The organism is Bifidobacterium sp. LH_743 (assembly GCF_056355775.1).
Map to the genome: position 1 here is coordinate 343485 of NZ_JBKESZ010000002.1, position 46250 is coordinate 389734.

Sequence of the window (46250 nt, forward strand, 5' to 3'; positions counted from 1 at the left end):
TGCAGAGCATTTCGTAGAGTCTGCGTTCCTTGAAAGTGAGTTTGGGCGTAGGCTTGGGCTCGCGCGTGGCAAGTGGCTTGTTCCTTGTGTCGAACATGGTGCCGTATCGTTCGTAAGTTTTGTAGGCGTCGGGATCCATCAACAAGGATGCGCACGGGATGCCGGTCTGACGGAATTTGGAAAGGATGTCGAGTCCGTCAGCGTCCATATCTCCCCAGTAGATGATGTCGGGAATATCAGTGACCCATGGCAAGAGGGTCGCCATGCGTTTCAGGGTGGCGTATCCGCTGCCGAAGATGCAGATGGCGCGCTCGACGGCGGGCATGGCCTGGTAGGTGTCTTTGTTCTCGATGATAATGGCATGCTCGATGCCGGTTGGTCTGTCGCGGATCCACGGACGGGTGATGATGAGGTCTGGTTGGCCGTGGTGCTCGGCGTCCATGAATCGTAGTCGGAGTTCGCCGGGACGTTCTTGGAAGTCGAGGCTGTCCTGTCCGGTGAGCATGCATATCGCCTTGCGGCGCCGAGAATTGGGGGTGCCAAGCCATTTGGCGCTGAATCCGGGAATCGGCACCATGCGCGGGGTCATGATGTGACAGTCATGATTGGTGAAATAATGCGCGGCTTGGATGACGAGACGGAAATCGACGTCATCATGGTCTTTGAGCGTTTTGACGACATTCAACGCGATGTCTTGGCTGATATCGAATTCGTCTGCGAGTTCACGCATGCGTCGGCGTTCACGTAGATAGCGTTCGCGCGTGGTTCTTGCGGCTATACGGAGAGCCGTGTCGAGGTCGGGTATGGTCACCGAGTCGACAAGCTGGCTTTTCTGCCGGACGAGTCCGCTGGAAACGATTTTGGTTTTCTCGCTGGTCCCGCATCGATGTCGGCTTGCCCAGTCGCGGATGGCGTCATCCTGAGCGCGGAGACGCATGTAATTGCCTTCCAGCTCGGCTTGTTTGGGTAGATGGATGGTTTTGCGCAGGGGCCAGGAAACGTCGGTGTCGTACATGTGCCGGTTAAGATATGCGTCGACGTATTCGTCAAGTCCCCGACGGATGCTCATGCCGTCCTTGGCGTTCCTGGTCACTGCCATGGCTACTCCTCCTTCATTGATGGTGCCGTGTCTTTGCCCGGGTCCTGAGATTCGCCCTGTGCGTTTTCGCGGTCGAGCTCCTGCAGGTACGAGTTGCCTGTGGACGGGTCCTTGTACGCCACGTACGCCTTGTTGGCGATGCTGAGGATTTCCGCGGTTTTGCTTTCCGGAGCGGACACGATGATTTGGAAACCAAGTCGCGGCAGCACGGTGAGGGCGCGCTTGGTGTAGCGTCCGTCGGCTTTGATGAGGGCCTCGTCCAGGAACAGCGTGGTGTAGGTGGGCTTACCTGTCAAATCGCCGCCGAGCAGATAAATCAGGGCCGCGCCGTAGACGAACGAAGTGAGTTCCTGCAACGCGCCGCCTGATTTGCCGCCGGTCGAGCTGATATGTTCGTCGGGCGCGTCATCATGATGCACGGTTGCGTAGAACGAGCTGCGCACACGGGGATCGAGATTGCGGGCGCCATACTCCTTGATGCCGTTCGTGTCATGGATGTTGCCGAGTTCATCCTGCAGCCTGCCGATGAATGGCTCGCAGCCCTTGAACGCCTTGCGGGTCTCCATGGAATTGTCACGCCCGTTACGGGTCCAATCATCCAGTTTCGACATGAGGCCGCCCAATGATCTTCTGAACTGCCGGTCGGCGTCGCCGAACTTCACGCCAAGCGAGAGCCTACCTCCACGTGGGCCGAACTGTTGATCCTTGAGCATGCCGTTGATACGGATAAGCTGCTCCCTGACGCTCTCCTCGTCGGTATCGAGCGCACGGTTGAGCTGCTGGAAGCTCATATACAGTTTTTCAACACTGTTCACGTACTCCTCATCGGTTGCGGAGCGGGTGACGAGCATGTTGAGCATGTTGAGCTCATCAAGGTAATACCGGTAGTCCTCTACGCTTGCCGTGACGGTGTCGTCCTCGGCGGCATGGCGCCTGAGATAATCGCCCATGGCGGTTTCCGTGTCGGCGCGTAGTTTGCTGGCACGCTCGTCGGCCTCCTGGATTCGCATGCGTATGATGCGTCCGATGTTGCGCATCACACGCGCGTCGAATGGCATCGACCCTTCACGATCGGCGCCACCGGCGATGAGTTGAGGACGGTCCTGCAAGTGCACGGACGTGCCGAAACAGTTCTCGTACGCGTCGGCCAGGAGATTCGATACCATGTCGGACAGCGTGGAATCGTCGAAATCCGCGTCGCCGTATGCCTCGAGCCAAGCCTGCTCGGCGTGGACGGCACGCTGGGCGCTTTCCAAGTCGGCCTCGGCCTGAAACTTGTTCTTGCTTTCGACGTCCGATTGCTGTCGAAGACGTTTCAGTTCATCCTGCAATTGCCCCAGTTCGGGATTGCTTTCGATTCGTTCGATTTGTCGCCGAATCTGCTCCGCCTTCGTTTCAAGTCCGTCCACGTCGATTTTGCTCCACGGCATGTCGGCTATGACACGGGCGAGCTCATGCTCGTCCTGCAGCAGGGCGATCGCATTGGCCATCTGCCGACTGCGCCGGTCGGCGTCCTCCGCAGCATGCTCAGCCTCGTCAAGCTGGCGTTTCAACTCGGACAGGTAGCGTTCATTCATGAAGCCGATGACCTGATGCATGCCTTTGACACCATGAAAGCCGCGATTGCCGGATTTGATCTGCCCATCGACCTGCACCTGACGTTCATCTCGGTCCATGTCATCGATGGCGTCCACGCAACGCGCGTCGAAACGATCTGAGGACGTCTGCTGCTTCAGCCATCCGACGAATGGCGAATCCTCCTTGTACCGCAGCTTCGACGACATCCATCCTTCATTGCGGGTGGACTCGTACCGCGTGTCCGTGTCGACGAAACGCCATGTGCGGCGTGTCATACGTGTCGGATCAATGGTGCTGACCTTCGCGGCGAATCCCTGTTCGTATCGTTTGTCGACGAGTATGGTCTGCGCAATCGGCGCGTACGTGACATTCATCGCCAGACGCCACCGTTCGTCATGCTCGTTCACATCCATCAATTCCGCCACATACGGCAGCTGTGTCTCATCCAAGCCGGTCGCCTGCGCGATCAGCGTGCGTGCATCGTCCATCTCGTCGCTGATGCGCGTCCTGTGGTCGAGTTTGCGACGGTAATCCCGTTGAAGCACGTCGCGCTCGCGTTGCCTGTCATGCAACTCCCCCACCAGCTGCCGGTATTTAACCTGAGCCTCATCCAATCGTTCGCCATACGTGTCGGCCGATTTGGTCAATGCGGCGCGCTTGAGGTCCCACGTACGTTCATCGGTGGGCAGTTTGCCTTCGATGCGTTCGAACCGTTCGGCTATGTCGTGCCGTTGACGGCGGGCCTCGTCGGCGTCCTGACGCGCGCGTTCGAGATCTTTGCCAAGCTGCTGCAGGCTGCCGCCATCAATGCCGCGGATGCGCTCCTTGACGGCTTCGATCTGCGAGTCGAGGTTGTCGATGCGCTGGTGCGCCCTATTGAGGGCTTCCTGCGATTCCTCCGCTTTGTTCTGCGCCGCAGGCAGTCCGGAACGCACTTCGCTGGCCATGCGTGAACGTGTCCATGCGGCGAGCGTGGCCTCCCCGCGTTCGTTATCCGGGTTGACGGGCTCGTAGTCACGTCGCTCGCTGAGTTGTTTGGCGTATTCGCCGTAGCGTGTCTGAATGTTCTGCAGGATGGCGACGCGGGCCGCTTTTTCCTCCATGCTATGGAAGTTTTCGCTGAATCGGTTGTAGTCATCGACGGTTTCGCGGGCGAGACGAATGGATTCCGGCACGTCGAGGACGCCTTGTTTGAAGATGTCGTCGAGTTTTGAAGGCGCGTCGGCGGATTGTATCTTGTGCAGGAGCCGACAGGCTTCGGCGCTCAATCCCATATCTTGCCAGATGGAGGCGTGGAACACGGCTGCGTTGACATGGGTCGTGCAGCCCGGATATGTCTGTTCCATCAGGCTTCTGGTGAATGGCGCGTTCCGATGCTGGTCCATGAGCCGCGGGTCGATGGGCTGGTTGTGTGTGATGAACTGACGACGCAGCCCGTCTGGCCCGTCACCGGCGGTCAGGTACAGGAATTTGCCGCACGACAGTATGCCGCCGTCGCTACGGTTCACATAGGTGTCGACAATCGCACCCCAGATGTTCTGTGGTTTGCCGTCCGCATCCCTGCCGCGCAGGAAGATCGGAGTCTCGCCGTCATCGCCGTCACTTATACCGATCATGCCGCGCAGGTACGTGTAATCGTTGCGTTCCGAGCGTCCGGAGTTCGACGCCTTGTTATAAGGCGTGCCGGAGGGGTACAGGAGAGAGATCTGAGCGTCGACGAGAGTGGATTTTCCCGATTCGCTGGCTCCAGCGAGTAAGGTCACCGGCATATCCGCGTCCATGGATGGGCGGAACACGTGGTAGCCGCCGTAGGAGCCCCAGTTGACAATCTGCCGGCTCCGCAGCATCCACCGGTCAGAAACGATCTTCATGCCGTCTTCAGTCATCGGTCTTCCCCTCCATCAAAGAAATCATCGGCCATGCCGAAGTCGAACGCGTCCTGTTTGACGTCGGATGCCGGAATCCCATTCGAATCGGCCATGTCATTTTCATCGTCAAAATTGGACAAGCCTTCGGTCTCGATATCGTCCATGCCGCCAGCGTCATCCATCTTCCCGGAGCCAAGCCATTCGTCGGCAAGGTTGCGGTCGAGCACCATCGGCACTAGCGGAGTGAGCACATACATGTTCTCCTCGCCGGCATCCGCGAGATATCCGTAGGTACGCATGCGCGAGATGATGGAAGCGATCTTCTTCGCCGTGCCCTCCTCGTCATTGCTGGCGGCAAGGAATCCCGCACCGGTGGCGAGCATCGCACGAATGTCGTCGAAGCTGATGAGCCAGTCTCCGGGTTCGGCTTTCTGATTCTCATACTCCAGCACCTTGATACGCAGGGCCGCAAGCGTGGCGGCCTCCTCCCGGGTGAGGCTCACACGCGTTTTCAGCGCGCGGATGTTCGTTTCCGAATCGGTGACGGGAGACGCGTACATAATCCGGTATTTCGTGTTGTCTACCAATCTGAGCATGTCGTTGTTCAACGAACGCTCTACGGCCTCACGGTATTCGCACGCGCGCTCATAAAGGCTGCCGTCGATATACCGTTCGCGTTTGAGCGCGATCGCGGCCCTGCGCGCCTCGAGCGGCATGTCTCCGGTGTCGCCGTCAAACAGCGCCGGCGTGGTCTGCGGTGCGGTAGGCTCCTCCGATGGGCGTTCGGGTTCCATGCCATCAATCATTTCGGCGCCGGCACCTTGGTCGTCGATATCATCCGTCATGCTCATCCTTCCTCGATGATGCCATCAAGCGTCGATTCGCTGGCGAGAACCGGTCTGGTGCGCCATACACGTTCTCCACCGTCAATCGATACGCAATGCCATGCCACGTTCGCCGAACCGTCCTGTGCCCGCATGGCGCTGAGGAATCCTATCAGTTCGCTTTCACGTCGTTCGGCGCGTGGCAGCCTGTTGAAGCTTGCTGCGATATCCACGAACATGCCGTCTGACGTCTTCACCGGATCGTGACTGATGAGCGAAATCATATGCGTCAGCCTTGGTCCGCACATCTCGACCATGGTTTTGAGGTCGGGCGCGTCGATTCCCGTTGTGGGCGCGTCTTGTAGACTGGCGGTTGTGGCACGTACCATTGATTTCGCCGGACGCGACGGCAATGCCTGGAACTGCGCCATGCCGGTGTCCGTATGGTACGGGAATTCCGCCGAACCGGGATGGTTTTTCGCGTCGTCGTTAGTTTGCACGAACAGTCTGTGGAGTTTGTCGAGCATGGTGCGGTAATGCGTGTCGGTCTGCTGGCGTACTAGCCGGCTCACGGCCTCGTCGGATATGCGGATCTGTCTGCGTACGTCCTCGATACCCTCGTAGATGCGGTTGAGTTCGGCACGTACTTGGGTGAGTAGGATGCCCGGTTCACCTTCCAGATATGGGTTCTGCGCTATGTCGCGTACCGCGTCGTCGATTTCACGCCGGCCTTCATCGGTGACGATTACTTGGAACGCGTCTTCGAACCGTCGACCGCTGTCGGATTCGTGGAATGATTTGTGATATGCGTCATGGTAGGTGCCGAGGGCCTGCTCAACGCTGATGGTTCCCGATTGCATGCTGCGGCGCAGGTTGTCGCCATGGTCGCGTTCCTCGAGCGCGAGTTCGCGCAGATCAATCGGAACGCCTCGCAATGTGTTGTGGATGACGCCGATGATGTCGCCCACTTGCTGTGAGGTGAGTTTATCCAATGTGTCGCTGTGCTTTAGCTCGTCGATCTGCTTTTGTTTCTCCTCGATGTCGCGTTCCAGCAGGCGGATGCGTTCATGCGGGTCGGCCGTCAGCTGCATGCGCGCATGTTCGATTTCCATGATGATGCTGTTGGCTTGCGCGCCGGACAGCGCCTTGGTGGTGTCCTCAAGCCGGTCGAGCGCTTCGATGGCGCGGTGCGCTCGCGCCGTGAGACGGTACAGGTAGCGGTGCGAGGCGACGTCAAGCGAATTGGCGAGCCAAGCGTAGTCGCCTTCGCCTTCCTTCGTCAGCTGGGACAGGATCGCGTGCGCGGCCTCTGCGTTCGTCTGCCCATCCTTGGGTGTGTAGTCGCCGGTCTCCGTGAGCCTTGCCAGACTGCGCGCGAAGCGTTCCTCCACGATTTCGCGCGGCAGTTCGCCGGTGAGCGGATCGAACGTCGAGCGCAGCAGCGCGACGTACAGCATGGAATTGCCACGTAGCAGCAATCGCAGCACGCCGGTTTCGTATACGGGTCGGAGCCGTTCCATTTCCCGTCTCACATCTGACAACGGACGACCTTCCTTCCCCCAGCTTGGTTTTTCTATGCGTAACCCATTGTAAGGGAACGGCGGCCATGGAGACGTGATTCACGGCGTGAGAACTGTTTCTCCACTGCGATGTCATTTGAAGATGACGTAACGGCATAGCAGGAACCCCCAGATGGCCTGCATGCCCATGGTGACGATCTTGACCACCATGGTGGGCCATCCGAGCAGTCCCGGAATCCAAGCCATCATCAGATTGGAGAACAAGAGGTTCCAGCAGTACATGGCCACGAACATGGCGATGGAACGCGCATAGTTCGACGATGATTTGAAGGTGACATTGCGATTCATAACGTAGTTGAAAGTACCGGAGCAGAAGACCGCGGCGGTGTTCGCCAGACGGAACGACAGACCGATTAGCTGCAGTATGGCGAATACGCCGAATTCCACGAAGGTCTGCATCGCCGATACACCGCCGTAGCTGAGCATCTGTCTGACAATGCCGCCTTTCCGCCTCGTGTTCGCCGTCATGGGTCTCCTTCTTTGATCCGTTGTGCGCTCCGGTCGGGAATCCTATCCCATATGTTGTCTTCCCCGTGGCATTTCGGTGTTTCGCCTGTCGTGGATTATACGGATAAGGAAAGGCGCATGATCCGTTCCGTCTGTATCCGGAAAACGGGTCATGCGCCTTTCCTTATATCTTGCGTGCCTCGCGTCGGTCAGATGCTCATCGCCATGAGCTGGGCCGCATACTCCTCGACGAGTTCGCTGTCCCGTTCCGTCCAGGAATGGCTGGCGGAATCATCCGGCACGAAAGTGGTGTCAATGTCAATATTGTCGTTCATTTCCTTATATACCTCCGTTCGTTCCACACCCCCTGGCGACTTTGCCAACATCCGTGGAACAATCACAAGTCTGACTCATAAACGCGTTCGATTCAAGGAAACGTCCGCATCGTGGTCAAACGTTTTTCCATATGTGGTCGCGTCATACCCAGGCCGCCAATCGGCTCGACATGTCGCACCTGTCGAGCCGATTCAACAAAACAACGAAAGGCTCCCAACTGGGAGCCTTTCGTTTATCGAGCGGACAACGGGACTCGGACCCGCGGTCTCAACCTTGGCAAGGTTGCGCTTTACCAACTAAGCTATGTCCGCATGTTTTCCACCGTGGTGGGCAACGAATAGAAAATATACAGGAGCGGTGGTGAACATGCAAGCTTCGGCGTGTCGCGTCGTGCGTATAGGTCTGTGGCCAAACACCATCCTTGAGATTCATTCCGTTTGTCACGTATCTGACATATGGTTTGACGAAACATGTTTGGGGGGGCTATGCGAGCCGCGAAGACCATGAAGGTCATCATTGCCGCGTTGGCATGCGCTGCCACCGCATACTGGTTCATCTACCTGCCGTCGCGTCCAGCCGATGTCAGTCACGTTCGGATCAGCATCAACGCGACAGGCGCGTTTGACAAGTCCCAGATCGACGACGCGGTGAAAGCGGATATTGCCAGGCTGAAATCTTGGAACGGCTGCCGTGTGGATGCCGTCCGATATGACACAAAGCGTTCAGACGCGCTGCTTGCCGACGAACATAGCGTCACGGCTTCCGGCGGCAGTTCGTCGATTTCCACGGCCATCGACAAATATGGGATGGACAATGTGATCTACCTGTCCAATGACATCTCCTGCCGTGCGGGCTCGCAGAACACGTCCCAAAATGGTTGGGGAAGCTGGTACGCGTGGGATCCCGGTTCCACGCAGGCGGAACACGGCTGGATTTTCATTGACGAAGGATATTAAAAACCTTGTATCATACCCCATGAGGCATCGGAATCATACGATGATGATTGGCTCCGGCATTGGTACAAGGGCAATCATACGTCCTCCTGCCGCACCACACGGATTGACTTCTCGTCTCCGCGCAGCCCGGATGTCATCTGCTTGGGAGGATTTAAATCGGGGGTCGGATTGGCATCTGCTGATTGGAGCCGATTAGTCGAGTATGATGCCGGCTTCGCTCATCTGCCGACGGGCTGCGATACCAAGTTCCTCACTGACCGGTTCGGTCAGGTTTTCGATGACATGCACTTCGAAACCCAGCTTCTTCGCGTCGAGAGCGGTCTCCTTGACGCAATGCGATTCGGCCAGTCCGACCACATCGACACGTGTGATGCCCGCGGTCTTCAACCCGTTGGCGAGTGTCCTGCCCGCGGCCATGGCGGCGGAGACTTCTTCGCGGGTGGGAATGCGGTCGGTGTTGTCCTCAAAGCCTTCGAAACCGGAATATGAGGAGGAATACTGACCCTTCTTGAAATGATGCTCGATGTTCAATGCGGCAATGGCGGGATGCAGTTCGGCATTGGCGGCTCCGGCCTTGCCGTGCACCGGCCAAGTATCCACGAAATCAGGATGTTCGGACCAGTGGGTTCCCGGCTCGATATGCCAGTCCTGCGTGGTCGCGATATATGCGTATTCGCTCCGATGCGCGTTCACATAATCCGCGATACGCTCGGCGACCGCATTGCCTCCCTGCACGCCTAGTTCGCCGCCTTCGCAGAACGTCGGCTGCACATCCACCACAATCAAAGCCTTTGCCATGCTTCTTCCCTCCTGAATGGTTCCGAAACCACTGTAGCGAATCAATCACGCGATTGGATAATTCGTTTCATCCACAACGTCGTCGTGATATATGTGCCTTTCCCACGGCCCATCCTATAATCTGAGAAGGCGATGGCACGTAGGAAAATATGAGACCGGTGGAGCCGTTGCGCGCATCGAGCCATGCCACCGGTCTGTAGGTCGGCTCTGCCGGATATGAAAGTGTGGTTTCGTGAAAAGTATGGACGATCTGATTGTGTCGGGGCTGCGCATCGATTGGAATATGCTGACTGATTCATACGTCAGTCGAATTCCCTCATTGCGTTCGATTGACGAACTTGGATTCCGCAAGAATGTCACCTTTCTGGCCGGCGAGAATGGCAGTGGCAAATCGACTTTGCTGGAGGGCATCGCCGTCGCCTGTGGTTTCAACGCGGAAGGTGGGACCCGCAATTACCGGTTCAGCACGTACGACGACACATCCGAACTCGCCGAAGCAATGACGATATACCGTCGGCATGCGATTGGCCCATCAAGTTTCTTTCTGCGCGCGGAAAGCTACTTCACCTTGGCGACGCAGGCTCGTGAATATGATCATGGCGGAGGACTTGCCCGTCTGCATGAGATGTCGCATGGCGAAGGATTCCTGGAGATACTCCTGTCCCGCACGGGACGAGGCTTCTATCTCTTGGACGAGCCGGAATCCGCAATCTCCCCACAACGGCAGTTGACCTTGTTGGAACGTATGTGCCGTATGGCGGACGACGGATCGCAATTCATCGTCGCCACCCATTCGCCGATTCTGCTCGGCCTGCCGGATGCGGAGATTCTGTCATTTGACGAAACTGGCGTTCATCCTTGCGATTACGAGGATACGGACAGCTATCGGATCACCAGGACCTTCATCAACCATCGCGAATCCGTGTTACGGCACCTGCTCGGAGATGAGACATGAGCCGAAAGGGAACGGTTGCGGGTGTTCGCTATGATGTTCGATTGGCGTTTGCAGGATTTTTGAAGGAATACGAAAGACTAGAGGTGTCACGGCATGGCGATTGAGGCGCAGGGACTTGAGATTCAGATCGGCGCGCGCACGTTGCTGCATCCTACCAACTTCCACGTTGCCAAGGGAGACAAGATTGGTCTAGTCGGCCGCAACGGCGCCGGCAAGACCACGTTGACCCGTGTGATCACCGGCGATATGCTGCCGACCGCAGGCAAGGTTCGCGTCTCCGGAAAGCTCGGTTATCTGCCGCAGGACACGCATGCCGCAGACCCGGAGCAGACCGCGCTGGACCGCATGATGAGCGCGCGAGACATCGCCAGCATCATCAAACGAATACGCAAGGCCGAAAAGGATATGACCGATCCCGATCCAGACGTCATGACCAAGGCGATGAACCGCTATGACAAGGCTATGCAGGATTTCGAAAAGGCCGGAGGCTATGCCGCGCAGTCCGAAGCGACCGCGATGGCGGCCAGCCTCGGACTGCCGCAGGATGTGATGAGCCAGCAGCTGGGCACGCTTTCCGGTGGCCAGCGCCGTCGTATCGAGCTGGCTCGCATTCTGTTCTCCGACGCGGACACGCTGATTCTCGACGAACCTACCAACCATTTGGATGCGGATTCCATCGAATGGCTGCGCGGCTATCTGAAGAAGTACGAAGGCGGATTCCTGGTCATTTCTCACTCCACCGAGCTGCTTGATGAAGTGGTGAACAAGGTGTGGCATCTGGACGCGCAGCTCGGCCAGATCGATATGTATTCGCTCGGCTGGAAGGCCTACCTGCACCAGCGCGTCGTCGACGAGGAACGTCGTCGCCGTGAACGCGAGGTCGCCGAAAAGAAGGCCGAGCGTTTGATGCAGCAGGGTATCCGTCTGCACGCGAAGGCCACCAAGGCCGTGGCCGCGCAGAATATGATGCGTCGTGCGGAGAAACTGCTGGAGAACACGTCCGAGGCGCAGAAGAAGGAGAAGGTGGCGGATATCCGCTTCCCGGAGCCGGCGCCTTGCGGACGCACGCCGATCATGGCGAAGGACATCTCCAAGGCGTATGGCTCGAACATCGTGTTCGCGGGAGTGAACCTAGCGATCGACAAGGGATCACGCGTGGTGATTCTGGGCTATAACGGTGCCGGCAAAACCACCACGCTGCGCCTGCTTGCCCATTTGGAGAAGCCCGACACGGGTTCCGTGGAATACGGACACGGATGCAAGATCGGCTATTTCGCGCAGGAGCACGACACGTTGGACCTCGACGCCACCGTGCTGCAGAACCTGATCCACGTGGCGCCGGAACTTGACGACACGCAGGCGCGCTCCATCCTTGGATCGTTCCTGTTCTCCGGTGATGACGCGCTGAAGCCGGCACGCGTGCTGTCCGGCGGCGAGAAGACACGTCTGGCGTTGGCCACACTGGTGACGAGCCGCGCGAACGTGCTGCTGCTCGACGAGCCAACCAACAACCTGGATCCGGCGTCCCGCGACGAGATTTTGAAGGCCATCGCCAAATACGAGGGTGCCATTGTGCTGGTCACCCACGATGAAGGCGCGGTCGAAGCATTGAACCCGGAACGGGTGCTGCTCATGCCGGATGGCGATGAGGACCTGTGGAACGACTCCTATCTGGATCTGGTGGCCGAGGAGTAAAAGTCATCAACGTCCACCGATATGCGAAATGGCCCCGGACGGATTCATTCCGTCCGGGGCCATTGTCATCATCAACGGCTGTCTTCGCCGACGCGCATGTCAGGCATGCACATGCTTGGCGCTGTAGATATCCGGTTCGACGTAGATTTCGAAACTGTACCACGGTAGCGCGCCACGCACCGCCCTTTCGATTTTGTCGACGGTTTCGACGTCGTAATCACGGTCCAGTTTGCTGGTCTGCACTTTGACGCATAGCAGGATGTCATCCTCCGACATGTGCACGGTCTGCATGTTCAGCAGACGTTCGACACCCGGCGTGCTGGTGACGGCCTCGACGATCTTCCGCCGCGTGTCCGGCTCCACGGCCTCGCCGATGAGCAGAGAACCTGACTTGAACGCCAGCAGCAGCGAGCCGACGATCAAAACCAGACCGACCATAAGACCGCCCAACGCGTCGAAGATCTCATTGTCCAGCGCGATCGCAAGGCCGATGCCGAGACCGGCGAATGCCAGACCAATCAATGCGAGCGTGTCCTCCATGATCACCGAGGCAAGTTCCGCGGACTTGGTGTGTCGCCAGAAACGGAACACGCCCATGCGTGGCGTGTTCGTACGCTCCATGCGCTCGTTGGCCTCCTTGATGCTCTGATGCAGTCCGTAGCCTTCCAGGCAGGCGCTGATGACCACCACGGCGAAAGCGACGAGCAGCTCCATCCGGTTCACGTCCCGCAAAGCCGGATCGCCGGCAAGGGAGACAAGCTTCTTCACGGCCTCGGACGTTGAGAAGAAGCCACCGACGAAGAACAGCAGGGTGGCCACGACGAATGAGGCGAGATACTTCGCCCGATACAGGCCGAACGGATGATCACCGTCGGTCTTGCGCTTGGAGAAACGTCCTCCGGCCATCAGCACGATCTCGTTGGAGCAGTCGGCGATGGAATGCACCGATTCGGAGAGCATGGCGGACGATCCGGTGAAGAACGCCGCGAGAAGTTTCGCTATGGCGACACCGATGTTCGCTCCCAATGCGGCTTTGACGGCCGCACCCTGATGCTTGTTTTCCTGACGTGCCGCATTGTCCGTGGGCATACTGTCGCTTGCGGGATCGTGAGATTCGCTCATTGCCTTTCCATTCCTCGAATGCGATTGGTTGCCCCACCATTCAACCACGAATGCCGAATACCATGGCACCATGGTATTCGATATTCGAAAGCCGCCGAATCAGACGCGGGACAGATTGGATTTAAGCCACTCCCCCAGCAGCTCATCCACTCGCTGCGCCATGTATTCGTATCCGTATCGCCCCGGATGGAACCGGTCATGGGCATAGAAGGAGTCAAGATCGGCGTGTACGTCCTCATGGGTCATGTCGAGATACTCGACGTGCTTCTCCTCGCAGATGGCTTTGCTCGCTGCGGTCTGCTCTTCGGTCATCCTGCCGATGACCTTGCGCAGTTCGGCGCCGAGGGACGGACTGCGGTATAGCTGGGCGGCGCTGAACACGACTATGTTGTCGCAGATCGTCTTGGCCTCATCGAGGGTAGCCGACAAATCGGCTTTCCATTCAGCCAAGGTGCGTCGTGCCATCAGATCGTTCGATCCCGCACAGACGACCATCAGATCGGTCTGTCCCTCGATTTCCGGCATCAGCCGATATCGTACGCGGCGCATGGTCGCTCCCAGCCTGCCGTGGGCCTCCCAATCGACGGAACGGTTCAATGTATGCGAAAAACATTTCGCCAACGCCGGAGTGAAACCTTCCGACTGGTCGTCGACACCGCAACCGGCAATCATGGAATCTCCCACGGCGACGAAACGCAGCGACCTGCCTTCCGCACCGTCGATGGTCACACTTCCGGAACGCTCGCCTGTGGGCTCCGGATCGAGATGGATGGTGTGCTGGGCCCACCAAGCCTGCGCCAACGTCAGTACGTTCATATACTCACTCCCCTTTTCCCGTGTGCATGTTCTTCCATGCCGTACCGTACTCGCGCCTTGGAACAGTCCGTCAGGCGCCTCGCGGAGCGGACCGTATGCACGCGTCGCCGTCCATCGGATTCGAGGCGTCCGAGTAGACTTCCTACGGTATTCAAGCACTGTTTTTCGAAAGGAATGTCCAATGGCATACAAGCATAACGCGCCGTTCCGCGCCGACGTGGTCGGCTCCTATCTGCGTCCGGCCGAGCTCAAGACCGCACGTGAGGACTTCACCGCCGGCAAGATCGACGCGGCCGAGCTCAAGGCGGTCGAGGACAAGGCGATCACCGAGCTCGTGGCCAAGCAGAAGGCCGCTGGTTTGCATGTGATCACCGATGGCGAATTCCGTCGCGCATACTGGCATCTCGACTTCATGTGGGGCCTTCAGGGCGTTTCCAAGGGCACCAATCCGGTCGCCGTTCACGGCTCCAATGGTTCCGAAGTGACCGAGACCGCTGCCGTTTCCGGTGAAATCTCCGGAGAGAACCATCCGTTCATCGAACACTTCAAGTTCGTCAAGCAGTTCGAGGACGACAACACCGTAGCCAAGATCACCGTCCCGTCCCCCGCGCAGACCTTGTTCCTGCTGCAGGCTGGCGCCGCCGAGGATTTCACCAATCCGTATGCCAACGATGATGAGCTTGCAGAGGCGCTCGTCAAGGCGTACAGCCAGGTGGCCAGCGACCTGTTCGATGCCGGATGCCGTAATCTGCAGCTCGATGACTGCACGTGGGGCATGCTGGTCTCCGAGGATTTCAAGGACAGTGTGTTCGGACGCGACCCGAAGGCTGTCCAGCGCCAGTATGCGGGCATCAACAACGCCGTCATCGACGCCGTCCCTGAAGGAATGACCGTTAACACGCACATCTGCCGTGGCAACTACCAGTCCCAGTGGTTCGCATCCGGCGGATACGCCCAGGTCGCCGACGTGCTGTTTGGCGAGGAGCATCCGAACGCCTACTATCTCGAATTCGACGACGATCGCTCCGGCGATTTCGCCCCGCTTGCCAAGGTTTCCGGAGACAAGAAGGTCGTGCTTGGCCTGATCACCTCCAAGAGGCCCGACCTTGAGGATCCGGACACCATCAAGGCCCGTATCCAGGAGGCGTCCCAGTACATTCCGCTGGATCGCCTGTGCCTGTCCACCCAGTGCGGTTTCGCCTCCACCGAGGAAGGCAACAAGCTCACCGAGGATCAGCAGTGGGCCAAGGTCGCCCTCGTCCAATCCATCGTCAAGGACGTCTGGGGCGAGTGATCGTTTCGTACGTCACGCGCTCCCATATGCAGTGAGGGGTCTCCCACCGTATTACACGGTGGGAGACCCCTCACTGCATATGGACGGGAATCAATCCCGCGCCGCCTCGTTAATGCAGCGGATCGCATTCAACGTGCGAGGGTAGCCTATATACGGCATGCACTGCGAAACCACCGCGATCAGGAACGACTTGTCGTTGCCGACCGCAATGTTCGCCTTGCAATGCGCCGTAAGCTGCGGCTCGCAGCCGCCTTGCGCGGCCAGGAAACAGAAGGTGATCATCTCTCGTTCGCAGGTGTCGAGACCTCCGCGCGTGTAATAGTCACCGAAACAATTGTCGGCGAGCCACTTGTTGATATGGCGGGTCTCCTCCGGACCGGACTGTGCGAAGCCGCGCATTCCCTCTCCGAAGATCTCGACCTGCTTGGCCTCGCCGGCTTGGGCACGGCTTTCCGGAGTGGTGGTGCCCTGCGGCTCCAACGGCAGGTGCACGTTCGCCGCGCCGAGGAAATCGTTGATCTTCTTCAGGAACGGCAGTATCCTGCCGAAACCGCAATACGCCGCCGCTTGGTAAACCATCTCCTTGATGGCCACGGAACCCAGTCCCGTCTCATAGGCGACCGGCAGCATCATTTCGAACGCGTCAAGCCCTTGGCAGCCGACCAATGCGGCGAGAATCGCCAAGGAGCGGGTCTTGTCATCCAGGTCGGGATGGTTGGCTCCCGGTTCATTCACCACTTCATCATAGGCGAAGTCGGAGAACAGTTTGACGAATTCCGGATCGGTCTGCGACAGCGTCCTGTCATTGTTCCAGAACGCGTTCATTTTCCTATGCAGTTCCTCGAACATTGCTTCCTTTCCACGTTTTTCGGATTGCGGTTATCCTACCGCCTCCGCGATAACGGACGGTTGCGGCTCAGACTTCGCTGACGCGGAGCAGCGACTTGACGGTCCTGCGTTCGTCCATGGCGGCATACGCCTCCTGGATGTCGTCGAGCGTGTATTCGCTGGTGTACACGATGCCGGGATTGATGGTGCCGTCCAGCACCTCCTTGAGCAGACGCCGCATGTCGTAGGTACGCACCGCTGCCGGACCGCCACGCAGACCGACATTGCGGTAGAAGAGCCCCGGAATGTCGGCTTCGACGCCATGCGGCAGACCCACCCGCCCCACGATGGCGCCGGCGCGAGCCACTTTCATGGCCGTGTCGTTCGACAACGCCGACCCCACGCATTCGAGCACCGCGTCCGCGCCGTACCCATCGGTCATCTCCAGTACCTTGGCCACAGCCTCGTCGCCGCGCTCCTCTACGAAATCGGTAGCGCCGAACTTACGTGCGATTTCCTGGCGATCTGCATGGCGGCTCATGGAGATGATGCGGGAGGCGCCCATGAGCTTGGCGGACAGCACGGCGCACAGGCCGACAGCGCCATCGCCGAACACGACGGCCGTATCCCCCGGCTTCACTTCGGCGGATGCGGCGGCATGGTAGCCGGTCGCCATCACGTCGGACAGGGTCAGCAGCGATGCGAGCATCTCATCGGAGAACGTCTTGGCGTCTCCCGGAACCACGACCAAAGTGCCATCTGCTTCCGGAACGCGCAGGTACTCGGCCTGGCATCCCATGCCGTCCCCATCACCGAAATAGCCGCCATGGGGGCAGCTGGATTCGAATCCGGCCTTGCACACCGGGCATTTGCCACAGCTGTACGGGAACGGAACAATCACGAAATCGCCTGGCTTGGCGATCGTGACGTCCTTGCCGACGGTTTCGACGACGCCGATGGCCTCATGGCCGGCCTGGCTGTCCACTGCCCTGCCGCCATCACGGTAGAACCACAGATCCGATCCGCATACGCAGGCGCGGACCACACGGATGATCGCATCGCCGTCGTCGACGATGACCGGCTTCGGACGTTCCTCGCAGGCCATCTGTTTGATTCCCTTATAGATCGCCGCTTTCATAATTGCTCCTTCACTTGTGCGATTGCTGTTTCTTGACATTTTCGATGACGTCCCTGTTCTCTTCGAGGATGCGTTTGGCCTCATCCTCATGCCCATCGGCGATGGCACGCCAGTACAGCGATTTCAGAGACACGTAAGCCTGCTGGATTCGTAGGGCTTCGGCCTTCGCGGCCAGCCGCAACGCCTGCGCGTCAAGCAGCTCGATCTGCTTGCGTGCACCTTCGGGGCCGTCGAACCGGTTCCGAAGGTATTCGCGCATAGATTCGAGTGGCATTCCCGTGGCCGAAAGACAGGATATGGTGACCAGCGATTGGATATCCTCGTCGGAATAGGCGCGGTGTCCCGAACTCGGGTCGCGGGCTATCGGGTCGATGATGCCGATCTGCTCGTAATACCGCAGCGTCGATTCGGACAATCCGGAGAGCATGGACGCCTCGCGGATCGTGTGCCAGGTGGTTGTCGTATTGCTCATACCCCGCACTCTAAAAACCTCAAGCGCTCGAAGTCCATATATGGGCGTGTCGCGTCAGAGCCTTCAGGATTACGTTTTCGAGAAGCATGCTGCCTCAAGACCGTAAAAAGTCTCGTTCTGATGGTGTTCGCCGTCGGCTCCGTCTTCGTTGACCGTGCCGTAGGAGCCTCGTGTCGCACTGACGGGCATCGCAGGAGCGTGCGATGCCCGTCAGCAATGTAGCCGTCGAATCGGAGGTCAGACGGCGGTGATGAGCTCCGCGGAGTCCATGTCGAAATCGGTCATGGCGTAGGAACGGATGGCGGGATCCTCATAGGTGTTCATGTAATAGGTGTTGGTCTTGGACGAATAGCCGCTGGTGAACAGCGTGCGTTCGAACTGGCCGTTGCCCATCTTTGCCATGCCTTCTACCATCTGCACGGAGGCGAGCGTGTGGAACAGACGGGATACGTTGGCGTCCTCTCCGTTCTGCTGCGGATAATGCGTGTTGGCGTAGGCCACGCGAACGAAGCGTGAAGGAGAGCTCACGTCACCCGGAATGCCATGCATGCTCACGCCCGCGCCCCAGGCGGACAGGGATGCCTTGCCCCATGTGGTCGGCTCGGCCATCTCGTTGCTGACGCACATGTAGTTGCGTAGGTTCTCCATGTGGAAGTCGAACGTCGGCTGGTTGGTCAGCACGTCGACATCGTCATGATGCACATGCATGCCGTCGGCCATCTGCTCAACGACGATGCTGCGGTCGCCGTCTCCGATGATCCAATGCAGCAGTGATTCCTGCTGTCCGGGCACAACCTGGGAGACGAGCGTCACGTTCTTCAGGGCCTCCTCGACCTCGTCCACGGAATCAAAATTGCGGGCCACCCACAGCGGGAACTCGAAGGTGGCGACATTGTCGGTGCCTTCGACCGTTTCGTGCGCGAACGAGGCGTAGCCGGGGAAGTTCAGTCCCGCGATGGCCAGGCCGTGTTCGTTGGCGCAGTCGAAATACATCGGACGGTTCGCCATGACCACTCCCACGCCGATCACCGCATTCGGCTTATCTTTGCTGCTTGCGCCGAAGGCATTGTCATAGTGGTAGCCGCGCGGGGTGACCAGGATGCTCTCGCCGTATGAGAAGCTCCAGTCGAGGTTGCGGCCGAAATACATGTTTCCCTCATCGTCGGAGAAACGAACGCCAGTGCACATGATGGACTTCCTTCCATTGCTTGATTGACCGGTGCGTTCATCATACGCATGCGCGCCTGGTGGAACGAAGGCTTCCGCCGACGGATAAACGCAAAAACAAGCAAAGTCTATCAAAAAAGAAAACTCCCCTTGTTTCCAAGGGGAGTTCACATGGCTCCTGCGACTGGGCTTGAACCAGTGACCGTCCGATTAACAGTTAGAGATTCTGATAAACTAACCGTTGGAACGACTGGGCAAAACGGCTTCATTCCAACGGTTTCACCGTACTTACGGTGTACTTACCCCGTAAGTGAGGGGTAAATGGAAGTCTGAGAATGTCAGAGAATGGACGGTGCAAGGAGGAAATCAAATGTCAAGGCAAGCAAGAAACGGAATCGTCTACCCCTATCGGGTCGAACGCAAAAAGAAGCTCGCTAACGGAAAGGTGATGGTCTATCAAAGCTACGAGTTCAAGCTTGACGGCAAGACGTATTCGAGGAAAAAATACACGGACGCCAACAAGCTGCTGGCCGACCTGCTCCAAGAGCGAGCCAAGTTCGGAAGCACGAACACCAGCACTATTACATTGGGAGCCTACGCGGAACAGTGGCTCGCACGTCGAGAGCGTGATGCAGACCCTAAGACCTTCGCCAACTATCGAACCATCGTCCGCAAGCATCTCGCACCATATCACCGGCAGAAACTGGCGAACCTCACCAGCGGCGCATGTGATCGCATCGTCGACGGATTGCAGATAACGAAGAAGGTCAACGGCAGTGAAACGCGCGTGAGGGCTAGTCTCAGCCTCCGCCGTCAAGTCCACACGACGTTGAACCAGATATGCAATGCGGCGGTGTCTGACAGGATACTCCCCACTAATCCGATGGGCGGCGTGCCCACTCCGAAGGATAAGGACATTAGCCTGTTGGATACGCGCAAGAATGAAGCGCACGAGCGTACAGCGTTCACCGTGGACGAAGCCAAACGCATCCTCCAAGCCGCGAACGAACTGGGCATAAGGGATGGTGCCAAGGAATGGTTCAGACTCTGCACTGGTATGCGTCCGGGTGAAATATTGGGTGCGTCCATTCAAGACCTTGAGTTAGGCCAGTTGAACGGCGTGCCCTATGGTGAATACACCGTCAACTGGAAACTGGAAGAGCTCAAGAAGGAGCATGGGTGCGGTAATCCAGACCGGGACGACGTATACCCGTGCGGATTCAAACGTGGTGCCGCGTGCCCTCAATGGCGGTGGCGGATTCCAGACGGCTTCGACATGATCGAGATGCAGGGCAGATGGTGTCTCACGCCACCGAAGTCGAAGCGCGGCAGGAAAGTGCCCATCATTCCAGCATTGGCGCAAACATTGGAAGCGTATCTCGAAGCTACTGAGGATATTCCGAATCCATATGGATTGCTGTTCCGTCATGATGACGGCTCCCCCATCGAACCGGAAGAGGACATAGCGCAGTTCCGTAGCCTGTTGGAGAAGGCGGGCGTACCCAACGCGGCGCACCGTAGCCGCCACGAGACGCGCCATACGGTCGTGACCATCCTCATGAGCATGGGCGTTGACGTTGGCTTGGTGGAGGAAATCGTGGGACATTCCAGCCGACTCATGGTCGAACACTACCGTCATGCGGGATTGAGAGAACGACTGACCGCAATGGAGACGATGAACGCCGCATTAGACTTGAAGCAGATCGAACAGAAGGGTGATGACAATGCCGCATGAGCTTGATGCAGTTTCGTATCGAGAAGGATTCGGGCGAGGATTCGATGAAGCGTTGAGACTGGTAGAATGCTACGGTTTCGCGCTCAACGCGCACAGAATGGTGGTGAATGGAGCCGGTTACGATGGTTGGCATCCAGAAGACGAGTTCCCGAAGAAGATAACCATTGATGAAAGACAGTTGGACATTGAAAAACATGCCGCCGTGCAAACCGTAGTGGATTACATTAGGGAAAAGCATTGTGACATGTACCGTGGCCGCTATTATGACCGAAACGGTCAGCAGATAGACTTCGGAGACGGTGACAAAAGCAACCGAAATGCGGAATAGGACGCCCCGAAACGCGGAAAAGCCCCTCCCCCAGCATGATGCTGAGAGAGGGGCATTGTGTTAAAAATCGGGTGTAGAAATTTCCACAAGCATTGAAATGCGTTAGATTTTTCCACACGAGTTTGATTTTCGGACGCGAGTTTGAGATTCACGCCCGAAAATTAATCTCAGGCGGAATGCTTCGCCTTCAATTCGCTGACGCCAATCAACGCGCCAACCAAGACAGCAAGCGCGTTCAGCGTGGTAACAATCTGGTCAACGCACGGAAGATTCCATGCTGGGCCGACCACATGCACGAACACGGCCAAGGCGGGCAAGGCGATAAGCGCCAACCATTTCAGCACTTGGTACGCTTTGTCCGGCAGGAGGTAGTTGTTTTCTTCGCCAGTTTCTTCTTCCGGCTTTTCGCCGTCATTCTGAGTCTCCTTGACTTCATCGACCATAATCAAACTCCAATCACCAGTAGAGGGTTTCGCCCGGATAGATCAACGCGGGGTTGCCCGAACGATAACCGTGGATGCGCGTGTAGCTGACGCCGTAACGGGCGGCGATGGCACCGAGCGTGTCACCGGAGCGCACCGTGTAACGATGCGTGCTGTAAGTGTTGCTGACCGGCTGTCGTGCAACACTTCCCGTACCGCGACGGCACACGGTTTCGCCCGCGTAGATGATGTTCGGATTACCACTGCGATAACCCGTCCACTGATTCCACGAGCCACCATTACGCGCCGCGATAGTGCTAAGAGTGTCACCCGCGCCCACGGTCACGCACACGCTACCGCAATTCGCATTGGACACGGGAGCGCTAGCAGTGCCGCCGAGACGCTGGTTCACAATCGCCATGACCTTGTCGTAAGCGCCGCCGAGAGCGGTACGACGGTCGTTGCCGTTCCCGTAGACGCCGCGAATGACCTTCGTGGCCATGTCGTTGTAGTCAGGCGTGGTCGTGACCTTCGGCTTCACCGGGTCGGCCTTCACCTCGGCCTTCGTCTTGCCACGATCACCAGCGGCGATTTTCTGCCAAGCGTCCCGCTCACCGAAGAACAGGTTCAAATCCAACGGGCCGACACCATTCAGATAGCCGGTAGAAGCATACTGAACCATGCCCTCGCCCTTGCTACCGGCGTTCCACGGAGTGGACTGCCAGCCCGTAGCGTTCATGCTCGCATACTGCGCCTTCCACAACATGCAATGCTTGCGCACGTCAGACGGAATCTGATAGACCGCGCTATCCTGCACGTAAACAATCGGCCAAACCTTGGTACGCTGATAGACCTGATTAACCCACTGGCGCACCCAGTCACCATTACCCCAAGCCGCATTACCGTTGGATTCCCAATCCAACGCGAGGACGCACTGCCCCACGGAACCGTTGAACTGGTTCAAATAGTTATTCACCTCTGCGGTGACGTTGCCGCCATCCGCATAATGATAGCCACCACAAGCCTTACCAGTCTGCTTGGCCCAGTCAATCTGATTCCGCCAAGACGGATTCACATAACCATTGCCTTCGGTGATTTTCACAATCGCCGCATCAGCATCCACCACGCGAGTCACATCAGCGCTCTGCCAACCGGACACGTCGATCACATTCATGTTCGCGGATGCGATAGGCGCGATTGCGACACACAGAATCGTCGCGGCGGCAGACAACGGCAACCGCATGTTACGCGGAATCCTCTTATGCTTCGGAGTCTTCTTATCGAAAATCTTCAAGCAAACCTCCTTGGATAAAAGAAAACCCCCGAATAAAGCGGGGGTATGAAACAAAAAAGGGGAACCGTCTAGTTCCCCTTGATATGCGCGTTGAGAATGTCGTTCCGCATTTCAGTGCCGACACCATTGCCACCCAAACCGTGGTACGCCCTGTAGATGCGCTCCGCAGTCTGCTTGACCTCGACGGTGCAGACGCCACCATCGTTGACCATCTGCTGATGCAATGTCTCCAACTTGCAGAACAGAAGCTCCTTCACGCCCTCATGAAGCGGGTCACGTCGATTGTCGATCTTGCCCAACACCCACGGGACGAACGCGCCGAAACCACCGGAACCGACGATGGCGACAATGATGGTGAGAGTTTCCTGATTCACCAAAACCTTCTTACATCAGTCCCACGGGTCGAGGTTCTTCTGAACTTCCTCGCGGTATTCCTCCGGCACCTCATCCAACTCCCTACGTCCGGCCTTCACCAGACGGGTGTACATGCGGACTGCGGCGGCATGATTGAATCTAACCATTGTGTTTTCACTCCTTGTTCTTGCTGTCGGCGTTAACATCGCCATCGGTCTTGCCGGTGTCGGAATCGGTGGAATCCGTCGTATCTCCGCCCTCGCCCGCCATCAGGTCGGCCAGCAGTTGCGCGTTGTCCAAACTCGCCTGCTCCAACGCGCTCACACGGTCGAGCACCGGCTTGGAACTGGTCGTGTCGCCTTCGAACAGGGCATCCGCCTGATCAATGGCCTCCTGCTCCATCAACGGGAGCACCTGATAGGATTCGATGGCCGTGTACTCCACGTATTCCGGCTGGGTGTCAGTCGCCTGATGGGTGACGGTCCTGATGTTGCGGCGGATGCGGATATCGGCCAGTCCGTCATCGCGGAGATGGTAGTCCACCTTTTCCAACGGGGTTGCGGAAGAGACGTTTTGAATCATCTTGTTGTCCTTTCTTTCGGCTTGCCGCGACGGTGTTTCTAGCGCGGCGGACGATTTGATCGACGTTGCTTCGACGCCGATATTGGATGGAATCGCTGTTTTTGAACCAGCCGTAGTAGCTGGCGCAACGGTATGCGAGCCGAAGACTTGTAGGGTTCCGCGCGTATCTGTGGAATGAGCGTCGGGCGCGGAGGAAGATACCCGCTCTGACGCCGGTATGGTCGGGCCAGAAAGTGAAGCCCACCATGTCGATTGGCTCCATGCCGACATGCTTCACGTTCCATGTCGGGTGAATCTCCAAGCGGAGCGTGTCATGCAGATAGGCGCGGATGCGTTTGACTGCGATGGTCAGGTCACGCTTCGAGCGGCCGATAAGAAGCACGTCATCCATGTAGAAGAGCATGTGGGTTATGAGCCGTCTCGTGGTCATCTCGCCCGTCCTGCGGTTCACGCGCTCCTTGCTTAGATGCCGTTCGCAGAAATGGTAGGCGTATGAGAGGTAATAGTTCGCGAGCCATTGGCTCAGATAGGAGCCGATGTTCAATCCGTCATCGCCCGCGTATTGGTCGATGAGATGGAACGTCAAATCCAGTAGCCGCTTGTCGCCCACGTCACGCGAGAGCAGGCGTTTCAACACTTCACGGCTGATGCTTGGATAGCATTTGCGCACGTCCAGTTTCACGAACGCTTTGCTGGATGGTTCGCGCACCCATCGTTTGATCGCGCGTCGCGCGTCGGCTATGCCCCTGCCAGGGATGCTCGCCGTCTGCCATCTGCCGACCTTCGCGCGGAACAATGGCATCAACGCCGTGCCGCAGACGTAATCGTAGATCTGATGGCGGATGCTTTCGCGTCCGATGATGCGTATCTTGCCTGAAATCGGTTCCACACGGCGGAAGTAGCGGATGGGCGCGAACCTGTATTCGCCGCGTCCTATCTCGTCGGCTATCTGCCGTGAAAGCGAATCCAAGTCGGACTGGCGGCTGAGGAAGTCGTTCACGTCCCTGCGGGAGCGTTTGCCTTTGAGGAACCGTTCGATGCAGTCGCGCACGAACGCGGGTTCGGTGATGCGACTGTGTTTGCAATATGTTTTCATAAAAGCTATAAGGGGAATGTTGGCGGCGTTCGGCCATGTGGCCTACCGGTCGCGTGCTTGATTCGATTTTCGGCATGGCCGAGGCTTGCCCTCTCGCATATCCCCGAAAGCGGAGGGTAGTCGTGACGGAAAATGGCTAACCCTTATGTGCGACCGCCGTAGTTCCACCAAGCGTTCGAGAGGTCGTTCCTGCCGTTCGCGTTGAACAACCCGCAGTGCGAGCCATCCCTGAGATTGCCACCGCGCCGCAAAAGCAGGAGGAACCCGGCGAAGCCGTCACGAATCCCCGAAATATTATCAAGAGTCATACGAGGGTGATGAGGGGGCTTTCGCCCCCTCGCTGGCGCTCACCCCCAACCGCCCGCACTAGGCGTGCGTGCGGCCAAGAACGGATAGGCGACCGCCGAAGCTCCACCAAGCGAACGAGAGGCCGTCCCCGCCGTGCGCGCGGAACAACCCGCAGCGCGAGCCATCCCCGAGATGGCCACCGCGCCGCAACTCATGCAGTCCCGGAGCGGAGATCGGGTTGATGATCAGCGCGTCGGTCAGACCGCTGGTGCTTGTCGCGCCGACGCCGGTGGGCAGCAGGAATCCGTGCTTTTCGGTGAAGTCGGTCTGCCACTGCCACTGGTTGTCGGTCTTGTCGTTGGCGGCTGGATAGTCGCCCACATGCACGTAGTCGGCGGTGATGGCGGTGCCGCTCGCCTTGGTGGTGTCGAACACCTTCCACACTTCTGTATGTCCGGAAGTGTCCGAGTCCTTCACGTTCTTCAGGATGATGTCGCCTTCGGTCTCGTAGACTCCGGCGAACAGTTCGATGCCCTGCAACTTGATCGGCTGATGGGTTTTGGACACATCCTCGCGTGGGATGCCGTCGTTGCCGAGCACGCCGTCCGTCGAACCGGTCAGGTACGGCATCTGGGTGACATGCATGGCCGTCGTGGTCGTGAAGGCCGCACCGGACACGTTGATCGCGGTGGTGGCCGCGTCCACGACGGTCTTGGAAATGACCTTGCGGCATGCCGCCGCCTCGCCGGTCTTATTGTCTCCACGGTCGGTGCCGGTGCCGACGCTCACATAGGAGCCGAGGTCGATGCTTGCCGCGTCAGTGGCCTTGACCAACGCGCGTGTGACGTTGGTTTCGGCCTTGCTGACGTTGACCTGACCGGAACCGTTGAAGTCGCCACCCAAGTGGCGTTCGATGTCCTTGGACGCGTATTTGAGCATGTACATGAGCTGCATGTAGAACGTGTCGGCGGAAGTCTTTCCACTGTAGCCCTTGCCTTTGCTGGCGGGTACGGCCACGGAGCCCTGCTCGCTCATGGAGGCCTGAACCTGACCCGAGACGGACGCGGCCTTGCCGCCAAAGTTGCTGAGCGGATACTTCGCGTAGGCCATGCACGGACGGAGCGTGCCATCCGGCAGAAGAGCGCCCGGCATCGGAGAATAGCCGTCATACTGCGTGTCCGAATACCAGATGGTGAGATAGTTCGTATCGAACTCGAACTTATAGAAGCCAACGGTCGTGATGACGAACACGTCGCCATTCGACCCGTCCTTCGCGTAATTGCCAGCCAAGCCTTTGACGGCCTTCACGACCGGAGTGCCATCATCGGCCACCGCAACGTTAGCGTCGAACACGCGGAACGCGCTCAAACCAGCGTAATCATCACGCCCGGCACGATAATTCGTGGACGGCACGACGGTCAGACCGGCATTGTCGCCGACCTTCACGCCGTCCGGCGAATTAGAGAACGAATACAAGGGGAAACGCACGCCATACGTGCGCCCATCACGATGCGCGGCGAAATACTCGCGCACGTTCGACACGACCTTCTTCGCAGTGTCATAAGCGAACTTGGTGCCATCCACGGCACCGGCCTTCTGCGCGCGCTCCAGACGAACGTAATCACGCACACGCAAAAGCTTATCAGGATTAGCCAAAACAAACCTCCTCTAAAAACTCAGGCATTGATCGCGGACACAGCCCAATCCACATCGGACTGGTCGATATCAGCCAACGGATTGCCGGTATTGACCGGAGTCAACGTGGCCGAATCAACTTCGACCAAATCGGTGAAATTCAACACGTTGGCCGAATCGGGCACCTGCACGACTCGAACGACCCGCCAGGAATCGGCGCTATCGCCGATGGTCACCTCGTAGGCGAAAGTGTTATCGGTCGGCGGCACGGTAACGGTCGCGGTGCCATGCTCGTCCAATTTCACCTCGAACGAGTCACGCACCACGATGCGCTTACCGCTGTTGAAATAGCTCGTCGGAATCACATGCACCGTCTCACCCGCCAAGTCAGCGATACCATCCGCACTCGGATGGCCGAAATCAAACTTGATCTGAGTCAAAATATCCTCCTTGCAAAGAGAAACCCGTCGAAATCGACGGGTTTAAAAAATCAATCCTCCGCAGTCCCGTCATCGGGAATGCGTTCCAACGCCGCAGAAAGCTGAGCCTGTAGAATGGCTACCTGCTTGCTGAGCGTGCCTATCTGAGCCGCGAGCCGGTCGATGACCTGATTCGCGTCAGCAGTGACATCAGCCATAATCCAAATCCCCTTAATCCGACGCGATGACCGTATCGATTCGCGTCACGCCACGCATGGCATCCAAATCCAACGTCCGTGTCTCATGCGTGGAGATATCCTCCAACACGACATCGGAACCATCAGGCTTGAACGTGGCACGCACGCCACGCGAATCATCCTGCCATACCTCGCCGGAATCCTGCGAGAAAACGTACTTCAATCCCAGCCGGTACAGTTGGGACTTCATGCTTTCGGAAGGCGGACGCAAATCCACCACATCGCCAGCCATGCCAACTCCTTATCCTTCATCACCTGTTCAACAACGCGGAACCCGGATGCAACTGGAAGATGAACAACGTCGCACCCCAAGGACGTGTGCTGGAACAGCCACCCATGACGATATCGCCCGGGTTCCAGCCTTTATCATTGTTCTCGCCGATGATGAACGCGCCACCGGAACCACCATAGGCGAACGTGCAAGGCATGTTCACGCCATGCAAAGGCCGGTAATCCTCGTTGAGATTCGCCACAACCATGTAGTTTGAGTCGAAACCCGGATTATTGGACGCCTCGATCTGAAGGAACACATACTGTCCAAACACCATCACGTGCGTTCGCGGGTCCTTGCCGGAAGTACCGCAATAGTCAACGCAATTGTTCTTCCACACCATGAAATCCGTGGCCTTCGACGGCGAATACGGGTCGATGCGCTTGCCGCCGATATACACGCCGCCATTGAACTTCGTACCATTGGAATTGCCGGACGGGGTGATATCAACACGGTCGGATATTATCTGGCTCCTCGTGCTGCCATCCAAATACTGGGTGACACTGAACTCCGCCTTACTGGTGTTGATGCCGAAGTTCAAACGCCTGTACGAGCCGGGGTCCCGCTGACTGCCGTCAGTGACCTTGGTGTAGGTGCTTTCGCCTTGCAGATACCATTCGACACCCTCACTGTCATACGAGACCATGCGCCCCAATATCTTGTTGTCGATATTGGTGTTCGCTATCTCGATGCGCGGCCCGTCCATTGCGGTCATGAGCGTTCCGGCCATAAGATTGTTGGAACCATCCAAATGGATGGAACGCTGGCCGTTCCCATCGTAGAAGTCGAACGCGCCATCATTGAGCTTGAACCCAACCTTGTCGGACGTGCTGCTTTGAATCAACGCGCCGGTGAACGTGCCACCGGTGAACTCGCCGCCAGTGAAAGCGGCGGCTGTTATCCTGCCGTTCGTGATGACCGGCCCATCCATCGTGACCGAACCATCGGACGCCTTGAGCGCGAACTTCGCCTTATGGTCAGCGCCATACGCGGCAAGACCACCGGACGTAAGCTTCACGCCGGTATAATCATCCGGCGAGGTCTGCACGATGGAACCAGTCACCTTCACGCCGGACAATTCGCCACCGGACTGGATGGCGCCATTGATGTTCAGTTTCCTCGACTTCACGTCATATGCGAAATCGTCACCAAGATACATGCCAGCGGAATTGATCTTCACCGTGGCGCCATCGGCGTTCTCGCTATCACGGAACTCGCTGCCGATGATGACCGCGCCCTCGACCATGCCGGTGAACTTCTTAGCGTTCGCGTCGATATCATTACGTGCCGCAGTCAATCCGTCACTGACGGTCTTCACCTGCTTACCAGCGTCATCCTTCGCTGCGGCAAGCACCTCGTCGGCGGCGTCGGACAAATCCTGTTGGGATACGACCGGAACCACGATGACCGTGGCATGATCGGACTCTTCGGACTTGTTCGGTTTGAGCGTGCCGTCATCGTCATGCGCGTTGTCGTAGGCCACGGCCCACACTTCGACAACATCGCCGACCGGGAGTCTGCCGGTGACAAGCTCACCCTTTCCGGGCAGTTGCCCCAAGTCCATCGTCTCACCGGTGCTATCGGGCTTCGCATACACCTCAACATGGTCGAAATCGGCTGGAACGCCACCCTCAAGCGTGCCATCCCAATGGATGGTCACTATCTCAAGAGCCGAAGTCGCGGTGACGCCAGTGGGCTTTCCCGGAGGCGTCGTATCACCGACCCACGGGACAAGCCCGTTCGCACCGGCGTTCTCACCGCCGCCAATCCAAGTCTCGGTACCATCGCCATTATCCACGGCGATGGTACCGGTCAGATAAGTGAGCCGCATGTTCGAGTTGCGCAACGCTATGTCAGCCAACGTCAACGGCAAAGCCGAATCATCCGGCCTGAGTTCAACATGGTCCGCCAATATTCACCTCGATTCAGGCAGTCGGGTCGGCCACGGGGTCGAACTTCACCGTCACCTTGCCGGTCTCATCACCGCTCATCTGCATCAACCGCATCGGATACACGCCGTCCGGCAGATCAGGGAAGCCGTCTATGGCGATGTCGAACATCTCCCCCGGCCAGAACGAACCCAACGGATGCAACGGCAATCCCATCGCATCGCAGTCGTTCACGTCTATCTCGCCGGACAATTGCATCAACGGCTGGCGGTTCGCGTTCAACATGCCGTTCGCGGCGGCGGCCAACAGCTCATACGTCTTCGCGTCGGTGTCGCTCGTGGTGGTCTCCCGCAGCGGATACGGGTCCTGACGTTTCACTAGAGTCAAATCCTCGCTCTGGCAGCACATCGTGCCCGAATCCGAACCTGCGCCGGTCGCATACACGCGCATGAACGGCGCGGCACGGTCTATCTTGATGTTCTCCAACGTGCCCCCATACGGGGAGCACGACAACGACAGCCGCCTGTCCTGATTCAAATAGATGTCACCGTCCGAACCGGCGAGGAACCGGAACCGGACATGCTGCGAATCTGACAAGTAAGGCCGGAACTGCATATCCGGCCCACCATCCGCGTTCGCAATGTTCTTCAATATGTCGGAAGCGCGATGGTTCGACACGTTGAAATCCTTGTACTCCACGACCGTCTGCCGTGGAAGAATCGTCTTATGCGGCCCATCCATGGAAGTCGTGCTGCCGGTCTGATTGCCATTCCCATCGAACGAGTACACGGTGGTGGTCGTGGTCACGGTACGTTCGGAATAATCCTTGTAGTTCTTCGTGACCGTCTTCTTCACGACCGTGGTCTGCGCCGTGGTCAACGTCTTCACGGTCGTATGCTGTTTCGTAACCTTGCCCTTGCGCGTATTGTACGTGTACGGTTTAGTCTCCGTGACCTGCTTCGTCTTCTTCGTCACATGCTGTTCCGTGATCGTGGTCGTGTCACCGTCAACGGAAGTCTCCACATAACCGTCAGCCGTGTTCACACGCTTCTTGCTCTTCTGCTTCGGAGCGTTCTTATCCTCGCTCGACCCATCAGAAGGCAGCGAATGCGTGCCCGTCTCGTTCAGGTAAGGCAAATCGACGGGCAGTCCACCGCCCGGCTTGACGCTCGTGCATTGGCGGATTACCTCGCACGCCAACGCACGCCACGACAGGTTCTCCCAACGGAACGACCGTTTGGACGTGTGGCCCGCATCCTTGCCGAAAGCATCCTCATGCACCAGATACCGGTCGTTCAGCAAGCCCATCATGCTCACGTAAGGCACGCTCACATCATGCCAGCTGGACGTGCGCACGCCCAACGCGCCAGCCAATATCGGCGTGCCCATCGACGCGGCGTCATCCAACACGCTCTTCCAACACAACACAAGGCCACGCTTGTACGGCTGCAACGCGGCTGCACGGGCGGCAGGGTCATCGCCCGGTATCTGGGACCAAGGCAGTTCCAAGCCGGAAACCTCGTTATCGCCGACACCCTTGTCCTTCGTCGTGGAAAAACTCGAATCCGAAACGGTCATCGACCAAGTGAACGACGGTATGTCGATCTCCTGCGCCAACTGGCCGGAAACCGTGTCATACAGGTACGCCACCCAAGCCATCAGACCACCTGTCCCCTATCCCAGATGATGAACCGGCGTCCGCACCACAAGGCGTCCTTGTTGTCCTGCGACGCATTGTAATGGAACACGGGAGCGTTGCCGTTCTGCAACCAAGTACGCAAGCGTGCCGTATGATGACCCTTGTTCACAGCCGTCACATACGACGTCTCATGCGTCTCCCACGCGCCATACGAAACGAAGTTCGCGCACGAATGGTCCAAATCCTTGTTATCGATCTGGAAGCCGATGGCCCACTCGGTGCGATGCGACGTATCCGCCCACGAGGTAGCGCCAGCGGAACTCAGATTGCATTTGAACGACAATTCCAACATGCGGTCGGAAGGCAAATCGAAATCTATCTGCTGCTCGAAATAGTATTTCTTGACCGTCGAATCGCCGGTCATGTCACGCCTATCCCAATTCTCGCCAATCTTCCCCAACGAAGCGCCATACGGTATCGCGTAATCCGCGCTCCACATCTGCACGGCGGAGGCGGTGGACGAAGCGCCAGCAGGCATCTTCATCTTCCGCAACATGGTAGCGCCAGCCGGAATCGTAGGCTCAGCAAGACTCGCGGACGGGGAACCCTGCGTGACGCCCACGGTCACGTAATTGTCCGAATCCTTGTACTCCATCAGATTATGGGCCTGAATCCACACGATGTCGATACGCGGATTGGAAGGGTCGCCAGCCGCGACGGCATTCGTCCGACCGCCCTCGTAATAGGCGAGCGTCTTGCCATCCGAATCGCCACGGCTACAGACGGCCACGCCAGCGGAAACGTTATACCGCAAGTCACTGCGGCCGGTCACGTTCAACCCGTCAACCAATCCCGTATTAGCCCACTGGGCACCGATGATGCGACGATGCACAAGAGGCGTCACACCAGCGCCATTGGTATCGGGAGACACGCCCAAAGCGACGGTACTCATTCAAAACTCCTTTTACATGTAAGTGTCATGCACACTGCAATCAACGAAACCGGTGCCTAGATTCGACAAGACCACACGCAGCGAGCCTCCAGCGGGAATAGTGGGGAAACCACGCTGCTCCAACTGACGGCTCACATCCTGACCGCCCAACTGGGCGGTGCGGCTACGACAATCCAACACCAACGGCACATCCCGTACCGTCTGGTCGCATACAATCGACTGCTGCGTGCCCGGAAAGTCCAAACGCACGCCATCCATAGGCCCATGCACTATGAATGTCGGATACGCGCGGGAAGAACCGTTGTTGTACAACAATCCGACGTTCGACCCGACACCATCCAACTTCAGCCCGTAATCCAACGGATACTTGAGACCGTTACGCAGGTTGACGCCATATTTCAATCCGACGTTCCCGCCGGAAACATGCATGGCCGACAATTGGCATGTGTACTCGTCCATGCTCAATATCTCGGGCCGTTCGCACGTCACGGTGATCGTGCAGTCATCCAACCATCCGTCACGCGCATACTTAGCGGACGCTTTCACAATGGCGCGTCCCGTCGTGTAACAGTCGTAGCCCGCATCCCTCAACCGGAACCGCACCTTGCTATGCGCACACACGCGGCGAACACGGTTAAGAAGCCGGACAACACCCTGACGGTCGTGGGCCGACACAATGAAATGCAACGTCAACACGCGAGCGGAATACAGGATGTCCGAAGCCCACACATCATGCGCCCCATCGCCCTGGCCCCGCTCGCTCATCACCGTCTTGTCATCCGGCGTCTCGAACCAACCCTCGACACCATCCTCCCCGATCAGGAGAACATCATCATCAGGATTCACGCCATCGCCACCATCGAACGTCAACGTTTCCGTCCCGTTCGACAGTTCGACCAGTTCAGGCAGGTCGTCATTCAACGCTGATACCTCCTAGCCTCGGCCAACGCGTTCCGATGCAATATCGGCGCGGCGGTGTACAGGTCATCATTGCTTCTGACAACCTTCGTATTGAAAGTCTGATTGACCGTCGTACCCGTATTCGCAGGCATTTGAACGTTAACCTCAAACATGCCGGAAAGCATCTTCTCCACACGCCCACCAGTCGCATACGCGCTACGACTCATATTCACCGCACTACGCGCATACGAGGAACGAGCCTGAGAAACCGCCTTATCCAAATCACCAGTCGCGTTCAACACGTTCAGGAAATTCGGGCCGACAGTACGATCAAGCCTGTTCACAGAAGCCGCACGAATAACATGCTCACCATTCGACAGCCAAGCAGGAATCGAATCAGACGTGCCAGTACCCGGGCCACTGATACGGCCACCAGTGGCAGCGGTAACAGAACCGTCACCACTCTTACGAGTGACGACATCCACATATCGAGTAGCCAAAACGGAGCCATCAGTCTTTGCGATTCGACGGAACACGTTCTGCACGTCGGAATCATCACCCCTGACACGTCCCCAAGGATGCGCCAAAGTCACACCATCATAGACTCTCGTCTCTCTGAACGCCCTACGAGCGTCATCATTATCACCCATGACTCGCCCCCAAGGACGCGCAATAGTGACACCATTGAACGCCTCTATGGCCGCGAACGCGAGAGTCGCCAACACATGCTCACCCATGACGCGACCCCACGGACGGGCGATAGTCACGCCATCATACGTTTTCGTGTTGTCGAAAGTGCTCTGCGCGCTCGAATCGTCACCAATCACATACGTGTGCGCAGTGGCGACAGTCGAACCATCAAGATTCTGATATTTCGCCAACTTCACGTTAGCGTCGTCATCATTCGCATCAATATTGAACTTGACGCCCTTGGCCGCAGGAACCTTCTTCTTCTCAATATCGTTCATCTTGTCGCTCGCCTTATCCAAAGCGTCGATAAGAATCTGAATCTGAGCGTCAGTAAGCCCCTTGTCCTTAAGCTTCTTCTTCACCTCATCAAGCTTCGGGCCAGCCTCATCAGTGGCAAGAATCTGAATATCAGTCTTGGTCAATCCAAACGATTCAGCCAACGACTTGGCGTTCTTAATCTTGTCAGACGCGCCATCCTTAGCTTGCAGAAGAATCGTCACGTCCCTCGCACTGGCACCACCAAGAACAGCGTCAACAGCCGTCTGCACCTGATTGATATCAGTGATGGCACCACTGGTGATGGCCTTCATGATGATGTCATATTCCTTCTGCTTGCCATCGCCGATGAACTCGTCACGAAGAAGATTCAGATACGTCATGCAGTCAAGTTTCGCCTGCTGCACATGAGCTTTGAACTCAGTCTCAACCTCAGATGGGGTGAGCGCATACTGGTCCTGCAAAGCCTTCGCGATGTCCTTGTTATTGAACATCTGCATGGCTGTGTCGTAAATCGACTGCCGCATCTCATTGTTCTTGGCAGTGACGGTATCCAAAGAATCGCCATGGTCGATCATCGCGCTGATATAGCTCTGCGCGTTGGAGGACAACGTGCTGAACGCATTGGAAGCCTCGCGGCCAGCCTCGGTGGTCAAATCGAAGTTCTGCTTCTGAGAATCCCAAGCATTCTGCCCCTGCGACATCAACGTCTGCACGTCCTTGCAGACATCACCCATCGATGCGAGCGTCGCATTGTAGGAGCTGCCAGCGGAGTTCAATGCGATAAGCGAACTCTTCGTCTTGGTCGCAGCCTCAGAAAGCATCTTCTCAGCGTTGGCGTGGTTCTCCTCCAACTGCGTGGCACTCTGCGTCATCACGGCGATATCCTCCAAGGAATCACCCTTCTTCAACAGTGTGTCCACATAGGATTTGTCATAACCGTTCTGCACTGCGGTCTCACGCAACTGCTCTTCGGTCTGCTTGCGAACTTCTGTCATGCGTTGGGAAAGATTGCTGTACGCAGTCTGTTCCTCACGATTGATCGAATTGTTCTTACGATGCGATTCGAAAGTCTTGTTCAACGTGCTGTTGAACTTGTTGAACTCCTTATCCGTACCAACAACAGTCTTCGACACCTCATCCAAAGAAACCTTGTTCTTGCCAAGATACTTGTTGGCAGTGCCGATAACATCGGACATGTCTTGGAACGTTCCGGTCATCACGGTACTTCCGAAAGCCTTGCCAATGAAGCTTGCGCCCCACTTTGTAAGACCAGCATCAGCGTTGGTGCGGAACTGCTTCTCAACGGCCTGACCGATATTGCCGAGATTAGACGCCGCATCAGTGGAAACAGAAGCGACGTTCTGGATAGCCTCGGCGACACTCTGGGAAACCTGTTCGACATTCTGCGCGTGCTGAGCGTAATCAGCGTATGCGGCGGTAAGAGCACCGATACCAGCCATGCCAGCCAGTCCGGCCCATCCGCCGACAAGACCGCCGACAACGGTAGTCAAGTCCGATGCAACAGAACCAACCTTGCCCAATGCACTCGAAGCCTTCGTCTTAAACGAACCAGCTTTCGAACCAGCTCCTTCAAGCGCCTTTCCGGCCTTCTCGACCGACTCGGATGTATGCTCGGCCTCCTTGCTGACACCAGAGAAAACACCTGCGATATTGCCATATACGGCAGCCTCACCAGTCGCATTGGCAACCTTGTTGTTCCTCTCCAACTGCGCCATCGCGGCAAGAAGCTGAGTGAACTTCACCTTCGTGCTGTCAGCGGTCATACCAAGCTGACGAAGCGTGTTCTGATACTGGATGGTGCTCTGGATGTTCTCCAACGCGCCGGTCTTCAGCGAAGTCCAAGCGGCCTTGCCTGCGCGGCCGAATGTCATCCACAGGCCCAACGCGCCCTTAATTGGAGCGGGCAGCTTGTCGAACTCGTCGGCAAGACTGCCAGCGGCCTCTGCAATCGTCTTGATAAGCGGAGCCGCAGCCTTCAACGAAGCCGCGAACGTTCCACCGAACGCATTGGACAGGCTGCCGACCATCGACAGCAGCTCGCTGAACACGGGGCCACTGTTCCCGATCTCGGCCATCGCCTTTTCCCAGCCATTCGCCAAACCATTGACGAAATCCGTTATGCCGGTACGTGAGTCTCCAAGAAGACGACTCACGTTGGACAACGTGGAACTGACAACGGCACCTGCGTCAACAAAAGCAACCTTGACGACATTGCGAAGCGAATATGCGGAATCACCAACCTGCGAGAACGCTGCGCGAACCTCGGACTGGGCGGTCTGAGCGCCATCAATCCAATACTTCATCGACTGCTGGAACTTCACCGAATTGACGGCACGGTCCATTTTGGCGAGCGTCGTCGCCATACCCTCGATGCCATTCTCGTAGTATGCGAGAGTTCCGAAGGTCCCTTCGAAAATATCCTTGAGGCTCTTTACGGACGAGCCGAGATAGCCCGCCTGCTCCTTGACCTCCGCCATCGCATTGTCAACACGGTCGGAATCCTTCAGAACCGCGTCGCCCCATTCGGCGAACAAGGTCGCGTTACGGCTCACCCAGTTCGCGAACTGCGGCAAATACTTGCCGCCCGCCGCGCCAACCTTGCTCAAAGCAGTGATGAGCGAATTGACGCCGGGCACGAGATTGTCCAACGACTCGTTCACATAGTCGAACGTCTGCGGCAGCTCGTTCATCTTGTAGGACGTGCGTACCGCGTCCATCATTCCGGCGACTATCTCACCCTCATGCTTCGCGAGGGTTCTCATCTCCGGCACCAGCGAATCGCCTATCGCGTTCGCCGTGTCCATGATCGCGGGCTTCGCCTGACCATAGAACGCGTCCTGCACGCTCTGGGAAAGCTGCGACAGCTTCGTGTTGGCGAAGTCAATCTGGTTGCTCCACGTCTCGCCCTTGTCGCCGTAGATCATCTTGAACGAGGCGAACACGCCAAGCAGTCCGGTCAATGCGGCTGGGGCTGCGTAAGCGGCCTTGGAAAGGCTTATCAGGCTCTTTCCGACACCTCCGACGCTACCGGCCAGATTCGTCGCACCGGCACCGAGAGAGGTGAGCACGCCGCCCAGCAGGGCGAACTTCGGAACCTTGGAATCCAAGGTGTCCATCAGATTCACGAGCTTCTGGAACTGGTTCTCGACACCCTTGAGGCCGGTAGCCCCATAGGTCATGCCGTTGAGAATCTTGCCGATGTCCGTGCCATGGAACTTGGCGAAGATGTCAATCGTTCTCGGTCGCGTGAAGTAGGCCAGATGGGCGCGGGCCAGAGCGGTCTCAAGATCGACATCCATGTTCAGGGTGTCGTTCTTGTCTTGGAACTTCTTCAGCTCCTCCTCGGCGTGCTTCTTGTCGATATGGAGCTTCGCCGGAAGCTCCGCATCCGGATTCGACTTCAACAGCTCCGCGTAGCGGCGCATCTCCGATTCGACCTGCGAATACTCCGCTTTCAACGAGACGGGAACGTCAAGCCTCTTATGCTCAAGCTCGCGGAGGGTGCGGCGAATCGCGTCCGCGCCATCCTCATAGAATCTGACACTGACCTGCTGGTCCTTAAACTTTCGAAGGTCCTTCTCAGCCTCGTTCGTATCCAAATGGAGCTTCGCCGGAAGCTTCGCGTTAGGGTCGCGTTCAAGCTTGGCCGCGTAATCACGCCACTGCTTCTCAAGATTCCTGAACTTCGCGACGTATTCGACCGGCACCTCGACGCCGGAACGGACAAGCTCGCGCATCTCACGGTAGATGCGGTTCGCACCCTCCGTATAGAACTCGACCTTGACCCGCTTCTTGCTCCACTTCTCAATCTCACGGTTCAGACGGGCGAAATTACCCTCGACATCGACCTTCACACGAGCCTTGGGATTATCCTTCAGAAGACGCTGATAGTAGGCCAGCTGACGGTACATCTCCCGCAACTGGGCCTTCAACGTGACTGGAACGTCAACACCTTGACGTTTGAACGCCTCGATCTTCGACCTGACCTCGTTCAGATTCTCTGCGACGAAACGAAGCCGGATATCCTCACGATTACGGACGCCGTTCCTCGAATACAGGTCGGCGAGACGCTTCTGGAAGTCGGAATCCTCCAAACGGGTCGCATCCGTTACCGGACTCTTCTTCAGCTTCTCGATACGCGCGTCGATGTCGTCAAGCGCCTTGACGGTCTGCTTGTACTCGTCAAGGTCGAACCAGTCCTTGTTGTTCCGCTTCATGGCGGCGACATCGGACTCAAGCTCCTTACGCACGTTCCGGTACGTGTCGATAAGCTCCTCGGCCTCATGCCGGGACGCCTCGAACTGCGTCTTCGCCACATCGGACTGGGTTATCGGCTTGCGCACGAAATCGATGGCGGAATCAGCCGCCTCACGTTCGGCCTGCGCACGCTCCGCCTCAAGCTCCTTCACGAAGCTCGAATGCATGACGGACAGGTTGTCGAACATGTCCTTGTACGTCTTCGCCTTCGACCTGTCGTCCAACGCGGTATGACGTGCCTTGGAGAAGTTCGACAGCGAATCGCCAGCCGTGACGATGCTCTCCTCAAGGGCGCGCACCTGACGGGTCAGCTTTGACACGCGCTTCGCATCACTCTCGGTGGCGATGTCGATGAGCGAATCCTGAGCGGAACGGAGCTTGCCCAGCTCCTTCTCCTGCGCGGCAATCGCCTTGTTCACGGCGGTGACACGCTTAGCGGCCTCACGCTCCTGCTTCCACAGGTCGGACGTGGGCTGCTTGTTCGCCTTCGCCTCAAGACGCTTCGCGTCGAGAGCGTCCACCTCCTGCGTGGCCTTGGCGAGATCGCCCTTCAATCCACGGATGGCGGAACGGGTTTTGACGATGCGGTTCGACAGTTTCTCGAACTGTCCCGCCTGCTCGTCGGTAAGATTCTCATTGCCCTTGACGAGACCGCGAACCTGCTTGAACAGGTCCATCTTCTTCTCGCGGTACGCGTCAACGGTCTTGTCAAGACTGGTGGCGAACGAAATCTCGTCAGCCTTCGGAAGGGCCGACCTCTTGAAGAACGACGTGCCGGAAAGCTCTCGCCCCTTCTTGTCGAACGCCTTGACGGTACGGTCAAGATTCCTCTCGACCAGCTTCGAGTTCAACAGGCCGTTCTCGCGGACAGCACGGTCGGTACGGGAATTGAACTCGGACAGGCCACGGTTCAAACCCGTCGAATCAAGCTTCGGCTTGAGCGACAGGCCGCGACGAAGGTTCTCCTCCTGCTTCTCGAACCGCTTCATCCACGGGTCGAGATTCCTCGTATCAGGCTTGAAATCCAAGTGGACGGTGGCATCCTTGCCATTCCACTCACGGTAGGCACGCTCCAAACGGGCGGTATCCGGATTGAACGCGACATTCGCCTCAAGGTCGCCTATGCCACGCGCGGCCTCCTCCACCTGACGGCGGAACCCCTTCGTATCCGCAGTGATACGAACGACGACTGTACCGGCGCGATGCTCGCCCGCCATAAGCAACCCCCAGAAAGAAAAACGAGAAAAGAAAACCCCCACGGGAAAGTGGGGGCTATGGGAATCAGGTCATGTGGAACTTCGAGAACATGCGTTCGAAATTCTCGGCAGTACCCTCGTTCTCCCGGCGAGGCGGCTCCTTGTCAGCGCCGGGAGGGAGCAGCGGATGCGGCTTGGCATTCTTGCCCCCGTATTTCGCGGTGACCACCGCGTTCACCATGTTGCGAACGTCAACGGCGACCATCGTCTTCGAATCCCAGCCAAGCCACGGCAGCACGGTCGGTTTGCCGGACTTGGAATCATCATCAGGGCCGGACGGAGGCTCATCCTCCAAAATCCGCGCCCGATACAGGCTGTCAGGCATCGCCATCAGCCCAGCGGCAAGACGTTCGGCGCGAGTGGGATTCAACCTCACGCCGGTTATGTCAAGCCCATAGAAACGTTGGAAGTCGGAAGTCAGTTCGACCGGGTGGTCGCGGACCTGCGCTTCGAAACGAGCGATTTTCCCAGTTGGTCCGTATAGAACATGAGAATCGATTCGACCAGCCAGAACAGCTCATCCAAGCCGATGCCGGTCGTCCACTCGTCAACCTTGCCCGGCTCGTCGGTCAACGACTTGACCCAATCCAAAGCCTTGCCGACGAACTCCATACGCTCGTCGATCTTCGACTCGATGTCATCCAACGACACCGCCTGCGGACCCTCCATGTCGTCACGAAGCGTGAAACCGGCCATGCCGGACAGCTTGCGCAATTCGGCGGACTGACGGAACGTCAGACTCTCCGCAGGAGCCAAATCCGGCAGCAGCGAGAACAATGGCTCCCCCTCGCACATCTCCGCCCACGACTCGGGCATGTGGAACTCGCCGTCATCCTCAACATCAGCGGTCTTGTCGGCAACCTCGTCAACCATTTCAATCTCCTATCTGAAAAAGCGTGAAAATCTCCTATCTTCCGCCAATGAAGAACGGGAAAAGACCGGAACCCCCGGATAGGAGAAACAGGGGTCCGGCGTCAAGACGAAGAGGAAACAGCCTGATATCAGGACTGCTTCATCTTCGAAGCCTCGAAGAACACAATCGGCTTCTTGCCAGCGACGGTCTCGACCTCGCCGGTCATGCCCTGCTCCACGAAATCATCGCCCGAGAAGTCAGGGCCACCATCGAAGGTCACGGAAACCTTGCGGAACAAAGCGCCGAAACGAATATCGGAATTGTTGTCGGCGGACTCCTGCGCCAGAAGGAACAGGCTGAACGTCTGCGGCTTCTTGGTGATGTCCACGCCGACGCCGTTGTCCTCATCGACGCCGTTGTAGATAAGCTTCAGAGTGTCGCCATCCAGCTGCAACGACTTCGCGGTGATGGTGCAGGTCGAATCCGCGTAGGTGGTGCGCAGGTTCTTACGCGCCCAAGAACTATGCGTGGTAGCGTCGCCGCCATCGAACGAGAACGAAATCTTGTTGTCTGCGGAAGTATGGCCCAGATTCTTCCATGTTCCGCCGCCACTGCCAGCAGGAATGGTGTCCGAGTTCAACTGGAACGCCTTAGCGCCGGACGCCGGAAGAGCGGTGCCGACAGGAGCGTAGAACAATGTGCCGTAAGTGGCAATCAGAGTCGCGTCATCATTAAACGCCATCTCATATCTCCTTAAAAGAAAAGCCCCGCACGAAGCGAGGCTTGAAAACGAAAACTAGAAAAAGGGAAACTCATCCAGCGCGAAGCGAATCCTCCGCGCGGACGGTAAACGAGGAAGCGGAATACTGCTTCACCTTCTTGCCGGTGGCCTGCTTGCCGCCAGCGCTCTTGCCGAAGCCGGGACTTCCCACAATCCGGATGACGCGCCCATACTCGGTACGCCCGTAACGCGGCCACTGCATGATCTGCTGGTACACTTCCTGCGCCAAGCCGAAAGAGCGGTCGGCGTCGTTCGTGGCGACGATGATGTCGATATCGCAATCCCACACGCCGGTCGAATGATTGCCGGTAGCCATGGTCGGAGCGTTCGAATGGAACAACACGATGTTCGAGAACGAGGCCCACGCATCGACATCCACATCGACCTCGTTGAGCACATGCACGTCAGGCCAATCCGCATTGTCAGTGAAACCAGCCGTGAGAAGCGTGTACACGAGCGAATCGAAATCGACCATCGGACGCTCCTGCGGGTAACGCTCGTAATCAGGCTGAATCAGCGGCATCAGACACCACCGTTCATACGGGCCGCGTCACGCATCACATGATGGCCCTCGACCCAACGGCGGCGCTGCACGTTCCAAGCGCCCCACTCGTGTTCGACGGCCACGTTCGACCCGTCACGGCCCTCGACATCAAGACACACATCCGTGTCGATGCCGTGGTAGCGTTTCTCAAGACTCAAATCCTTGGCGACCGGAATACCCGGGTCACGGCCAACCGCACGCGCGGCGGCGAGCATCCTCGCATCCGCAAGCACCTCGTCGGCCTTCTCCGACGTGGCCTGCGGACCGAACCATTCAGCCACCTTCGTGCTCAGATCACGGTCAATGAAAACTCTTGCCATCGGACTCACCCCACACATGGTCGTCAGGGTCCGGTTCAGGAGGCTTCGGACGCAACCACACAGGAATCTGCGAATAGTCGGCGTTACGCCGAATATGCATCTCATAGTGTGGAACCTCGCCATGCTGACGGAACGTCGGAGCGCCGTCAACGTCATAGCAGTCGCCCTGATACCAGACCTCCGTATGGATATCGCCATGCCATTCCACGGCAACGACCTGAGACGGCGTGACCTCACGCAAACCACCCCAAGTCTGCGGCGACTTATCCTCGGCACCGGAAATGGAAAACATGCCAGCCTGCTGCTCGCGGCCCTCGATGGAACACCAGCACCAGTAAGCCTTGCCGGGCACATACGTCGTGCCATGAGGCCCACGACGGACCGTGTACAACACGACGATCACCTTGTCCCGATACAGAATCGAATCAGGCTTCACCCAAGGAACCGTGACATCCTTGTAAGGATGCTCCACAACGGCATCGGAACCGGACTTATCGTAAGGATGCCCCAAATCCCATGTTTCACGAGACATAGGCATCACATTCCATAAATACGGTTCACACCGACGCCAACGGTTCCGATAGGCCCGCGCCCATTCGCATAGCCGTCAAGAATCTGCTTCTCCCTTTTCGACAGATACAGATTCGGCGACGCATCCTTGCCGGGCGGATTGTCCTGCGGGTCGAAACGCGTGAACTGGTACGTGCCGTTCGATTCGGTCTTGATATCCGAATAGCGGATGACGCGCCACACCATGGAACAGATGACGAACTCGTAATCCTCAAGGTCAAGGTCGCCGGACTTCAACCGTGGCAAGCAGTTCGTGCTCGAAGTGGACGCCACGGTCTCCGCACGATGGCACATGTACGTGAGCCAAGCGTTCGGATACCGTTTCAACACGTCGGCGTCGGGAAGGCAATGAAGCTCCAAGCATTCCACCCAATCGACGGCATCGGTAACACCATTCGACATCAGCGAAACCCCCTAAGCTTCAAGAAGGCTACTTGCCCAACACGTCCGCCTTGAAGGTCGAGACGGCCTCCTTCAGAATCGGCAGATAATTGCCGTTGACCCAAATGTCGTAGTTCAACGGAGCCTGATGCGACAACATAGCGCCGATAAGACCATCGTTCACGCTCTTGTTGATCTCGTACTCGGAGTTCTGGGCCTCTGCGGTAGGACCGGACAGGGTAGCGCCAAGAGACGAATCGTTGAACGACGGAAGCAGGATGAAGGTCTTGTCCGGGAACGCGGTGGAAACATCGGCATCCATGTCGAAGGTGTTGTCGAGCTTCAAATCCTCGTAAGCCTCATCGACCAGAAGCACGTCGGTGATGCCGGACTGCATACGAAGCACGTCCAACACCTCCTGACGGGACAGCTTGGTCTTCGAATGCTCCAAATCCATGCCGGACACCTGCGTACGGAAGAACTCGTTGGTACGCATGGCATCGATGACCACACCGGTGGTGGCGACGGCGTGCGGCTTACGACCGTAAGCCTTGCGCATGATCTTCGCCCAGGCTTCGATGTCGTCGCACGGGTTCGACTTGTCGTTATCCCAAGTGGTGGTAGGCTTCACATCCTGCTGTCTGCTCGGACGCTTGAACGAATACGTCACATCGACGCCGTTCTCCTTGATGACCACCTTGCCGGTCACCAAGCACTGCAAACGCTCCAACTCCTCGGTCACACCGGCCTGCTGGCCCAAAGCCTCGAACTTCGCCTCGGCCTGATCGTGGATGAAGGCGGTATCGTTCTGATGCTTCGCGATGTCACGCTCGGAAATATGGTCCATACCGGACAACGGCAACAGGCCGGTATGAATCTCGGCGGTCGAGGTCTCGGACTTGGTATGCCCGATCTCGGCGTCCAACGCACGATGCTTCATCGCACGGGTCTTCGACTTCGGAATGACCGGGGTCCAAGAAGCGGTCCAATCACCACCATTGGAAGTGACCGGGAAAATATTCGACAACGGCAGGATGCCGTTCACGTAATCATGTCCCGCCTGAGCGACCTCGGTCGCCTCGGACGGCGGGATGATAGTCTTGTCAATAGCCAAGAAAAACTCCTTAGATACGCAAAAACCCACCGCAGTGGGTGGGTTTCACAAAAATATTTAGAGGTTGAAGACCGTCAATCAGGAAATCGTGATGTTCACGGTCTGTCCATTGGAGAGGGTCGCCTTACCGGCTGTGATGGCCTTGGACGACGGGTCCTGAGTCAGCTCGATCTTGGTGATGGTCGCACCATCCTTACCGTTGGTGCCGTCCTTGCCTGCCGGTCCCGGAGTGCCAGCGCCACCGGTGGTGGCGGACAGCGGCTTCACGACGTCATCCTCAACGTCGTAGAACTCGCCACCCCACACGGCATCGGAACCCGGCTTGACCGGAAGATTCGAGGCAACGATGTCGCCACGATAGGTCATGCCAACGGTCGGGTCGTCCAAATCCCAGCCCGACAGGTTGATGTTCACCGTCACCATGGATTCCAACAGACCAGCGATCTTGGTCTGACGGCCATCGGTAGCAGTCTTGTCATACGGGCCATACGAGCCGACGTTCGTGCCGGAGGTAATCTTCGCCAGCGGAATACCGGAACGAATGTAAATGGTGGTGGCCTTCGGACCAACACCGGTCAGATACTTGTTGTCATCGGTCTTGAACAATTCAGGCACGATGGTGACGGACACCGAATCATTGGTGTTCTTCTCGCCATAACGCCAAGAATTGTCCTCCTCAACGGTCACCACACCGGAGGAATGAACCATTTCCTGAGTCATACGCTCAATCCTTTCGAAAGAATCAATAGGAAACTACTTGCTGCGCTTACGTGCCTTCTGACGTTCCATCACACGCTTGTAAGCGTCACCCGGCTGACGCTTCGGATGCGAGGTGCCGGACGGGAACTCGGCCTGCATGGCAACCTTGCGGGCCAAAGCCGGTTCCGACTGCTGCGGCTTCCTCTCCACTTGGGAAGTGTCAATCGGGTTGTACGCCGCGTACTTCTCAGCCCACGACGCGATGGCCTCCGGCTCCGTTGCGGGGCAGAGGTCGGAAAGAACAGAATCCGTGATCTGCGGATACTTCGCCTTGGCCTCAAGACGCGCAATCTGCGTCCTAGCGGCCTTAAGCTCCGCGTCGGCGGACTGGAAAGCCTTATAGTTAGCCGAAGCACGGTCCTCGTTCTTACGGCTCATCGCCTTCCATTTCGCAAGCTCGTCACCATCGGACGGCTTGGAAGAATCATCGGAACCCTTCTCAACAGCCGGAGCGTCATGCTCAACGGCGGCGGGTTCATCAACCGGAGTGGTCTGAGCATCCTTCACGGAATCCCCGACCGTTCCGGCCTGTCCAACAGTCTCGTCCTTTTCGGATTCGACTTCATTATCCTGAGAGGCCATAAGACCCAATCTCCTTAATACTTATGCGGCCAGTCCAAGAAAACCGCGAGAATAAGCAAGCAGACTGCGCACATACTGCCAAGCCTGCCTAGTGTGGACTGTCTTTTTGAACTCATACGAACGCCCATCGAAACGAAATTGAACCGAATCGGAATCCGAGTTCAACAACTCCCTGTACCGGGCGTCGAACTCCGTCGCACGGGCGCACATGCGCTCCATCTGCGCACGGGTCATCTTCATGTCGGGCAGATGCCATTCGGGAGCGTTCGCGTTCACCGGAGCATCCTTGCGCAGCAGCACGGGGCCAAGCTCGCTATTGTTCACGACCTTCACGCGAAGCTTCGTCAAATCCGTCGCATCCGTGGAATAATCCCTGCCGGACGTCTTCCCCGCCGCCTTGTAGATGGTCATCAAATCATCCGAGTTCAATTTCAACCCCGGGTCGTTCGACGCGGTGATGGGCGCGACCGTACACTTGCAGTTATGCACGATATAATTGGAAGCGACGAACCAATTTCCCCCAGTCTGAAGGTTATATACTTGACCGCTCCAATCCCTTGTCCTGACATCGACGATTTCATCTTCCGTTACAAGTCCGGCGAGAGCCTGCAAAAACTCTCCATCCGATACAACGTCAGCAGAACCGCCGCCGCGAGATGGCTCAGAGATGCCGGTGTACGAAAGAGGGGAAGAAGCACTGAACTGCGCCCCGATTGTTGGACGCTGTTAATTAGGATACAGCCCTAGACCGCGAGGGACATGCCCCGGAACTCCTCCGGGGTGCGTCCCTCGAGTCGTATCTGGCGTCG

45 protein-coding genes and 1 tRNA gene (1 of these 46 only partly in view) are annotated in these 46250 nt (G+C 57.6%); 6 read left to right on the forward strand and 40 right to left on the reverse strand.

Features of this window, described 5'->3' with window-relative positions; genetic code table 11:
• The 7 genes from AC1ATL_RS04705 to AC1ATL_RS04735 form a co-directional block, all read right to left on the reverse strand.
• Nucleotides 1-1099, reverse strand: the 5' portion of a protein-coding gene (locus AC1ATL_RS04705) for a Wadjet anti-phage system protein JetD domain-containing protein (RefSeq protein WP_476568865.1). The gene continues 119 nt to the left of window position 1, outside the view; only the first 1099 of its 1218 coding nucleotides appear in the window; it begins with the start codon at nucleotides 1097-1099; its stop codon lies beyond the left edge, outside the window.
• Between the two features lie 2 nt (nucleotides 1100-1101).
• Entirely contained in the window at nucleotides 1102-4563 is a 3462-nt protein-coding gene (locus AC1ATL_RS04710) for an ATP-binding protein (protein WP_476568867.1), read from the reverse strand.
• Nucleotides 4560-5339, reverse strand: coding sequence for a DUF4194 domain-containing protein (locus AC1ATL_RS04715; RefSeq protein ID WP_476568955.1), 780 nt, complete (start codon nucleotides 5337-5339; stop codon nucleotides 4560-4562). Before AC1ATL_RS04715 ends, AC1ATL_RS04710 begins: the two co-directional genes overlap by 4 nt.
• Before the next feature lie 53 nt (nucleotides 5340-5392).
• Nucleotides 5393-6889, reverse strand: a complete 1497-nt coding sequence (locus AC1ATL_RS04720; protein ID WP_476568957.1) for a DUF3375 domain-containing protein — start codon at nucleotides 6887-6889, stop codon at nucleotides 5393-5395.
• Between the two features lie 132 nt (nucleotides 6890-7021).
• Nucleotides 7022-7417: a GtrA family protein gene (locus AC1ATL_RS04725; RefSeq protein ID WP_476568869.1), complete on the reverse strand. Its 396-nt coding sequence runs from the start codon at nucleotides 7415-7417 to the stop codon at nucleotides 7022-7024.
• A gap of 188 nt (nucleotides 7418-7605) precedes the next feature.
• On the reverse strand, nucleotides 7606-7731 hold the full coding sequence (locus AC1ATL_RS04730; protein WP_272944582.1) for a hypothetical protein: 126 nt from the start codon (nucleotides 7729-7731) through the stop codon (nucleotides 7606-7608).
• Between the two features lie 239 nt (nucleotides 7732-7970).
• Nucleotides 7971-8043: transfer RNA gene (locus AC1ATL_RS04735), tRNA-Gly, on the reverse strand.
• Between the two features lie 174 nt (nucleotides 8044-8217).
• Here AC1ATL_RS04735 and AC1ATL_RS04740 point away from each other — a divergent pair.
• Nucleotides 8218-8688 carry a hypothetical protein gene (locus tag AC1ATL_RS04740; RefSeq protein WP_476568871.1) on the forward strand — a complete coding sequence of 157 codons (471 nt, stop codon included), beginning with the start codon at nucleotides 8218-8220 and terminating at the stop codon, nucleotides 8686-8688.
• A gap of 192 nt (nucleotides 8689-8880) precedes the next feature.
• Here the strand turns inward: AC1ATL_RS04740 and AC1ATL_RS04745 are convergent, their stop codons facing one another.
• On the reverse strand, nucleotides 8881-9486 hold the full coding sequence (locus tag AC1ATL_RS04745) for an isochorismatase family protein (protein WP_476568873.1): 606 nt from the start codon (nucleotides 9484-9486) through the stop codon (nucleotides 8881-8883).
• A gap of 241 nt (nucleotides 9487-9727) precedes the next feature.
• Between AC1ATL_RS04745 and AC1ATL_RS04750 the strand changes: the two genes are divergently transcribed.
• Nucleotides 9728-10441, forward strand: coding sequence for an AAA family ATPase (locus AC1ATL_RS04750; RefSeq protein ID WP_476568959.1), 714 nt, complete (start codon nucleotides 9728-9730; stop codon nucleotides 10439-10441).
• 93 nt (nucleotides 10442-10534) lie between these two features.
• Nucleotides 10535-12136: an ABC-F family ATP-binding cassette domain-containing protein gene (locus AC1ATL_RS04755; RefSeq protein ID WP_476568875.1), complete on the forward strand. Its 1602-nt coding sequence runs from the start codon at nucleotides 10535-10537 to the stop codon at nucleotides 12134-12136.
• A 99-nt stretch (nucleotides 12137-12235) separates the two neighbouring features.
• Here the strand turns inward: AC1ATL_RS04755 and AC1ATL_RS04760 are convergent, their stop codons facing one another.
• Nucleotides 12236-13258, reverse strand: a complete 1023-nt coding sequence (locus tag AC1ATL_RS04760; protein WP_476568877.1) for a cation diffusion facilitator family transporter — start codon at nucleotides 13256-13258, stop codon at nucleotides 12236-12238.
• A gap of 99 nt (nucleotides 13259-13357) precedes the next feature.
• Nucleotides 13358-14074 (reverse strand): SGNH/GDSL hydrolase family protein, encoded by a 717-nt coding sequence (locus AC1ATL_RS04765; RefSeq protein ID WP_476568879.1) that lies wholly within the window; start codon nucleotides 14072-14074, stop codon nucleotides 13358-13360.
• A gap of 181 nt (nucleotides 14075-14255) precedes the next feature.
• Between AC1ATL_RS04765 and AC1ATL_RS04770 the strand changes: the two genes are divergently transcribed.
• Nucleotides 14256-15368, forward strand: coding sequence for a 5-methyltetrahydropteroyltriglutamate--homocysteine S-methyltransferase (locus tag AC1ATL_RS04770; protein WP_476568881.1), 1113 nt, complete (start codon nucleotides 14256-14258; stop codon nucleotides 15366-15368).
• Between the two features lie 90 nt (nucleotides 15369-15458).
• On the opposite strand, the gene AC1ATL_RS04775 is transcribed toward AC1ATL_RS04770, so the two are convergent.
• The 4 genes from AC1ATL_RS04775 to bsh form a co-directional block, all read right to left on the reverse strand.
• A complete protein-coding gene (locus AC1ATL_RS04775) occupies nucleotides 15459-16217 on the reverse strand; it encodes a carboxymuconolactone decarboxylase family protein (protein ID WP_476568883.1) in 759 nt (252 codons plus the stop codon).
• Nucleotides 16218-16284: 67 nt separating this feature from the next.
• Complete coding sequence (locus AC1ATL_RS04780) at nucleotides 16285-17334, reverse strand: zinc-dependent alcohol dehydrogenase family protein (protein ID WP_476568885.1); 1050 nt, start codon at nucleotides 17332-17334, stop codon at nucleotides 16285-16287.
• 10 nt (nucleotides 17335-17344) lie between these two features.
• Nucleotides 17345-17806 carry a MerR family transcriptional regulator gene (locus tag AC1ATL_RS04785; protein ID WP_476568887.1) on the reverse strand — a complete coding sequence of 154 codons (462 nt, stop codon included), beginning with the start codon at nucleotides 17804-17806 and terminating at the stop codon, nucleotides 17345-17347.
• Nucleotides 17807-18043: 237 nt separating this feature from the next.
• On the reverse strand, nucleotides 18044-18994 hold the full coding sequence (gene bsh / locus AC1ATL_RS04790) for a choloylglycine hydrolase (RefSeq protein ID WP_476568889.1): 951 nt from the start codon (nucleotides 18992-18994) through the stop codon (nucleotides 18044-18046).
• Between the two features lie 349 nt (nucleotides 18995-19343).
• Here bsh and AC1ATL_RS04795 point away from each other — a divergent pair, with 349 nt between their 5' ends.
• Together AC1ATL_RS04795 and AC1ATL_RS04800 are read left to right on the forward strand one after the other, a co-directional pair.
• Entirely contained in the window at nucleotides 19344-20708 is a 1365-nt protein-coding gene (locus tag AC1ATL_RS04795; protein ID WP_476568891.1) for a tyrosine-type recombinase/integrase, read from the forward strand.
• Nucleotides 20698-21036, forward strand: coding sequence for a hypothetical protein (locus tag AC1ATL_RS04800; protein WP_476568893.1), 339 nt, complete (start codon nucleotides 20698-20700; stop codon nucleotides 21034-21036). Before AC1ATL_RS04795 ends, AC1ATL_RS04800 begins: the two co-directional genes overlap by 11 nt.
• A gap of 167 nt (nucleotides 21037-21203) precedes the next feature.
• Here the strand turns inward: AC1ATL_RS04800 and AC1ATL_RS04805 are convergent, their stop codons facing one another.
• The 26 genes from AC1ATL_RS04805 to AC1ATL_RS04930 form a co-directional block, all read right to left on the reverse strand.
• Entirely contained in the window at nucleotides 21204-21479 is a 276-nt protein-coding gene (locus AC1ATL_RS04805; RefSeq protein ID WP_476568895.1) for a phage holin, read from the reverse strand.
• A 13-nt stretch (nucleotides 21480-21492) separates the two neighbouring features.
• Nucleotides 21493-22752 carry a GH25 family lysozyme gene (locus AC1ATL_RS04810; RefSeq protein ID WP_476568897.1) on the reverse strand — a complete coding sequence of 420 codons (1260 nt, stop codon included), beginning with the start codon at nucleotides 22750-22752 and terminating at the stop codon, nucleotides 21493-21495.
• Nucleotides 22753-22820: 68 nt separating this feature from the next.
• On the reverse strand, nucleotides 22821-23126 hold the full coding sequence (locus AC1ATL_RS04815; RefSeq protein ID WP_476568899.1) for a hypothetical protein: 306 nt from the start codon (nucleotides 23124-23126) through the stop codon (nucleotides 22821-22823).
• Between the two features lie 15 nt (nucleotides 23127-23141).
• Nucleotides 23142-23273 carry a CD1375 family protein gene (locus AC1ATL_RS04820; protein ID WP_476568901.1) on the reverse strand — a complete coding sequence of 44 codons (132 nt, stop codon included), beginning with the start codon at nucleotides 23271-23273 and terminating at the stop codon, nucleotides 23142-23144.
• 7 nt (nucleotides 23274-23280) lie between these two features.
• Nucleotides 23281-23688, reverse strand: a complete 408-nt coding sequence (locus AC1ATL_RS04825; protein WP_476568903.1) for a hypothetical protein — start codon at nucleotides 23686-23688, stop codon at nucleotides 23281-23283.
• Nucleotides 23627-24784, reverse strand: a complete 1158-nt coding sequence (locus AC1ATL_RS04830) for an RNA-directed DNA polymerase (protein ID WP_476568905.1) — start codon at nucleotides 24782-24784, stop codon at nucleotides 23627-23629. Before AC1ATL_RS04830 ends, AC1ATL_RS04825 begins: the two co-directional genes overlap by 62 nt.
• Nucleotides 24785-25150: 366 nt before the next feature.
• On the reverse strand, nucleotides 25151-26728 hold the full coding sequence (locus tag AC1ATL_RS04835) for a hypothetical protein (protein WP_476568907.1): 1578 nt from the start codon (nucleotides 26726-26728) through the stop codon (nucleotides 25151-25153).
• A 20-nt stretch (nucleotides 26729-26748) separates the two neighbouring features.
• The gene (locus tag AC1ATL_RS04840) at nucleotides 26749-27147 is read right to left on the reverse strand and encodes a hypothetical protein (protein WP_476568909.1); all 399 of its coding nucleotides are present in this window, start codon (nucleotides 27145-27147) and stop codon (nucleotides 26749-26751) included.
• A 50-nt stretch (nucleotides 27148-27197) separates the two neighbouring features.
• Nucleotides 27198-27344: a hypothetical protein gene (locus tag AC1ATL_RS04845; protein ID WP_476568911.1), complete on the reverse strand. Its 147-nt coding sequence runs from the start codon at nucleotides 27342-27344 to the stop codon at nucleotides 27198-27200.
• A 13-nt stretch (nucleotides 27345-27357) separates the two neighbouring features.
• Nucleotides 27358-27615 carry a hypothetical protein gene (locus AC1ATL_RS04850; RefSeq protein WP_476568913.1) on the reverse strand — a complete coding sequence of 86 codons (258 nt, stop codon included), beginning with the start codon at nucleotides 27613-27615 and terminating at the stop codon, nucleotides 27358-27360.
• 19 nt (nucleotides 27616-27634) lie between these two features.
• Complete coding sequence (locus AC1ATL_RS04855) at nucleotides 27635-29566, reverse strand: hypothetical protein (protein ID WP_476568915.1); 1932 nt, start codon at nucleotides 29564-29566, stop codon at nucleotides 27635-27637.
• Nucleotides 29567-29579: 13 nt separating this feature from the next.
• Complete coding sequence (locus tag AC1ATL_RS04860; protein ID WP_476568917.1) at nucleotides 29580-31202, reverse strand: hypothetical protein; 1623 nt, start codon at nucleotides 31200-31202, stop codon at nucleotides 29580-29582.
• Complete coding sequence (locus tag AC1ATL_RS04865; RefSeq protein WP_476568919.1) at nucleotides 31202-32134, reverse strand: hypothetical protein; 933 nt, start codon at nucleotides 32132-32134, stop codon at nucleotides 31202-31204. The genes AC1ATL_RS04860 and AC1ATL_RS04865 overlap by 1 nt, the downstream gene beginning before the upstream one ends.
• Nucleotides 32135-32146: 12 nt before the next feature.
• Nucleotides 32147-33055: a hypothetical protein gene (locus AC1ATL_RS04870; RefSeq protein WP_476568921.1), complete on the reverse strand. Its 909-nt coding sequence runs from the start codon at nucleotides 33053-33055 to the stop codon at nucleotides 32147-32149.
• Nucleotides 33052-39498 carry a hypothetical protein gene (locus tag AC1ATL_RS04875; RefSeq protein ID WP_476568923.1) on the reverse strand — a complete coding sequence of 2149 codons (6447 nt, stop codon included), beginning with the start codon at nucleotides 39496-39498 and terminating at the stop codon, nucleotides 33052-33054. Before AC1ATL_RS04875 ends, AC1ATL_RS04870 begins: the two co-directional genes overlap by 4 nt.
• A 64-nt stretch (nucleotides 39499-39562) precedes the next feature.
• Nucleotides 39563-39913: a hypothetical protein gene (locus tag AC1ATL_RS04880; RefSeq protein ID WP_476568925.1), complete on the reverse strand. Its 351-nt coding sequence runs from the start codon at nucleotides 39911-39913 to the stop codon at nucleotides 39563-39565.
• 41 nt (nucleotides 39914-39954) lie between these two features.
• A complete protein-coding gene (locus AC1ATL_RS04885) occupies nucleotides 39955-40410 on the reverse strand; it encodes a hypothetical protein (RefSeq protein ID WP_476568927.1) in 456 nt (151 codons plus the stop codon).
• Between the two features lie 128 nt (nucleotides 40411-40538).
• Nucleotides 40539-41132, reverse strand: coding sequence for a phage tail tube protein (locus AC1ATL_RS04890; RefSeq protein WP_476568929.1), 594 nt, complete (start codon nucleotides 41130-41132; stop codon nucleotides 40539-40541).
• Nucleotides 41133-41202: 70 nt separating this feature from the next.
• Entirely contained in the window at nucleotides 41203-41694 is a 492-nt protein-coding gene (locus tag AC1ATL_RS04895) for a hypothetical protein (RefSeq protein WP_476568931.1), read from the reverse strand.
• Complete coding sequence (locus AC1ATL_RS04900) at nucleotides 41694-42035, reverse strand: hypothetical protein (protein ID WP_476568933.1); 342 nt, start codon at nucleotides 42033-42035, stop codon at nucleotides 41694-41696. Before AC1ATL_RS04900 ends, AC1ATL_RS04895 begins: the two co-directional genes overlap by 1 nt.
• Complete coding sequence (locus AC1ATL_RS04905; protein ID WP_476568935.1) at nucleotides 42016-42567, reverse strand: hypothetical protein; 552 nt, start codon at nucleotides 42565-42567, stop codon at nucleotides 42016-42018. Before AC1ATL_RS04905 ends, AC1ATL_RS04900 begins: the two co-directional genes overlap by 20 nt.
• A gap of 5 nt (nucleotides 42568-42572) precedes the next feature.
• Nucleotides 42573-43007: a hypothetical protein gene (locus tag AC1ATL_RS04910; RefSeq protein ID WP_039198193.1), complete on the reverse strand. Its 435-nt coding sequence runs from the start codon at nucleotides 43005-43007 to the stop codon at nucleotides 42573-42575.
• 28 nt (nucleotides 43008-43035) lie between these two features.
• Nucleotides 43036-44100 carry a major capsid protein gene (locus tag AC1ATL_RS04915; protein ID WP_476568937.1) on the reverse strand — a complete coding sequence of 355 codons (1065 nt, stop codon included), beginning with the start codon at nucleotides 44098-44100 and terminating at the stop codon, nucleotides 43036-43038.
• Between the two features lie 78 nt (nucleotides 44101-44178).
• Entirely contained in the window at nucleotides 44179-44820 is a 642-nt protein-coding gene (locus tag AC1ATL_RS04920; RefSeq protein WP_476568939.1) for a hypothetical protein, read from the reverse strand.
• Between the two features lie 33 nt (nucleotides 44821-44853).
• A complete protein-coding gene (locus tag AC1ATL_RS04925; protein ID WP_476568941.1) occupies nucleotides 44854-45441 on the reverse strand; it encodes a hypothetical protein in 588 nt (195 codons plus the stop codon).
• 21 nt (nucleotides 45442-45462) lie between these two features.
• Nucleotides 45463-45852, reverse strand: coding sequence for a hypothetical protein (locus AC1ATL_RS04930; protein ID WP_476568943.1), 390 nt, complete (start codon nucleotides 45850-45852; stop codon nucleotides 45463-45465).
• Nucleotides 45853-46250: the final 398 nt, after the last annotated feature.

Bases quoted from the DNA above. Each gene is read 5' to 3' on its own strand.
- AC1ATL_RS04740 (WP_476568871.1), top strand. From the start codon at position 8,218: ATGCGAGCCGCGAAGACCATGAAGGTCATCATTGCCGCGTTGGCATGC.
- AC1ATL_RS04910 (WP_039198193.1), bottom strand. From the start codon at position 43,007: ATGTCGAATGGTGTTACCGATGCCGTCGATTGGGTGGAATGCTTGGAG.
- AC1ATL_RS04865 (WP_476568919.1), bottom strand. From the start codon at position 32,134: ATGAGTACCGTCGCTTTGGGCGTGTCTCCCGATACCAATGGCGCTGGT.
- AC1ATL_RS04830 (WP_476568905.1), bottom strand. From the start codon at position 24,784: ATGAAAACATATTGCAAACACAGTCGCATCACCGAACCCGCGTTCGTG.
- AC1ATL_RS04750 (WP_476568959.1), top strand. From the start codon at position 9,728: ATGGACGATCTGATTGTGTCGGGGCTGCGCATCGATTGGAATATGCTG.
- AC1ATL_RS04775 (WP_476568883.1), bottom strand. From the start codon at position 16,217: ATGTTCGAGGAACTGCATAGGAAAATGAACGCGTTCTGGAACAATGAC.
- AC1ATL_RS04825 (WP_476568903.1), bottom strand. From the start codon at position 23,688: ATGATTCAAAACGTCTCTTCCGCAACCCCGTTGGAAAAGGTGGACTAC.
- AC1ATL_RS04930 (WP_476568943.1), bottom strand. From the start codon at position 45,852: ATGACCATCTACAAGGCGGCGGGGAAGACGTCCGGCAGGGATTATTCC.
- AC1ATL_RS04920 (WP_476568939.1), bottom strand. From the start codon at position 44,820: ATGACTCAGGAAATGGTTCATTCCTCCGGTGTGGTGACCGTTGAGGAG.
- AC1ATL_RS04760 (WP_476568877.1), bottom strand. From the start codon at position 13,258: ATGAGCGAATCTCACGATCCCGCAAGCGACAGTATGCCCACGGACAAT.
- AC1ATL_RS04885 (WP_476568927.1), bottom strand. From the start codon at position 40,410: ATGGTTGACGAGGTTGCCGACAAGACCGCTGATGTTGAGGATGACGGC.
- AC1ATL_RS04715 (WP_476568955.1), bottom strand. From the start codon at position 5,339: ATGGAACCCGAACGCCCATCGGAGGAGCCTACCGCACCGCAGACCACG.
- AC1ATL_RS04820 (WP_476568901.1), bottom strand. From the start codon at position 23,273: ATGGTTAGATTCAATCATGCCGCCGCAGTCCGCATGTACACCCGTCTG.
- AC1ATL_RS04925 (WP_476568941.1), bottom strand. From the start codon at position 45,441: ATGGCCTCTCAGGATAATGAAGTCGAATCCGAAAAGGACGAGACTGTT.
- AC1ATL_RS04850 (WP_476568913.1), bottom strand. From the start codon at position 27,615: ATGGCTGGCGATGTGGTGGATTTGCGTCCGCCTTCCGAAAGCATGAAG.
- bsh (WP_476568889.1), bottom strand. From the start codon at position 18,994: ATGTGCACTGGCGTTCGTTTCTCCGACGATGAGGGAAACATGTATTTC.
- AC1ATL_RS04845 (WP_476568911.1), bottom strand. From the start codon at position 27,344: ATGGCTGATGTCACTGCTGACGCGAATCAGGTCATCGACCGGCTCGCG.
- AC1ATL_RS04770 (WP_476568881.1), top strand. From the start codon at position 14,256: ATGGCATACAAGCATAACGCGCCGTTCCGCGCCGACGTGGTCGGCTCC.
- AC1ATL_RS04895 (WP_476568931.1), bottom strand. From the start codon at position 41,694: ATGCCGCTGATTCAGCCTGATTACGAGCGTTACCCGCAGGAGCGTCCG.
- AC1ATL_RS04875 (WP_476568923.1), bottom strand. From the start codon at position 39,498: ATGGCGGGCGAGCATCGCGCCGGTACAGTCGTCGTTCGTATCACTGCG.
- AC1ATL_RS04710 (WP_476568867.1), bottom strand. From the start codon at position 4,563: ATGACTGAAGACGGCATGAAGATCGTTTCTGACCGGTGGATGCTGCGG.
- AC1ATL_RS04900 (WP_476568933.1), bottom strand. From the start codon at position 42,035: ATGGCAAGAGTTTTCATTGACCGTGATCTGAGCACGAAGGTGGCTGAA.
- AC1ATL_RS04780 (WP_476568885.1), bottom strand. From the start codon at position 17,334: ATGAAAGCGGCGATCTATAAGGGAATCAAACAGATGGCCTGCGAGGAA.
- AC1ATL_RS04800 (WP_476568893.1), top strand. From the start codon at position 20,698: ATGCCGCATGAGCTTGATGCAGTTTCGTATCGAGAAGGATTCGGGCGA.
- AC1ATL_RS04730 (WP_272944582.1), bottom strand. From the start codon at position 7,731: ATGAACGACAATATTGACATTGACACCACTTTCGTGCCGGATGATTCC.
- AC1ATL_RS04725 (WP_476568869.1), bottom strand. From the start codon at position 7,417: ATGACGGCGAACACGAGGCGGAAAGGCGGCATTGTCAGACAGATGCTC.
- AC1ATL_RS04745 (WP_476568873.1), bottom strand. From the start codon at position 9,486: ATGGCAAAGGCTTTGATTGTGGTGGATGTGCAGCCGACGTTCTGCGAA.
- AC1ATL_RS04765 (WP_476568879.1), bottom strand. From the start codon at position 14,074: ATGAACGTACTGACGTTGGCGCAGGCTTGGTGGGCCCAGCACACCATC.
- AC1ATL_RS04720 (WP_476568957.1), bottom strand. From the start codon at position 6,889: ATGGAACGGCTCCGACCCGTATACGAAACCGGCGTGCTGCGATTGCTG.
- AC1ATL_RS04805 (WP_476568895.1), bottom strand. From the start codon at position 21,479: ATGGTCGATGAAGTCAAGGAGACTCAGAATGACGGCGAAAAGCCGGAA.
- AC1ATL_RS04890 (WP_476568929.1), bottom strand. From the start codon at position 41,132: ATGGCGTTTAATGATGACGCGACTCTGATTGCCACTTACGGCACATTG.
- AC1ATL_RS04755 (WP_476568875.1), top strand. From the start codon at position 10,535: ATGGCGATTGAGGCGCAGGGACTTGAGATTCAGATCGGCGCGCGCACG.
- AC1ATL_RS04795 (WP_476568891.1), top strand. From the start codon at position 19,344: ATGTCAAGGCAAGCAAGAAACGGAATCGTCTACCCCTATCGGGTCGAA.
- AC1ATL_RS04860 (WP_476568917.1), bottom strand. From the start codon at position 31,202: ATGGCTTGGGTGGCGTACCTGTATGACACGGTTTCCGGCCAGTTGGCG.
- AC1ATL_RS04905 (WP_476568935.1), bottom strand. From the start codon at position 42,567: ATGTCTCGTGAAACATGGGATTTGGGGCATCCTTACGATAAGTCCGGT.
- AC1ATL_RS04785 (WP_476568887.1), bottom strand. From the start codon at position 17,806: ATGAGCAATACGACAACCACCTGGCACACGATCCGCGAGGCGTCCATG.